Origin of the sequence: Streptomyces sp. N35, assembly GCF_016464295.1 — a bacterium.
Lineage (GTDB): Bacteria > Actinomycetota > Actinomycetes > Streptomycetales > Streptomycetaceae > Streptomyces.
In genome coordinates, this window is sequence record NZ_JAEIMH010000063.1 from 1 (window position 1) to 55,805 (window position 55,805).

General features: G+C 70.1%; 44 protein-coding genes and 2 pseudogenes. 31 read left to right on the forward strand and 15 right to left on the reverse strand.

The window, feature by feature from the left end; genetic code table 11:
• Positions 1-602: 602 nt before the first annotated feature.
• The 6 genes from JAO81_RS29155 (at position 603) to JAO81_RS29180 (ending at position 11,219) form a co-directional block, all read left to right on the forward strand.
• Positions 603-1,013, forward strand: coding sequence for a DUF6301 family protein (locus JAO81_RS29155; RefSeq protein WP_233416078.1), 411 nt, complete (start codon positions 603-605; stop codon positions 1,011-1,013).
• A complete protein-coding gene (locus JAO81_RS29160) occupies positions 1,010-1,453 on the forward strand; it encodes a hypothetical protein (protein WP_199550949.1) in 444 nt (147 codons plus the stop codon). Before JAO81_RS29155 ends, JAO81_RS29160 begins: the two co-directional genes overlap by 4 nt.
• A 20-nt stretch (positions 1,454-1,473) precedes the next feature.
• Positions 1,474-3,954, forward strand: a complete 2,481-nt coding sequence (locus JAO81_RS42860; RefSeq protein WP_233416079.1) for a hypothetical protein — start codon at positions 1,474-1,476, stop codon at positions 3,952-3,954.
• 95 nt (positions 3,955-4,049) lie between these two features.
• Positions 4,050-7,391 carry a WD40 repeat domain-containing serine/threonine protein kinase gene (locus JAO81_RS29170; RefSeq protein WP_199550950.1) on the forward strand — a complete coding sequence of 1,114 codons (3,342 nt, stop codon included), beginning with the start codon at positions 4,050-4,052 and terminating at the stop codon, positions 7,389-7,391.
• Positions 7,392-7,506: 115 nt separating this feature from the next.
• Positions 7,507-9,873, forward strand: a complete 2,367-nt coding sequence (locus JAO81_RS29175) for an AAA family ATPase (RefSeq protein WP_199550951.1) — start codon at positions 7,507-7,509, stop codon at positions 9,871-9,873.
• Complete coding sequence (locus JAO81_RS29180; RefSeq protein WP_199550952.1) at positions 9,873-11,219, forward strand: protein kinase; 1,347 nt, start codon at positions 9,873-9,875, stop codon at positions 11,217-11,219. The genes JAO81_RS29175 and JAO81_RS29180 overlap by 1 nt, the downstream gene beginning before the upstream one ends.
• Positions 11,220-11,264: 45 nt before the next feature.
• On the opposite strand, the gene JAO81_RS29185 is transcribed toward JAO81_RS29180, so the two are convergent.
• Both JAO81_RS29185 and JAO81_RS29190 read right to left on the reverse strand, forming a co-directional pair.
• Positions 11,265-11,681 carry a hypothetical protein gene (locus JAO81_RS29185; RefSeq protein WP_199550953.1) on the reverse strand — a complete coding sequence of 139 codons (417 nt, stop codon included), beginning with the start codon at positions 11,679-11,681 and terminating at the stop codon, positions 11,265-11,267.
• A 46-nt stretch (positions 11,682-11,727) separates the two neighbouring features.
• Entirely contained in the window at positions 11,728-12,405 is a 678-nt protein-coding gene (locus JAO81_RS29190) for a hypothetical protein (protein ID WP_307813824.1), read from the reverse strand.
• A gap of 53 nt (positions 12,406-12,458) precedes the next feature.
• Here JAO81_RS29190 and JAO81_RS29195 point away from each other — a divergent pair, with 53 nt between their 5' ends.
• Complete coding sequence (locus tag JAO81_RS29195) at positions 12,459-12,647, forward strand: hypothetical protein (RefSeq protein WP_199550990.1); 189 nt, start codon at positions 12,459-12,461, stop codon at positions 12,645-12,647.
• Between the two features lie 31 nt (positions 12,648-12,678).
• Here the strand turns inward: JAO81_RS29195 and JAO81_RS29200 are convergent, their stop codons facing one another.
• Positions 12,679-12,822, reverse strand: a complete 144-nt coding sequence (locus JAO81_RS29200; protein WP_199550991.1) for a hypothetical protein — start codon at positions 12,820-12,822, stop codon at positions 12,679-12,681.
• Positions 12,823-13,005: 183 nt separating this feature from the next.
• Between JAO81_RS29200 and JAO81_RS29205 the strand changes: the two genes are divergently transcribed.
• The 3 genes from JAO81_RS29205 to JAO81_RS29215 all read left to right on the forward strand — a co-directional run bounded on the left by JAO81_RS29205 (position 13,006) and on the right by JAO81_RS29215 (position 16,673).
• Complete coding sequence (locus tag JAO81_RS29205; RefSeq protein ID WP_233416080.1) at positions 13,006-14,226, forward strand: LacI family DNA-binding transcriptional regulator; 1,221 nt, start codon at positions 13,006-13,008, stop codon at positions 14,224-14,226.
• 402 nt (positions 14,227-14,628) lie between these two features.
• The gene (locus JAO81_RS29210) at positions 14,629-16,212 is read left to right on the forward strand and encodes a methylmalonyl-CoA mutase (RefSeq protein WP_199550955.1); all 1,584 of its coding nucleotides are present in this window, start codon (positions 14,629-14,631) and stop codon (positions 16,210-16,212) included.
• Between the two features lie 38 nt (positions 16,213-16,250).
• Positions 16,251-16,673, forward strand: a complete 423-nt coding sequence (locus JAO81_RS29215; protein WP_199550956.1) for a cobalamin B12-binding domain-containing protein — start codon at positions 16,251-16,253, stop codon at positions 16,671-16,673.
• Positions 16,674-16,734: 61 nt separating this feature from the next.
• Here the strand turns inward: JAO81_RS29215 and JAO81_RS29220 are convergent, their stop codons facing one another.
• Positions 16,735-17,925 (reverse strand): cytochrome P450, encoded by a 1,191-nt coding sequence (locus tag JAO81_RS29220; protein ID WP_233416086.1) that lies wholly within the window; start codon positions 17,923-17,925, stop codon positions 16,735-16,737.
• A 477-nt stretch (positions 17,926-18,402) separates the two neighbouring features.
• Here JAO81_RS29220 and JAO81_RS29225 point away from each other — a divergent pair, with 477 nt between their 5' ends.
• From JAO81_RS29225 to JAO81_RS29255, 7 genes are all read left to right on the forward strand, one after another.
• The gene (locus JAO81_RS29225; RefSeq protein ID WP_199550958.1) at positions 18,403-18,723 is read left to right on the forward strand and encodes an acyl carrier protein; all 321 of its coding nucleotides are present in this window, start codon (positions 18,403-18,405) and stop codon (positions 18,721-18,723) included.
• A 135-nt stretch (positions 18,724-18,858) separates the two neighbouring features.
• Positions 18,859-19,017: a hypothetical protein gene (locus tag JAO81_RS29230; RefSeq protein WP_199550959.1), complete on the forward strand. Its 159-nt coding sequence runs from the start codon at positions 18,859-18,861 to the stop codon at positions 19,015-19,017.
• A 394-nt stretch (positions 19,018-19,411) separates the two neighbouring features.
• Positions 19,412-20,638: an AAA family ATPase gene (locus tag JAO81_RS29235; RefSeq protein ID WP_199550960.1), complete on the forward strand. Its 1,227-nt coding sequence runs from the start codon at positions 19,412-19,414 to the stop codon at positions 20,636-20,638.
• A 478-nt stretch (positions 20,639-21,116) separates the two neighbouring features.
• Positions 21,117-22,217, forward strand: a complete 1,101-nt coding sequence (locus JAO81_RS29240; protein WP_199550961.1) for a bifunctional DNA primase/polymerase — start codon at positions 21,117-21,119, stop codon at positions 22,215-22,217.
• Positions 22,214-23,737: a phage/plasmid primase, P4 family gene (locus tag JAO81_RS29245; RefSeq protein ID WP_199550962.1), complete on the forward strand. Its 1,524-nt coding sequence runs from the start codon at positions 22,214-22,216 to the stop codon at positions 23,735-23,737. Before JAO81_RS29240 ends, JAO81_RS29245 begins: the two co-directional genes overlap by 4 nt.
• Positions 23,734-24,135 carry a DUF6009 family protein gene (locus tag JAO81_RS29250; RefSeq protein ID WP_199550963.1) on the forward strand — a complete coding sequence of 134 codons (402 nt, stop codon included), beginning with the start codon at positions 23,734-23,736 and terminating at the stop codon, positions 24,133-24,135. Before JAO81_RS29245 ends, JAO81_RS29250 begins: the two co-directional genes overlap by 4 nt.
• A 401-nt stretch (positions 24,136-24,536) precedes the next feature.
• Complete coding sequence (locus tag JAO81_RS29255) at positions 24,537-24,875, forward strand: hydroxyisourate hydrolase (protein ID WP_199550964.1); 339 nt, start codon at positions 24,537-24,539, stop codon at positions 24,873-24,875.
• Here JAO81_RS29255 and JAO81_RS29260 read toward each other — a convergent pair.
• Complete coding sequence (locus tag JAO81_RS29260; protein WP_199550965.1) at positions 24,828-27,992, reverse strand: BTAD domain-containing putative transcriptional regulator; 3,165 nt, start codon at positions 27,990-27,992, stop codon at positions 24,828-24,830. The genes JAO81_RS29255 and JAO81_RS29260 overlap by 48 nt on opposite strands.
• A gap of 759 nt (positions 27,993-28,751) precedes the next feature.
• Between JAO81_RS29260 and JAO81_RS43475 the strand changes: the two genes are divergently transcribed.
• The 10 genes from JAO81_RS43475 to JAO81_RS29300 all read left to right on the forward strand — a co-directional run bounded on the left by JAO81_RS43475 (position 28,752) and on the right by JAO81_RS29300 (position 38,627).
• A complete protein-coding gene (locus JAO81_RS43475; RefSeq protein WP_267913074.1) occupies positions 28,752-28,880 on the forward strand; it encodes a hypothetical protein in 129 nt (42 codons plus the stop codon).
• Positions 28,881-28,965: 85 nt separating this feature from the next.
• On the forward strand, positions 28,966-29,814 hold the full coding sequence (locus JAO81_RS29265; protein WP_199550966.1) for an AfsR/SARP family transcriptional regulator: 849 nt from the start codon (positions 28,966-28,968) through the stop codon (positions 29,812-29,814).
• 246 nt (positions 29,815-30,060) lie between these two features.
• A complete protein-coding gene (locus tag JAO81_RS29270) occupies positions 30,061-31,005 on the forward strand; it encodes an SRPBCC family protein (RefSeq protein ID WP_199550967.1) in 945 nt (314 codons plus the stop codon).
• A gap of 85 nt (positions 31,006-31,090) precedes the next feature.
• A complete protein-coding gene (locus JAO81_RS42865; RefSeq protein ID WP_233416081.1) occupies positions 31,091-32,395 on the forward strand; it encodes a hypothetical protein in 1,305 nt (434 codons plus the stop codon).
• A 94-nt stretch (positions 32,396-32,489) separates the two neighbouring features.
• Entirely contained in the window at positions 32,490-33,332 is an 843-nt protein-coding gene (locus JAO81_RS43760; protein WP_307813825.1) for a 4'-phosphopantetheinyl transferase superfamily protein, read from the forward strand.
• Positions 33,333-33,466: 134 nt separating this feature from the next.
• Complete coding sequence (locus JAO81_RS29280; protein ID WP_199550968.1) at positions 33,467-33,643, forward strand: acyl-CoA carboxylase epsilon subunit; 177 nt, start codon at positions 33,467-33,469, stop codon at positions 33,641-33,643.
• A 50-nt stretch (positions 33,644-33,693) separates the two neighbouring features.
• Positions 33,694-34,353, forward strand: coding sequence for a phosphopantetheine-binding protein (locus JAO81_RS29285; protein ID WP_199550969.1), 660 nt, complete (start codon positions 33,694-33,696; stop codon positions 34,351-34,353).
• 13 nt (positions 34,354-34,366) lie between these two features.
• Positions 34,367-35,914, forward strand: coding sequence for a beta-ketoacyl synthase N-terminal-like domain-containing protein (locus JAO81_RS29290; protein ID WP_199550970.1), 1,548 nt, complete (start codon positions 34,367-34,369; stop codon positions 35,912-35,914).
• Positions 35,911-36,756: a 4'-phosphopantetheinyl transferase superfamily protein gene (locus tag JAO81_RS29295; protein ID WP_199550971.1), complete on the forward strand. Its 846-nt coding sequence runs from the start codon at positions 35,911-35,913 to the stop codon at positions 36,754-36,756. Before JAO81_RS29290 ends, JAO81_RS29295 begins: the two co-directional genes overlap by 4 nt.
• A gap of 617 nt (positions 36,757-37,373) precedes the next feature.
• Positions 37,374-38,627 (forward strand): helix-turn-helix domain-containing protein, encoded by a 1,254-nt coding sequence (locus JAO81_RS29300; protein WP_199550972.1) that lies wholly within the window; start codon positions 37,374-37,376, stop codon positions 38,625-38,627.
• A 25-nt stretch (positions 38,628-38,652) separates the two neighbouring features.
• On the opposite strand, the gene JAO81_RS29305 is transcribed toward JAO81_RS29300, so the two are convergent.
• Positions 38,653-42,705: an AMP-binding protein gene (locus tag JAO81_RS29305; RefSeq protein ID WP_199550973.1), complete on the reverse strand. Its 4,053-nt coding sequence runs from the start codon at positions 42,703-42,705 to the stop codon at positions 38,653-38,655.
• Between the two features lie 249 nt (positions 42,706-42,954).
• Positions 42,955-43,344, reverse strand: coding sequence for a hypothetical protein (locus JAO81_RS29310; RefSeq protein WP_199550974.1), 390 nt, complete (start codon positions 43,342-43,344; stop codon positions 42,955-42,957).
• Positions 43,345-43,764: 420 nt separating this feature from the next.
• Here JAO81_RS29310 and JAO81_RS29315 point away from each other — a divergent pair, with 420 nt between their 5' ends.
• Entirely contained in the window at positions 43,765-44,970 is a 1,206-nt protein-coding gene (locus JAO81_RS29315; RefSeq protein ID WP_199550975.1) for an aminotransferase class V-fold PLP-dependent enzyme, read from the forward strand.
• A gap of 162 nt (positions 44,971-45,132) precedes the next feature.
• Here JAO81_RS29315 and JAO81_RS29320 read toward each other — a convergent pair.
• From JAO81_RS29320 to JAO81_RS29340, 5 genes and pseudogenes are all read right to left on the reverse strand, one after another.
• Positions 45,133-45,289, reverse strand: a pseudogene (locus JAO81_RS29320) (IS5/IS1182 family transposase); the annotation flags it as partial.
• 92 nt (positions 45,290-45,381) lie between these two features.
• Positions 45,382-45,660, reverse strand: coding sequence for a hypothetical protein (locus tag JAO81_RS29325; RefSeq protein ID WP_199550976.1), 279 nt, complete (start codon positions 45,658-45,660; stop codon positions 45,382-45,384).
• Positions 45,661-45,692: 32 nt separating this feature from the next.
• Positions 45,693-47,786: a condensation domain-containing protein gene (locus JAO81_RS29330; protein WP_199550977.1), complete on the reverse strand. Its 2,094-nt coding sequence runs from the start codon at positions 47,784-47,786 to the stop codon at positions 45,693-45,695.
• A gap of 135 nt (positions 47,787-47,921) precedes the next feature.
• Positions 47,922-48,410 (reverse strand): nuclear transport factor 2 family protein, encoded by a 489-nt coding sequence (locus tag JAO81_RS29335; RefSeq protein ID WP_199550978.1) that lies wholly within the window; start codon positions 48,408-48,410, stop codon positions 47,922-47,924.
• Positions 48,411-48,625: 215 nt separating this feature from the next.
• Complete coding sequence (locus JAO81_RS29340) at positions 48,626-49,447, reverse strand: AfsR/SARP family transcriptional regulator (RefSeq protein WP_199550979.1); 822 nt, start codon at positions 49,445-49,447, stop codon at positions 48,626-48,628.
• Between the two features lie 293 nt (positions 49,448-49,740).
• On the opposite strand from JAO81_RS29340, the gene JAO81_RS29345 reads away from it, so the two are divergent.
• Complete coding sequence (locus tag JAO81_RS29345; protein ID WP_233416082.1) at positions 49,741-50,499, forward strand: thioesterase II family protein; 759 nt, start codon at positions 49,741-49,743, stop codon at positions 50,497-50,499.
• On the forward strand, positions 50,496-51,425 hold the full coding sequence (locus tag JAO81_RS29350) for an AfsR/SARP family transcriptional regulator (RefSeq protein ID WP_199550980.1): 930 nt from the start codon (positions 50,496-50,498) through the stop codon (positions 51,423-51,425). Before JAO81_RS29345 ends, JAO81_RS29350 begins: the two co-directional genes overlap by 4 nt.
• A 31-nt stretch (positions 51,426-51,456) precedes the next feature.
• Here JAO81_RS29350 and argB read toward each other — a convergent pair.
• Both argB and JAO81_RS29360 read right to left on the reverse strand, forming a co-directional pair.
• Positions 51,457-52,344, reverse strand: a pseudogene (gene argB, locus JAO81_RS29355) (acetylglutamate kinase); the annotation flags it as partial.
• A 275-nt stretch (positions 52,345-52,619) separates the two neighbouring features.
• A complete protein-coding gene (locus JAO81_RS29360) occupies positions 52,620-53,963 on the reverse strand; it encodes a lysine N(6)-hydroxylase/L-ornithine N(5)-oxygenase family protein (RefSeq protein ID WP_199550982.1) in 1,344 nt (447 codons plus the stop codon).
• Positions 53,964-54,216: 253 nt separating this feature from the next.
• Between JAO81_RS29360 and JAO81_RS29365 the strand changes: the two genes are divergently transcribed.
• Positions 54,217-54,864 carry an FMN-binding negative transcriptional regulator gene (locus JAO81_RS29365; RefSeq protein ID WP_199550983.1) on the forward strand — a complete coding sequence of 216 codons (648 nt, stop codon included), beginning with the start codon at positions 54,217-54,219 and terminating at the stop codon, positions 54,862-54,864.
• 39 nt (positions 54,865-54,903) lie between these two features.
• Here JAO81_RS29365 and JAO81_RS29370 read toward each other — a convergent pair whose 3' ends face one another.
• Complete coding sequence (locus tag JAO81_RS29370; RefSeq protein WP_233416083.1) at positions 54,904-55,629, reverse strand: LmbU family transcriptional regulator; 726 nt, start codon at positions 55,627-55,629, stop codon at positions 54,904-54,906.
• Positions 55,630-55,805: the final 176 nt, after the last annotated feature.

The following is a 55,805-nucleotide window of genomic DNA, read 5'->3' on the forward strand; positions in this document are numbered from 1 at the left end:
GACGCCATTGGACACTGCACGCTACCGGCAATCCGACCCCACCCGACGCCGCACCGCCCACACACCCGGACAGAGAACGACCCCAAGCCACCCACCACGGCGAGAGTCGCAGACATCGTCATGCGGAATATCGCGGCGGTGCGGGGCGCGACGTCCGGAACAACGACAGGTACGGCAACGGCCCGCAAAGAAGGGTGATTTGTGCCTTGAGAACCTCCTCCCGCCCTTGTTGTGGCCTGGCCGATCCGGCTCCCGGACGACCAAGTAGCCTGTAGGGCCCGATCTGTGACGGATCATTCGGCGGGAGTGCCTGCACGCGGTTCGTGTGGCCTCTGTCTTCCTGGTGAGGAAGCGCCTCGCCCCGGACCTTTCCTGCCCCGTCACTTGAGGCCGGCCAGGCGATGGTGTGTCGACGAACAGCAAGGTGTCAGCCGGTGCGGGATGGCCGCGTGGAGCGTGAGGAGGACAGAGGCGGGCCGATGAGGGCGCCGCGCCTCTGAGGGCGTATGACGCAATGGCGGGCGTTGAGTGATGCCGAAGTGGTCGAGTTCGCGGCACGGTTGCGGTCCTTGGACTGCACATGAGAGCTGGGGGCCACGCCGATGGCGAGGCGGTCGGCGCGGTTCCCGCGTCAGGCGCTGATGATCCGGCCGCGCTGGGAGCTGCTCGACACCGGGTTCAAGAAGGCCGGACGTGCCACCACCCGCGGGGGGAGTGCGCAGGACGGGCAGCTGGTGGAGCGCGTGAAGCTGCGCCTGACCGACTACACGGCCGAATGGGACCTGCCGCTGGACGCGTTCGTCAGGATGGCCGCCGCGCTGGGTACGTCGCTGGGCGCACCGACGGACCGCAGGCCGGGTGCGGATGCCGAGATTCACTGGGCCGGTGCGGACACCACGCTGGTGCTGCGTCACTCGGGAAGCGCGGTGTACCTGGAGCTGGCGACCAACGACCGGCTGGCCCTCGACGAGGAACTCCGGCAGATGGACGCGTACGAAGAGGGGCTGCTGTGACGGGTTGGGACGGGTTCGGCGAGGCTCTCGCCGAGGAGCTGGCGTCGCTGTCCGCCGGTTCGGTGCTGATCATCACAGAGGCCGGGCAGACCGGCAGGTACGCGCAGTTCCTGCAGAGTGATACCACACTCGAGGCCGAACTGGCCGGCGATCACCACCTTGACCCCGCACTGCGCGCCGGGGAAGCGGGCAGCGGGCTGATCGCCGATGCGGGGTGGAAGCCGCCCGTGGACACCGTCTACGGCCACAACTGGTGGGCGGAGCTGCCCTGGCCGTCGCCTTCGGCCGCGTACCGCGAACTGGCGGGGATGACCGTGACCGGGCTGCGCGACGGCCTGCGGATCACAGGACCGCAGGCACTCGTCTACGAGGCATGGGACGGGCGCAGGGGCAATCGCTCCCTGACCTTGCCCCACCTCGGCCTCGCCGCCCAGACCTGACGAAGGGCGGCGAGCGGCGCATGTCCGCACAGGAGGCGAAGGTGCGACGACTGGCGCGGCTCGCCGCACAGGTCGACTGGGCGAAGGTGATCGATCCCTACAGCACCGAGCGCTACGGCCCGCAGGTGCTTGATGAGCTCTGGTCGGCCGACCGCAGCACGGCCGACGAGATGTGCTCGACCCTGTACTACGTGGCCCTCGGTGACGGCAGTTCGGTGCGGGCCGCGGCCGCCGAGATGCTGCCGTTCCTCGTCGAGGCCGCCCGGGACCCGGACGTGACGGTGCGCTTCGACATCCTGCGGACGATCGCCGAGATCGCCGAGACGGGCAACGCCGCCCCCACCGCGGAGGTCGCCCCGCTCCTCAAGGGCAAGTGGCGTCCGACCGTCGACCCGGCGTGGCAGGCCGCCTGGGAGCAAGCCGCCGACGGGTTGCTGCCGCTGCTCGACGACGAGGACGGCCTCATCCGGGCCGGTGCGGTCCGCGCACTCGCACAGGCGGCCGCCCACGCGGACGCCCTTATTCCCGTCCTGCGGACGCGCTTCGAGAGCGAGCCCGACCTGTGGCCGGCCGAACGCTTCGTGCTGGCGGTCGGCGAACTCGCCCGCTACGCCGTCGGGCAGCGTGAAGAGGCCTTGGCGTGGCTGCGGTCGCGTATGACCGACGAAGGCAAGGGCGAGGAGCCCGACTTCGACGAGGACATCGACGCCTGGATCGCATGGGACGACGAAGTCCGCCACGACGTCCGGCTGTACGCCGTTGAGGCGCTGCGGCGCGCACTGCCCGACCATGCCGATCCTCGCCACGCCCGCGTCACCACCGACGCACTGCTCACCTCCGCCGGAGCATCGGTCGATTCTCCTGCGGAATACGTCGCCACGCGGATCGACGTCATCACCGAAGCCGACCGACGGCTCGGGGCGGACCTGCCCGGACGACTCGCCCTCGCCCACACGCTGTTGGGACACAACGACGCCGCGACGCGCGCGGGCGGCCTCCGGGTCGCTGCCGCACTGATGTCGCGCCGGCGCTCCGCGGTGCCCGAGCTCCTGCCGGCCGTAGCAGGGCTCGTGGACGACACAGATATGGACAACCGTCTGTTCGCTCTGCGCGTGCTCGCCATGTGCGGCGCGGCCGCGCGCCCGTGGGCCGACCGTATCGCCGCCCGCCTCACCGCGCCGGACGAGGTCGACGAATCGGTACGGGAGCACGCCAGTTGGGCGCTGAGCCGTATCGGCGACGACCGCTGCGTGCCCTTCCTCGCCGCATTGCTCACCGCCCGCGGAGGATTCACCACCGGCCGCACCGGTTCGACCGACCGCGGCTGGAACGCCGGCGACCTCAGTCTCGCCGAGGCGCTCGCCTCCTTCGCCGCACACACCGACGTGCTCCTCGACCCGCTCCTGGCCCGCCTCGCGACCTCGGCGCACCACCCGCACTCGTACTACTCGACCCTGCGCCGATGGCACCAGGACGGCGGGCGGGTCGTCCCGCGGCTGATCGAACTCCTCGATGACGACGCGACGTTGATGGCCGCCGCGCACGCCCTGCTCCGGCTGGACAGCGGCGCCGTCGCCGTCGCCCATCGCGACCGGCTGCGCCGACGGCTGAGGCACCCGGCAGCCTCGGGCTACCCGGACCTCGCCTCCATCAGCCCTTTCGAGTACCACGCACTCACCGGGGACGACGAGCCCGTACGCGCCCTGCTGCGCTCGACCGAGCACAGCGGCTTCCCGAAACCCGGCCCCGGACTGCCGGAGCCCACCCTGCTCCGAGCCTGCGTCACGCTCGGCGCATCACTCGGCGCATCACTCGGCGCCTCGGCGGCAGACCGGCTGCGCGAGTTGTTCCACGAGGCGCTGAGCAGGAAGCCCGCCCGCTGGTCCGATGCACCCAAGGGTGCCGTGCAACGGGCCCGGGCGCTGTGGCGGGTCACCGGTGATCCGGATGAAGTGCTGCCCGGACTCCTGGAGTTGACGGCGCGCAGCGCGGACGATGTCCACCAGACCCCGGATGGCACGGAGGCCCTGCTGCTGCTTGCCGAGGTCGCCGCCACGCGTCCTCCCGTCGCCGAACGTGTCGCGCGGCAGCTGTCCGCCACCGCCAGGGCGCGGATCGGACACGGCAACAGCTTCGACGCGATGCAGGCCGTCGGGAGCCTGTGGCAGCTCACCTCCGCCCCGCAGCAGGTCGTCCAGGCCCTGGTCGACCTCGTCGGAATCTGCCCGCCACCCGGCAGCGCCGGCGCCACCATCCTCGACCCGCTGCGCCTCCTCGCCCAAGTCGCCGCCGTCCACCCGGCGTCCGTCACCCCGGCCCTACCTGCGCTGCACGCCCTCCTCGAGACGGACGAACGTCCCGTACGTCACGACCACTGGGGTGCCGTCCACGATGACGACGCCTTGTGCGCGGCGGTTCGAGCGGTACTGGATGCCGCTGCCGTGCGCGATGCCACCAACGTCGAGGACACCGCAGGAGAGGAGAGCGTTCCGGGCGCCTGAGGGGGCGCCGGGTTCCGCGGAGTGGATGCCTTGCGGGTGGCGCAGGTGGCAGGGTTGATCACCAGCGGAGTACGCGATGGCACGGGGGAGTTGTGGTGCAGGGGCGTTGGCTGGAGCCGTATGTCGTGGACGGGCAGTACGAGGTGTGGATGGTCCATGAGCAGGGAGGCATGGGGCTTGTCCACCGTGTGAAGCACCTCGAGTGGGGCGTCATGCTGGCCATGAAGTCGCCCCGCCCGGAGCTGCTCGCCGGCGCGGGCTTCCTCGACCGGTTCGTGGCCGAGGCCGAGACCTGGGTGTCCCTCGGACTGCATCCGCATGTGTGCGGCTGCCATTACGTGCGCACGATCGACGGCATACCGCGCGTCTTCTCCGAGTACGTCAGCGGCGGCAGCGTTGCCGACTGGATCCGTGACGGGCGGCTGCACGAGGGCCGGCCCGCCGAAGCCCTGGCCCGTATCGTCGACTTCGCCATCCAGGTCGCCTGGGGTCTCGACTACGCGCACAGCCGCGGTCTCGTCCATCAGGACGTCAAGCCCGGCAACGTACTCGTCGACCTCGACGACACGGTCAAGGTCACCGACTTCGGTCTCGCCCGGGCCCTCGCGAGCACCGCCGCGAGCACCCAGCCCGACGCCGAGCAGGATGAGCGCTCTCTGCTCGTCACCCACGCCGGCCTCACCCTCGCCTACGCCTCGCCCGAACAGGCCGCCGGCGAGCGCGTCAGCCGCCGCACCGATGTGTACAGCTTCGGCGTCCTGGTCCTCGAGATGTTCACAGGCGAGGTGACCTGGCTGGCCGGTCCCGCCGCGGGAGAGGCCCTGGCCGAATACCGGGCCGACAACGAGGACGGGCCGCCCATGCCGTACGGCATCGGCGCCCTCCTCGCCCGCTGCCTGCGCCGGGATCCCGCCCGCAGGCCGGCCTCGCTGGCGGACGTGGCGGACGTACTGACCGGCCTGTACGAGGACATGACCGGCACCCCCTACCCACGTGCACGACCGGCCGGGGCCGATCTCCGCGCCGACGAGCTGAACAACCGTGCCCTCTCCCTCCTCGACCTCGGCCGCACCGCCGACGCGGAGGAGGCCTTCGAGGCCGCGCTCGCCGCGGACCCGCGTCATCTCGTCGCGACGTACAACCACGGCCTGCATCAGTGGCGGCAGGGCAAGCTGCTCGACGACGAATTCGTCGCCTCACTGGAAAGCCTCCGTGCCGATACCGCCACCGACGCCTGGCAGGCCCGCCATCTCCTGGCCCAGGTCCACCTGGAGCGCGCCGATCACCGCAGCGTCGAGCCGCTCCTGGAGGAAATGGACAGCGCCCGCCCCCGCACCGAGGAGGCCGCGGCGCTGCGCACCGCGCTCGGCGCCGGCCAGGGCACCACGGACCGCTCCCAACCGCTGCCCTGGAAGGAAATCTGGAAGGGCAGGCCGGGGCAGGTGCGGCTGTACCCGGACGGGAGTTGGGCGCTGGCCGGCGGGCCCGGCGGCCTGGTCCAGCTCTGGCACCTGCCGACCGGCGAAGTCCACCGCACCCTCACCGGCCACGACACGGATATCGTCGCCGTCGATGCCACGTCCCGCCGAGCGGTCACCGCCGATGCCGGTGGCGTCGTACGGCAGTGGGACCTGCCCGAGGACCGCCGGCTCGGGGTCAAGCGGCTGCCGCAGGTCAGCGAGGTGCGCCTGACTCCCGACGCCCGCACCGTCGTGGCGCTGGCCGGCGCAGGCCTCACCGCCTGGGGCTTCCCCGACGGGCAGCCTTACGTCCTCACCTCGCAGGAGGGCATCACCGCATTCGACGTGAGCAACGACCGCGCCCTCACCCTTACCGGTCACGACACCGTTCAGGCCTGGGATCTCGACTCCCGCAGTCTCCTGTGGACCATGCCGGCGCACCGTCATCAGGTCGACACCGTCGCCCTCAGCCGCGACGGCCGGCGTGCCGTCGTTGCCGCGATCAACAGTCCGCGCCGGCACGAACTCAAGGTGTGGGACATCGACCAGAGCCGGGAGATCGCTACCATGACCGCCCCGGGCTGGACGGTGACGAGGCTCGTCCTCAGCCCGGACGGTCGCTACGCACTCTCCGGGGTCGAGGACGAGAGCCGTATACGTCTGTGGGATCTGGACCGAGGCCGGTGCCTGCGGACCTTCGAAGGCCACAACACACGCTTCGGGGAGCTGCGGCTGCGACTCGGCGACCGCGCGGCGACGATCATGGACATGGACAACGCGCGGTGGCTGCAGTGGGATCCCCCGGGCACGTTCACCGCCACCCCGGTGCTCGCCAGGCCTCGGCGCCAGGCCGACCTCGACCGCCACGGACGCTGGAGTGCCGCGCTCCTGGCCGGCGCCGAGAAGGCCCTTGCCGCGGGCCGGACTTCGGTGGCGGTGGATCTGGTGCAGCGCGCCAGGGCCGTGCCCGGCCACGCAAGCGACCCGAGGGCGCTGGAACTGTGGCGGGTCCTCGGCGCCGAGACGGTGCGCTGCGGGGTGCGGTCGGTGCGTGCGGCGTGGGAACTGACGGACATCCAGTCGGTGGGGTCGGTGGCGATCTCCCCGGACGGTGTGAAGGTCTGTGCGTCGGGCGGCGGGCAGGTCCGGCTGTGGGACACGACGACCGGGGTGCAGCTCGCGACCTGGAAGGACGACGGTACGGGGGCGGTCGCGCTCCTGTCGGACGGGCGCCGGGTGGTGGCCAGCGGGCAGCGGCGCATCGTCATGCGGTCGGCCCCGCACGGCCACTGGCCCGTGGTGCTGAACACGGATCCGAGCGACGGACTGCGGGGCCGTCGCGGTACGGGGGCGACGGGGGATCGCGGAACGGCGTCGGTGAGTGCGGACGGGTTGGTGCTGACGGCTTGCCTGGACGGCGAGTTGCGGCTGTGGGACCTGACGGCCGTCGATTTGGTACGGACGCTGCCGGGCGGTCAGTCCAACAGCGTGTGGCTCAGCGCCGATGCGCGGCGTGCGGTGTCCGCCGGCTTCGACGGCACGCTGCACATCTGGGACATGGAGTCCGGTACGGAAGTGACCGCCGCGCACCCAGGTGTCTGGGTGACGTCGGTGTGTCTGAGCGCGGACGGCCGGATCGTGCTGAGCGCCGGGCAGCACGGGGACTGGACGCTGTGGGTGACCGACGCGGCGACCGGAGAGTTCGTACGGGGACTGAGCAAGGAGCGGGACGACGAGGACGTGGTCTGGACGGTGCGGCTGAGCTCGGACGGGCTGTTCGCGTTCTCGGGGGACGAGGAGGGCGATGTACGGATCTGGGAGATCGCCACGGGACGGCACATCCGGACGCTGGAAGGGCATACCGGACGGGTCAACGGTTTGGCGCTGACGCCGGACGACCGCTACCTGCTGTCGGGCAGCGAGGACGGCAGCGTGCGGTTGTGGGAACTGGACTGGGAGCTGACAGCCGCAAGATGACGTTCAGCGGCTGGTGTTGGCGGGTGCCAAGTGCTGCGGGACGGGGGAGGGGCTCGATGGTCGCGTTCGGGATGGGGGACAGGGATCCGATGGTCGCGACAGATGGCGGCGCGCCATGAGCGCAGACATGAGCGGGAACCCCGCCTACGCCGACAGCGTGCTGTTCGTGCTGGCCCGGGCCCTCGTCGAGGCGCGTTCCGGCCGGGCGCTCGAGGTCGAGCCGGATCACCTGCTGGTGGGGATAGGCACATTGTGCCGTCCTGATCTGGCGGCGATCCTTGCGCGCGGCCGGCAGGAATCGGGCGTACGGGAAGCGATGGAGGCCGATGCCCAGCGCGTCATGGTGTGCTTCGCCCGCGCCGGAATCAGCCCGCGCCGGCTGCGCCGCAGTCTGCGCGAGGCGCTCGCCGTCGAAGGCGGTCCCGCTGGTGGCGAGCGTCCGATGAGCCGCGCCGCACGCAGGGCCCTGCGCCGCGCCACGGAGCTGGCCGGCCCGGAGAAGGCCGGCGCCGTGCAGCTGCTGCAAGCCGTGCTCGGCGAACTCACGCCCGTGGGCCGGTTCGTCCTCACGTCGTACGGGATCAGCAACGCCAGTGCGGCGTTCTTCCCCGAGGTGCCCGACACACCTCATCTCGACCTGTACGGACGCGATGTGAGCGCTCTGGCACGGGCCGGCAAACTGCCGAGGCTCATCGGCCGCGGCACCGAGCTGCGTACCCTCGCCCGCATCCTCATCCGACAGCGCAAGGCGAACGCGGTCCTCGTCGGCCACGCGGGTACCGGCAAGACCGGCATCGTCGAAGGCCTCGCCCAGCGGCTCGCGTCGCCCGGCGCTCCCGCCGAGCTGGCCGGGGCGCGGATCGTGGAGCTGTCCATGTCGGCGCTGCTGGCGGGCGCGCAGTACCGCGGGGACTTCGAAGCGAGGATGCAAGCGGTCCTGGCCGAGGCGCGGGACGCGCCGGAGGTGATCCTCTTCATCGATGAGCTGCACACCGTCCTGCGGGCCGGCGGGCGCGGGGCCGGCGACGCCGCGAACATCCTCAAGCCCGCGCTCGCCCGAGGTGAGCTGCGGTGCATCGGGGCCACGACGCCCGGCGAATACCGTCGCGACATCGAGGACGATCCGGCGCTGCAGCGCCGCTTCGAGGTCGTCTGGGTCGACGAGCCCGACCGGGACGAGGCGGTGGCGATACTCAACGGCGTCGCCGAATCGTTCGCCGCGCACCACGGTGTACGGATCGAGCCGGAGGCGGTGGAGGCTGCCGTGGATCTGGCCATCCGTCATCTGCCCGATCAGCGACTGCCGGACAAGGCCATCGATGTCCTCGACCATGCGTGCGCGGCGGCCCGTATCCGCACGCTGAGTCCGGACACCGAGCCGGAGCCGGCGCTGCCGATCGGCCGGGACGAGGTGGCGGCGGTCGTCGCCGAACGGGCCCGGCTGCCGCTGCACCAGGTGGCGCGGGCGGAGGCGGACCGACTGCTTGCGATGGAGGAGCAGCTGCGCCGCCGTGTGGTCGGGCAGGACGAGGCCGTACGGGCCGTGGCCGAGGTGGTGCGCACCGGACGGTCCGGACTCGGCGATCCGCGGCGACCTGTGGGGGTGCTGCTCTTCGCGGGGCCGACCGGCACGGGGAAGACGGAACTGGCCAAGGCCCTGGCTGAGTTCCTCTTCGCCGACGAGCGGCGGCTGGTCCGTATCGACCTGTCCGAGTACAAGGAGCGGCACGCCGTTTCGCGGCTGCTCGGTGCGCCACCGGGATACGTCGGACATGACCGCGAGGGACAGCTGAGCGGGCCGCTCCGGGACCATCCGCACAGTGTGGTGCTCTTCGACGAGGTGGAGAAGGCGCATCCGGAAGTCCTGGACGTACTGCTGCAGATCTGCGACGAGGGTCAGCTGACGGATGCGCGCGGGCGGCGGGTGCCGTTCTCCGAGGCGGTCGTGATCCTTACGTCGAATCTGGGCACAGGGGTGGCTGCGCGGCCGACGGGAGGCTTCGGATTCGCAGGGGCGCCGCCGGTCGCCGTCGCGTCCCCGGGCGGAACCGGGGAGCCCGCAGTCAGGGGTGGCCCGCGCGCCGCCGGACCCGGTCCCGAGGACCCCGCGCACCGGCCGGTCCTCGACGCCCTGCGCCGGCACCTGCGTCCCGAACTCCTGGGCCGGATCGCCCGGATCGTCGTGTTCTCCCCGCTGGCCGACGCCGATCTGGAGCCCGTGCTCGACAAGATCCTCGAGCGCGTCCACGCGCGTCTGGCCGCCCGCGCCGTCACCCTGACCCTCACCCCCGCGGCCCGTGCCCTGCTCCTGCGCCACGGCAGCGACCGCCGGGCCGGCGCACGCTTCCTGGAGCAGTCCGTCGAACGCCTCCTCGTCCAGCCCCTCGCCCGCGCCCTTCTCAGCGGCGACATCCTCGACGGCGCGCCGGTCCGTGCGGATGCCGCGGGCGGGGCACTGACCTTCGTAACGGAGCAGCCCTGATGACGCCGCCGCCCGCCACCGTCAAGCTCACGCTCGTCAAGGGACGCCTCGACCCGGCCGAGAACGTCTACGACGGCCGCGCCACCTGCGTCATCGGCCGCGCCGCCGACTGCTCGCCGCGGCTGCCGAACGACGAGCACCATCGCACCGTCTCCCGCCACCATTGCCTGATCGACATCAACCCGCCCGACATCCGCATCCGTGACTTCGGCAGCCTCAACGGAACCTACGTGAACGGCGAGAAGATCGGCCAACGCCGTGAGGGTCTCACCCCCGCCGAGGCCGCGGGCGACTCCTACCCCGAACACGATCTGTCCGACGGCGACGAGATCCGCATCGGCGACACCGTGCTGCGCGTCGGCGTCACGCGAGCGCAGTCCACCCTCGTCCTCGGGGCCTGCGCCCGATGCGGCCGCGAGGTGGGCGGCGCCGGCCGGGACGGCGAAGTGCTGTGCGCTGTCTGCCAGTCGGAACCCGCCGCCGTGCTGAGGCAGCTGCTAGAGCAGGCGAAGGGCGGGCGCGCCGACCTGAAGGCCATCCACGGCTACACCGTGCTGCGCGAGCTCGGCCGGGGCGGAATGGGCGCGGTGTATCTGGCGCGGCACGAGTCGACCGGCGAGGAGGTGGCGCTCAAGGTGATGCTGCCCAAGGTCGCGGCGAACGCCACGGCACGGGCCCGCTTCCTGCGCGAGGTGGGGCTGACCCGGGCACTGCGCCACCCGCACGTGGTCGCCCTGCACGACGCGGGCTTCGCAGGCGGCACCTTCTATCTGACCACCGAGTACTGCACCGGCGGCAGCCTCGACCACCTCCTGGCCGAACGCGGCGGCCGCCTCCCCGCGGACGAGGCCGTCCCGCTGGCCCTGCAGGCCCTGCGCGGACTGGAGCACGCCCATGAGCAGGGCGTCATCCACCGCGATCTCACCCCGTCCAACATTCTCCTGGACGGCTCCATGACGGCGAAGATCGCGGACTTCGGCATCGGCAAGGCCTTCGACCAGGCCGGCCTCAGCGGCCTCACCCGGACCGGTGCGACGGCGGGCAAGCCGATGTTCATGCCACGCCAACAGGTCGTCAACTTCCGCAAGGCGCCGCCCGCGGTGGACGTCTGGGCGCTCGCCGCCTGCCTCTATCACGCGCTCACCGGGAAGACACCCCGTGAATTCCCTCGGGGGAAGGACCCCTGGCAGGTCGTCCTGCAGGAGCCGGCCGTTCCCATTCGCCGGCGCGATCCCAGTGTGCCGCTGCCGCTCGCGGACGTCATCGATCAGGCCCTGCGCGAACGCCCGGAGATCGGCTTCCGGAGCGCCGCGGACTTCCGGATCGCGCTGGAACAGGCCACGTAATCGCCGCAAATCCCCACCCGGAAGCGACAGTTGCGCGCATGCCCCTCAGAAATAGACATCCACGGCCGCGCTCAACTCATCCGTCCATTCAACGGATGCCGGAGGCTCATACCCCGCAGCACGCACATGCGCGACGAACTCGACCGGGATCACCAGCGGCTGCTGCGTCAGATACTCGATGGAGTCCACCCGCCACAGCCACACTCCGTCCGAATGCAGCGAGGGACCGCCAGGGATGTGCCGGTCCTCCTCGAAGAAGTGCGGCTCGGCGGTCATGACGTCGAAGACACCGGGCCCCCGGCGCAGGTAAGTCAACACGGCGTCCCGGTCGCGCAGTTCCTCCGTGGCCACGGAGTCGTAGAACGACGGCAGGTGGTCGTGCCGGCCCCCGTACATCTCCCGGTACATCCCAACGGTCTTCAACTCCACGGCAGCGTCCCCCTTCTTCTCTTCGTGATCCACGCTACGTGACCCCGGCCAGTTCCCGCCGCGAGCCGGCGAGCCAGGGCTACTGGTGCGGGTCCGGCCAGGTGTCGACCAGGGCGCGGTCGTCGGGGAAGCGGGGGCCGGGGACCCTGTCATGGACGGGGCGGCCGTTGAGCCAGCAGATCGTGACGTGGTCGGACTCGGTGTCTAGCAGGCAGCACACCCCGCCGCAGGCGGCGGTCAGGTCGGTGAACACGGCGCGCATGTTGGGGGAGCGTTCGAACATCCGGCTCATGGACGAGGTGGCCGCGCAGAAGTCCAGTGAGGCGTATCCCGGGTGGAGTCGCGACGCGAACGTGACCCTCAGGTAGACGTAGCCGACCTGAATGCGGCCGAGCTCGTCGGGCTCGGTGGGGCGGCCGGCGCGGTCCTCGAGGACAGCGTCGTCAGGGGCGACCATGATGCTGGTGTCGAGTTCGAGCGTGGCGGCGGTGGAGCAGTCGACCGGATCGCTCTTGAACTGCGAGGTGTAAGGGACCTCGAGTCCGATGCCGCCGGGCAATGTGAGGGAGAGCGGCGGTACGTGGCGCTCCCGCGGTGCCAGCTCGGTGAGTGCGGTCAGCGCGGTGGCGACGTTGCGCGCGGGCACGAAGATCTCGTAGCTGTAGTCAAGTCCCATGCCGTACTCCCGGAGCTGCTGCCCCGCCCTGTGGCCGAGCAGCAGCATCGTGGCATGGGCCTGACGTATGCGCGCGGGCATTTTCTCTTCAGGGGTCGACCTGGTAGTCGCCGTCGTAGTAGGAAACGCAGAGCTTGACCCCCACCTGCGGGCTCGCGCCGAACTGGGTGTCGAAGGTCGTCACGGTCGTTCTGCACGCCGGAGCGTTGTCAGCGGCGTGCGCCGGGGAGAACGACACCTGGCCGGCGTCGATGCGAACCGACTGGCAGCAGCATTTCGCGTCCTTCTGCAGCGACGCGCTCTACTTCTCCTTCCCCACCTGACGGGGGCTTGCGGAGCGGTGCCGCCGAGCTGCTACGCCCTGCGGGGACGCTCGAGGCCGAAGACGTCCTGGAGCCTGTTCAGCTCCTTCTCGGCGACCGACCGTACGTCGCCGGGGACGTCCCCGAGCTCCTTGACGAGCTCCTCGTAGATCGGCGCATCGGTGCTGGCGTTCACTGCGGTTTCCATTCCTTGGCTCACATGCTGGTGGCCGGCGCGCTGGGCGACGGACCCCGGGGAGTCTACGGCGGCGTCTGACCTGGCCTGCACCCGGTGTCCCCACCTATGACCGGTACCGTCCGCTGTCCAGCACGTGCCGTTCGGTGCGAACGGCCACACGATTGAGCTCTTGTAAATAACATGACCCTGCTCGCCGTGGTGTGGTTCGGCGGTCGGATCAACGGTGCGAAGGGGTGGGTGTGCAGAGTGAGTGTGCATCGGTACAAGGCAGTCGCTGTGCGGCAGTTGGCCGAGGCGGTGGAGAGGGTGGCACCGAAGGACCCTGCGGCCTGGGAGGACCGCAAGCCGATCGCAGGCACGTTGGGGCTGCCGACGAAGGTCTCCAGAGCACGGGCCCGGCAGTTGTGGATGGTGGTCGCCATGTGGGACCGAGCCTTGGAACACAGTGAGTTCCCGGCCCGGGCCCGCCGCTCGGCAGCGGAGCTTTTCACGGCGCGTGCGCTGCGAAGGTTCTGGGAGCTTGCACAGACGGGGGAGCTGAGAACGCTCGCACCGGAGGCAGGGCGTGATCCGGTACTGCCCCTGGCCACGCTGCGTATCGTGCGGGATTGCCTGAAGATTCTTGCCCCTCTGGCCGCGCCCGCTCGCCGGCAGGTCTGGCTGCCCTCTGTGCAGCAGCCCGAACTCAAAACACCGGTACGCACGGAACCCTTGGCCACCTTGTACAGGCGGCTGGCAGATCTGGCGGCGAAAGGGCCACTCGAACGGGACGGCATCAGGCTGTCGTACGAGGACCGGTCACGTCTGCTGGCGATGGTGGCGATCCTGCTCCGTGCCGCACCGCGCTCCGGTGAACTCGCGGCGCTTCGGCTCTCCGATCTGGCACCCGCGGAGCGGGCCGTGGCGGTGCGCCGCCGGCAGCAGAAGGCATCGCCGAACCGAGCGGAGGAGATCGCCGAGGTGGCCGGTGTGTCTGCGTCGACCGTGCGATCCGTTCTGTGGGGGCAGCGCCGTCAGGTCTCCGAGGCCACGTATCACCGCGTCGTCGCGGCGCGGGACGCGCTGGCACCTCTGCCCGAAGTCGAGTGGTACGCACTGGGGGAGGGAGGGTGGGCGGCGGTGCGGCAATGGCTCACGGTCCGGAAGGAGTTGATCGAATCCAGCTCTCTGGAGGGTGGTGAGCCCGGGCTGTGGGTGACCTTGGTGCCCACCAAGGCGGGGCCGCCGGGCATCACTTTGCGGGCTCAGGGCCTGACGCAGGCGTTCGCGCGCGGCATGAGGGCCCTGAACTGGGTGATGGCCGGACATCACGGGTGGGAGCCGATGCCCGTCCGCATGGAGCAGGTCCGCCGTGCCATATCCGTCGAGTCCATTGCCGGCTTCGGAGGCCCTGGTAAATAACATGACCTGGCGCGCGGTCCGCTCCGCAGACTCGCAGCGCCGTCGCTACGCGACGGATCAGCCGTCACAGCACCGCTCCGCGGTGCCCTTCGAGGAGCGCTCCGCGCTCCGGAGCAGAGGAAGGCTCCGCCTTCCAAGAACGGGGAAGGCTCCGCCTTCCAAGACGAGAAACTGGAGCGCTCCGCGCTCCCGCCGGCTCCTTCGTACTCGAGCGCAGCTCGCGCCTCGGCACCTCTCAGGGGGAGGGGATCGGCTCCGTACCGTGAGGATCCGCCGTACCGTGGTATGCCCCATGCCAGTGGATCACGGCCCCGGCGGCACGCTAGTGATGCTCGAGGGACATCTCCCACGCTGTACGGGCGCGGCGCTACGGCCGGCATGACGCTCCGGGGGCCATGACCGATGTGTGAAGGCAGAACATCCGAGTCCGGACTGCCCATTGAGCCGCTCTACGGGCCACAGGACCTTGAAGGCTGGGACCCGGCGAAGCTGGGTGAGCCCGGAGCGTATCCGTACACGCGTGGTGTGTACCGGTCGATGTACACCGGCCGACCGTGGACGATGAGGCAGTACGCGGGGTTCGGTACGGCTGCGGAGTCCAATGCCCGCTACCGGCAGCTGATCGCCCACGGTACGACCGGTCTGTCGGTGGCCTTCGATCTGCCCACCCAGATGGGCCACGACTCGGACGCGCCGATCGCGCATGGTGAAGTCGGCAAGGTGGGGGTCGCCATCGACTCCATCGAGGACATGCGGGTGCTGTTCGACTCGATTCCGTTGGACCGGGTGTCGACGTCGATGACGATCAACGCACCGGCCGCCTTGCTGCTGCTCCTGTACCAACTGGTCGCCGAGGAGCAGGGGGTGGGCGCGGAGCAGCTGACGGGCACGATCCAGAACGACGTACTGAAGGAGTACATCGCCCGGGGCACCTACATTTTCCCGCCCAAGCCGTCGCTGCGGTTGGTCGCGGACATCTTCCAGTACTGCCGGGCGGAGATTCCGAAGTGGAACACCATCTCCATCTCCGGCTACCACATGGCGGAGGCGGGGGCCTCGCCCGCGCAGGAGATCGCCTTCACGCTCGCCGACGGCATCGAATACGTGCGTACGGCCGTGGCCGCCGGTATGGATGTGGACGACTTCGCGCCTCGGCTTTCGTTCTTCTTCGTGGCTCGCACCACCCTCCTGGAGGAGGTGGCGAAGTTCCGTGCCGCGCGCCGGATCTGGGCGCGGGTGATGCGGGAGGAGTTCGGGGCGGTCAACCCGAAGTCGATGATGCTGCGGTTCCACACGCAGACGGCCGGCGTGCAACTCACGGCCCAGCAGCCCGAGGTGAACCTGGTCCGGGTCGCGGTGCAGGGACTGGCCGCGGTTCTCGGCGGCACGCAGTCACTGCACACCAACTCCTTCGACGAGGCCATTGCCCTGCCCACGGACAAGTCGGCCCGACTGGCCCTGCGTACGCAGCAGGTCCTCGCCTACGAAACGGACGTCACCGCGACCGTGGATCCCTTCGCCGGCTCCTACGTGGTGGAGAAGCTGACCGATGACGTCGAGACGGCAGTCGTCGAACTGATGGACAAGGTGCAGGACTTGGGCGGTGCCGTCGCCGCCATCGAACGCGGCTTCCAGAAGGACGAGATCGAACGCAACGCCTACCGCATCGCTCTGCAGACCGACTCCGGCGAACGCGTCGTCGTCGGGGTCAACCGCTACCAGCTCGATGAAGAAGAGCCCTATGAGCCGCTGCGCGTCGACCCCGCCATCGAAGCCCAACAGGCCGAACGCCTCGCCCAACTGCGTGCGCAGCGTGACCAGTCCGCCGTCGACGAGGCCCTGACCGCGCTGCAGAAGGCCGCTCAGGGTGAGGACAATCTCCTCTACCCGATGAAGGACGCTCTGCGGGCCCGGGCGACCGTCGGCGAGGTCTGCAACGCGCTGCGCGAGATCTGGGGTACCTACGTCCCCGGAGACACGTTCTGAGCTCGTCCCCGTATCCCGTCGATGCTTTGAGGATTCAGATGCCGACCGAGACCTCTGCCGTACCGATTCGCGTGGTGGTCGCCAAGCCGGGCCTGGACGGGCACGACCGTGGCGCCAAGGTCATCGCCCGGGCCCTGCGGGACGCGGGGGTGGAGGTCATCTATACCGGCCTGCACCAGACGCCACGGCAGATCGTGGACACGGCGGTACAGGAGGATGTCGACGCCATCGGGCTTTCCGTGCTGTCGGGCGCCCATATGACCCTGTTCGCCGATGTGCTGAGGCTCCTGCGGGAGGAAGGTGCCGAGGACATCACGGTGTTCGGCGGCGGCATCATTCCCGAGGCCGACATCGACGCGCTGCACCGGATGGGGGTGGCCGCTCTGTTCACCCCCGGCACGCCCACCCATGTGGTGACCGAGTGGGTGCGGGACAGCATGCGGGTCGTGGGCCGTGCGTGAGCCGCGCGGCGGCCGTACCAGGTGGTGATCTCCTCCCCGGCACGGCCTGAACCGCCGTCGGCTAGGGGGCGGTTCGGGTCCAGGTGACCGGCAGGGCATGGACGCCGTAGATGTTCATGTTGGTCCGCAGGGGCACATCGTCCGCAGGCACGGCGAGGCGCAGGTCGGGGAACCGGCGCAGCAGGCCGGCGAATCCGGCGCGCATCTCGATCCGGGCCAGTTGCTGGCCCAGGCACTGGTGGACGCCGTGGCCGAAGGAGAGGTGGCCGCGGGCTGTGCGACGGATGTCCAGCGTGTCCGGGTTCTCGAACCGCTCGGGGTCGCGGTTGGCCGCCAGCAGGGAGACCACGACCGTGGAGCCTTCGGGGATGGTGGTGCCTTCGAGCTCGATGTCCTGCGTCGCGTAGCGGTAGAAGACGTCGGCGACGGAGCAGTAGCGCAGGAGCTCCTCGACCGCGTCGGGAGCCAGCTCCGGGTGTTCTCGCAATTCGGCCAGCTGCGCGGGGTGTTCGAGGAGGGCGAAGGTGCCGAGCCCCAGCATGTTGGTCGTGGTCTCGTAGCCCGCCAGCAGCAACAAGAAGGCGACGCCGGTCACTTCGTCCAGGCCGAGGTCGTCGCGGCCGGCCAGGTCGGACAGGAGGTCGTCGGCGGGTTCGGCGCGCTTGCGTGCGACCAGTTCGCCCAGAAACGTTGTGAGGCTCACGTACGCCGCGATCTTCTCCTCGAGCACCACGTCCTTCTCCATGAACTTGGTGGTGTCGGCCTGGAACTTGTCCCGGTGCTCGAAGGGGACGCCGAGCATTTCGCAGATCACCAGCACGGGCACCGGCAGGGCGAACTCCTTGACCAGGTCCACCTCTCCCGTCAGCCGCACCATGTCCTCGAGGCGCCGCTCGACGATGTCGACGATGTGCTCCTCGAGTTGCTTCATGCGCCGGGCAGTGAAAGCTCCCGTGAGCATCCGCCGCAGCCGGGTGTGGTCCGGCGGGTCCATGCTGATGAACAGGCCCGGCTCCTGCGGGGAGGGCTCGGTGACGGGCGGCATGCCCGGGATCTCGTACGGGATGTGGAGGGGGCCGAGGTCCTGACGGGAGCTGAACCGGGTGTCGGCCAGGAGCGTTCGGGCCGCGCTGTACCCGGTGACCAGCCAGCCGTGGTGGCCGTCGGGGAAGGTCATCGGGCTGACGGGGGTGGTCCCGCGCAACCGTGTGATGGCTCGGGGCGGGTTGAAGGGTCCTGCGTCGCGGTCCATGGGCAGGCCGTGCGGGGGAGGGGATGCTTGGTTCACAGTTCTTCCTCTCGACACGCGTGGCGCCAGGATGGCACCCAGGGGTGCCATTGTGGCACATTCCGGCTTGCGGTGCTCAGGCCGGCTTCCGGTGGACTCGTATGCCGACGTCCGCAGCGTCCGACCTGGGCTGTCTGCCCCTATTGCAAGGGAAGTTGACCCATACGGCAGTGGCCGGGCGCAGCGGTTCTCGTCAAAGGGGTGCGTGTGACGCAGCGGCCTCACGGGCCGGCATCTCGTGCGGTGCGGTTGACCTTCCTGTCGCCTGCCTGTCGGTCGAGGTGGAAATGGCGCCACTCGACGACTGCGTGGCGCCATGGCGGAGAGGGCTGCTGCGCCGGCTGATCCAGAGGTGGAGTCCAACCAGCGTCGACGGCGGCTCGAGCCGGGGCGGGCACGGTGGAGCATGCCCGCCTTGCCTGCCGGAAGGAATGTGTACCCATGGCTCAGGCCCCGTGGAACGTGAAGTTCGAGAAGATCCTGCGGCAGGTCCTGCCCGGCGTCGGGGACAACGACCCCATCGATGCGGCTGTCCCGATGTCGGCATACGGGCTTGATTCCATGGCCCTGATCCAGATCGTCAGCGCCTTGGAGTCCGCCTGGGGGGTCAGCCTCGCCGGACAGCTCGCGGTTCCCGTGCGCTCGCTGACCGCAGGGCACTTGTGGGGGATCGTGGTCGCCGCACAGCAGCCTGCGTGGGGATCGCAGCGACCGTCGACGGGTGGCGCCACGCGGGCCCAGCCCCCGTGGATCATGGCCTGACGGCTCGTCACCGGCGGGCAGCGCAAAGCCGCCTCGGCTCGTGGCGCGGATCCATGCCCCACCGGGTGGGCGCGGCGTCCCGGCGCAGGGGTCGACGGTGCGGCCGAGGGTTACCCGACACAGAAGGAGCGCGTGGTGACACCAGAAAAGCCGAACAGCGACCAACGGTCCTCAACCGACCGGCGCCGGGACCGGCTGGGCAGCCTCGAGGTGTGGGCGCGGTCCGCGCCGATCCGCCTCGCGGGGTACGAGGACGATCTCGCGGAGCCGCACATTCTGCCGAGCGTCGACTGATCTCACCCTTGTGCCTCGGCAGAAGAGACGCCGGCGTGGTCGGCCGAACTCCGGGGTGATGATCCCTCCGGTGACCCGGTGACCCGGTGACCCGGTGACCCGGTGACCCGGTGCGTCCGTGGAGCGTCGAGGGAATGCGTCACGGTCAGGTGGTGCGGACGCGCGGAGGCGGCCCGCCTGGAAGGGGGAGCCGGGCGGGCCGCACAAGGGGGCATCCGACCGGGTCGTGGAGCGGATGCTGCAGTGCTCAGCGTGACGAACTGCGCCCGAGCGACGCCACAGTCCGACTTGACGAGGGCCGGGTCGACTTGTGCTCCAGCGCCGGTAGAGCCGCGTTTCCCATGCTGGCAGGACAAGCGCGGGACGACAGCGAGCAGGGCGAAGGAGGCGCGGGATGGCGCAGGGGGACGAGGCATACGCGGCTGCCGTACAGGAGGCGGTGCTTGCCGCGTGCGTTCCGGGCCGGTCCGTGGCCGTGCTGATCGAAGGCGCGCCGGGGCTCGGCAAGACCGCACTGCTGGCGAAGGTCGCGCAACAGGCTGCCGTGACAGGCACCGTTTTGACCGCGGCCGCCGGCGAGCGGCAGCGTCCCTTCGGCATGCTGAACCGGCTCCTCGCCAGCAGCTCCGAGCCGGCCTTGTCCGGTCTGCTCACCACCGAAGACCGCTCCGCCACGGACACCGGCGCCGCCCTGTGCGCCCCGCTGCGTGACCTCGGCCGCCGCGGGAGCGTGACGCTGTGCGTGGACGATGTGCATCACGCCGACGTGCAGTCCCTGCAGGCCCTGCAGTATGTGCTGCGGAGCGTGCAGCCGGCCCCGGTCACTGTGGTGGCAGCCACGGCGGCCTTTGACGACCGGTGGCGCGCCCTGCTTCCTGCGGACACCCTGCGCAGCCCTCAGGTGCATCGGATGCAACTCGCCCTGCTGGCCCCGGCGGAGACCGAGCGTTTCGTGACCGCGCACGCCACCGCGACCGGCCGTATCCCCCCGCGCGCGGCGGCACGGCTGCACCGGCTCAGCGGCGGCAACCCGCTGCTGCTGCAGGCCCTGTTGACCGAAGACGCCCATACCTGCCATCCCGTACCCGGGGGGCCGTTCGTACAGGGCGTCGCCCACCTGCTGCGCCACAGCGGTCCTGCCGCCCGTGCGACCGCCCACACCCTCGCCGTCCTCGGCGGACACTCCGTCGAACCGCCCTTGTTGGCCGAACTGATCGACGGCGGCGCGCCTGTGGTCGTCGGTGCCCTGGACGCGCTGCGTGCCTGCGGTCTCCTCGACGGACTTGGCCGCCGGGAGCCGGCGGTCCTGGCCGCGGCGCTGGCGGACTGCGAAGGGCCGGACCTGAACCGGCTACGGCTGCGGGTGGCGCACGCCCTGCATACGGCCAAGGCCGCGGCCACCGTGGTGGCCGCGCCGTTGCTCGCGCTGATCGCCGATGGCGCGCGACCGGCGGCGGACGCCGCGGATCAGTCGCTGCTCGTGCAGACGGCCCGCGACCTTGCCGAGGCCGCGGCCACCCTGCGCACGCAAGGGCGCATCGACCAGGCGGACTCGCTGGAGCGGGCCTCTCGTCAACTGCACGTACTGGTAGGCGACTTGGAGTCGACCGAGGCGCTCTAGGCCGCCGCCTCGCGAAGCACACCAGACATGCCCGAGGAGGGCTTGAGCCGCGCTCGTGGCGCGGTGGACTGCGTGCGCGACGGCGACTGACGCGCAGCTACCTGGGACGCCCTGGGTCGCTCCTCAGTAGCTGGGCAAAGCACCAGGTCACAGGCTTCACGGTGTCCGCTGAGCGACTGAAGCGACCCAAGTTCCAGGTATGTGGCGTCAATTCACTGGTTCGCATCAGGTCCTGACGTCATAGACGGCAACGCTCAGTCGCTTCAGTCGCTGCTCTGCGGGAGTACCACCTGTGAGCTGCGCTTTCCCTGTGAACGGACGGGCTGGCGACCGGCGAGCCCGGGTCGCTGCCGCTGCGTCGCGGGTCGCTGCGCCCGGATTGCCGTCACTCGGGGACTCGGGAAGGCTCTGGCACCACAACTCGCGCTCTGCGCTAGCTTCGTCGCCGGGTCGCTTCGGTCGCTGATGGGGGGTTCCAATGGCCGCTGAGCTGCGTGACTTTGTCAGCTGCTCAATACCCGGGTCAGCCAACCCGCCGTCGCTCGCCATCGCGCGGTGGTGTGCCGCGCAGGGCTGGCCGGTGCATCCGCTGGCCCCGGGACGCAAGACGCCTTCGGGCAACTGTGCGGCCTGCCGGCGACCCGGACACTCGCACCGGGGATGCGGCTGCGCATCGGCCGGCCGGTGGTGCCACGGATTTTACGCGGCCACGCTCGACTCGGCGAGGATCGACCGCTGGTGGGGGGAGCACCCGGGCCTGGGCGTGGGGGTCGCCTGCGGCGCGGCAGGTCTGCTCGTTGTCGACATCGATGCTCACGTACGCGAAATCCCCGCACGAGAGCGGCTGTTGCCCGGTATCGGCATTGCCGACAGCGTGGATCTCACCGGACTGAGCAACGGATTTCACACCCTCGCGGTGCTGGCCGCGCTGCGCGGTGCGCAGAGTCCCGCCGAGGACACCACCACGTTGCGCGTGCGCACCCCCTCCGGAGGGTTGCACGTCTGGTACCAAGTGCCCCGCGCTCGCCGCTGGCAGTGCTCCACCGGATCGGGTTCGGGGCGCTCACTGGCCTGGCAGGTCGACATCCGGGCCTGTGGGGGATACGTCGTCGCCCCGGGAACTGTCACGGGCGCGGGTACTTACGAGATGGTCGGCCCCGTCACCCGGCCGGCACCGCTGCCGGGCTGGCTGGCCCGGGAACTCGAGCGCACGGGACATCTGCCGCAGGACACTCCCGCAGCGTCCCGTCCGGTGCCACCGCGCGCCCGCGCCGCCGTGTCCGCGGCCGGTGGCGGCCACGCGCCGGCGCGGGCAGCTCTTGCCGCCGTACTGGCCGAGGTGGACGGTTGTGCCGCCGTACCCGAAGGGGCGAGCTTCTCCGAGAAGCTCAACCGGGCCGCCTACACCGCGGGTGGTTTGGTGGCTGCGGGGCTTTTGGACATGGGGGAGGTCCTGGACCTGCTCAACCGGGCTGCCGAGGCGGCTCGTCCGGGCCAGTGGCGACGTCACGCTGCGATCATCCGCGGCGGCCTGCAGGCCGGCACTCGCAAACCCCTTGTCCTCAGAGGCAGCGGATGACGTCCGAGGAGAGCGCGCTCTTCGACTTCGACGCGGAGGCGGTCGCCGCCCAGATCCTTGCCCAGCGCGTACAAACCGCGCCGGTTCTGGGCCAGTTGGACGGAGGCCGTGCCGTCCCACCCGGCGGGACGGACACCACCGCCCGCGGACTGCTCCCCGACTCCCTGTCCGATCGCGGCAACGCCAAACTGTTCGTCAGCCTCTACGCCAAGGACTACCGGCACGTCCCGGGGCTCGGCTGGTGTCGTTGGGATGGCACCTGCTGGCAGATCGACGAGGACGACACCGTGCTGTGGGCAGCCGGTGACCTGGCCGAGGCCATTGCCCCGACCGACCCGCGCGGAGTCCACAGCGCGTCCGCTCTGCAGCAGCACCGGCGCCGCGCCCTGAGCACCGCCGGGATCAACGCGATGCTGGCCCAGGCCAGGACCGCCCCGGGCATGGTGCTCAACGCGGCGCTCCTGGACGCCGATCCGTACGCGCTGTGCACTCCCGGAGGCATCGTCGACCTGCACACCGGACTGGTCCGCCCTCCGGACCCCGACCGGGACTTCCACTCCCGTCGCACCGCCGCGGCCCCCGAGGCGATCCCTGTGCCCCGCTGGGACCGGTTTCTCACCGATACGTTCGGCGACGGCCCCGCAGGAGTGGAGATGATCGGCTTCCTGCAGCTGCTGCTCGGGTACTCCATCACCGGAGACGTCGGCGCGCAGGTCCTGCCGTTCCTCTTCGGCTCCGGCAAGAACGGCAAGTCCGTGCTCCTGGACGTGGTGATGCGACTCGTGGGGGACTACGCGGACGCCGCGCCACCGGGTTTCCTGATGGCCCGTTCCTACGAAGGGCACCCCACCGACCTCGCCGAACTGCACGGCCGCCGGCTCATCGTGTGCAGCGAGGTCAGGCCCGGCGACCGTTTCGATGAAGCACGCATCAAGCATCTGACCGGTGGCGACCGCATCAAGGCACGCCGCATGCGGCAGGACTTCTTCAGCTTCCGGCCCACCCACAAGCTCTGGCTGCTCGGCAACCACCAGCCCGAAGTCGGGACCGGAGGCTTCGCGTTCTGGCGCCGGATGCGGCTGATCCCGTTCGAACGCGTCGTCGCCGACCAGTACAAGGTCGACAATCTGGCGGACATTCTTGTCAGCGAGGAAGGACCCGGCATCCTCAACTGGTTGATCATGGGAGCACGCCGGTACCTGAGTGGCGACAAGGACCTGCACGGTCCCGAGCGGGTGCGCATCGCCACCACCGCCTATGCCGAGACGGAGGATCACATCGGGCGCTTCTTCGCAGAGTCGTGCCGCCTGGATCACGGCCTGCGGGCCGAACAATCCGGTCTCTACGCGGCTTACGGGTCTTGGTGCCACAAGGAAGGCGCTCCGGCTGTCTCATCGCGGTCCTTCGCCGCCCGGGTTCGAGAGACACTCGGTCTGGAGTCACCGAAACAGATGATCCTTTCCAACCAGCGGAAGTACTACCCGGGTATCGCGCTGACTGCCGACGAGGAGACCGTGTGAGCGCCCTCATCGCGGACGACGAACTGGTGCACGAGGTCGAGCTGGTCTGGCTCGAGGACATCCATGGGCTCGATTACGTACGCCAGAGCCTGGACCGGCTCCCGACGCGCCGGGGTCGCCCCACCTACCATCGCGACGGCCGGATGGTCGGCTACGCGGTGCTCGGCACCGGGGCCAAGCCCTCGCGGACCTCGGGTACGTTCCGGCGCCGCGTGTTCTGGCTGCTGCCGCATGATCGTGACGCGGTGCCCGACGGTCTCTACACCACCGGGACGCCGGCGGAAGCGGTGGACCCGGGCACGCTGTCGCCCGGCAGCAAGGGACGCAAGACCGCGCGGTCGGAAGGCGGAGCGCACGCTGCGCGCCGGCGGGAGGCCGCGCCGTCTCCCGATCTGTGACGTGCGCTGTCCTGGCCGTCGGCAGCTCCTTGCCGCACCGGGTGCACCCCGCGGGGATGCATATGCGCTGTGCGTATTCAACCCAAACTCCAGCGCCAGTCAAGGCCCGCAGGGGACCATGATGGCGCGGAGAGAAGCATCCGTGTCGCATGCCCGTGCGATGTTGCTTTCCCTCTCGCTCGTTGCAACGGACGAGAGGGAAAGTGCTGCGTTTGAATCCACTGATATCCCATTAAATCTCCCCAACTCCTTTGCGTATATTGCCAGTTGAGGAGAAAAGTGTGGTTGTCAGTGGAGTGAATGCAACGTAGCGTTTTAGGGGCAAGATATAGAGGGGTGCTGATCCTCTGACCCAGGTCACGGCAGCTCGACCCCGACCGTGTTCGAGCAGAGGGTTGGTCATGGTGAACTTGACCGTAGAAACGCTGGAGAGCGTCCACGGCCGTGGCGCCGTCGGCCTGCACGCGAGACTTGAGGCGCTCGTCGACCAGGAATGGGTCGTGCTCGATGCGCGCAAGACGGACGAGAACGGCCGGATCGACGACTGGGACGACCATGGCAAGAGCCAAGGGCTCTACCAGATCGTGTTCGACGTCGACCGGTACTTCTCCGGGCTCGGCATGACACCCACCTGTCCCGAGGTCACCGCCACGTTCCGCATCTCCGGCGAACCGGCGCGCTGCCGGGTGACCTTAAACTTCTCGCTCCACCATTACTTCGCCGCCTTCACCATCACTTGATGGGACCAGCCCCGCCGCCTCCCGCAGGCGGTCGAGGACGGGTCCCGCGACCTCCGGGGGCGTCGAGGAGATCAGCGCCTGCGCCTCCGCGCGGCACTGCTGGGCGGCCTCGGTGTCCGCGGCGGCGAGATGGGCCGCGTACAACCGGCAGAGCGCTTTTGCCTCTTCGTCCGGCATGTTCACCAGCCGGAACAGCGCCAGCGCCCGCCGCGATCTGACGACTGCCTCCTGGGCGTCCCCGGCGGCGAGCGAGAGCTCCCCGAGGCTCACCAGGGTGTGACCCATGATCAGCCGCTCATGGTTCTCCTCCGCGCGCGCGAGGGCCTCCTGCAGCACCTGCGCGGACTCCTTCACATCCCCGCGCAGCAGCAGCACCGAGCCCAAGCCGTGGAGCGCATACGCCTCACCGGTGTGATCGCCGATCAGGCGGACGATGCGGAGGACTTGCTCGAACGCGTCCAGCGCGGCCTCGAGATCACCGCGCGCCAGATGTGTCTTGCCCAACCGGTGCAGCACCTGGGCCTCGACACGCCGCCCGTTGCCCTGCCGGCTCAGCCGCAGCGCCTCGTCGAGCAGCCGGCCGGCCGCCGCCTCGTCACCCTTGGTCAGCTGGATCTGCGCGAGGTGGTGCAGGCAATAGGCCACGTCGACGGTCTCGCCGCGCTCGCGCAGGATCTTCAACGCGGCCTCGTAGTGCGCGGTGGCCTGATCGAGACGGCCATCGATCCGGGCCAAGAAGCCGAGCCCACGCGCGGTCTGGGCGATACCGAGGTGATTGTTCATCTCCTCCAGCAGCGCCGTGGCCCTGCGGAAAAGTTCATCTGCCTGGGCGAAGTGCTGCCGGGTCACGGCAAGCCAGCCCAACGACTGGAGCATGGCCGCCTCGCCGGTCCGGTCGCCCGCCTTCCGGCTCGCGGCGAGGGCTGTCTCGTGCGTGCTGCGCCAGTCGTCCAGGCGCACTTGCGTCTCCAGGAACAGCACCGAGGTCATGGCAAGCCCCCAGCAGTGCTCGGTGAATCCCATCATGCCGGCCCGCCGGACGTAGGCGGGCAGTGACGAGCGTTCCCTGGCGAACCACTGCAACGGCTCGGTGAGGATCCGGTTCACCAAGGGGTCGGGCAGCGGATACAGGAACACGTTATCGCTCTTGATCAGCGCGTCCCGGCCGTATTCGCGATCACGGGCCCGCGCCAGAAGGAAGAGGAAGCAGCCCAGTACCCGCAGGACAGCGGTCTCCCGGTCGTGGGTGCTTTCCTCGGCGACCAGCTGCTCCCGGGCGAGGAGCACGATGAGGCTGTGCAGTCGGTACTGCCGGTCACGCCCGGTGGTCGCGCCGGCGGCGTCCAGCAGTTGGGAGTCGGTCAGCTCGTTGATCAGGTCGCGCACCACGGCCTCGGGCTGGTCGAGCAGCGCCATCGCCGCCCACAGGGAGAACGGCCCTTCCTCCAGGAGCGCCAGACGCCGGAACAGACGTCGTCCCCCCTGGCTCAGGCCGTCGCACGCGAGACTGAGGACGGCCCGGATGCCGACGTCGGCGTATTTGATCTCGTCGAGTCTTCGGGTCTCGTCCTCGAACCGTTCCACCAGTTCGGCGATCTCCCAGTGCGGCCGGGCGGCCAGCCGGGCACCGGCGATGCGCAGCGCGAGCGGAAGATGTCCGCACAGCTCGGCGAGAGCGGTTGTGGCGTGCTGCTCCGCCGCGGCACGCTCCGCCCCTGCCATGCGGCTGAGGAGATGCGCGGACTCCTGTGGTGCGAACGTCGTGACGTCGACCCGCACCGCGCCGGCGAGGCTGCCGATGTGGCGACGGCTGGTCATGATCACTGCGGAGGTGGGTCTGCCGGGCAGCAGGGGTCTGATCTGGCTCTCTTCGGCGACGTTGTCGAGGATGATGAGAACCCGCCGCTGCGCGAGCAGCGCCCGGTACATCTCCGCCCGTTCGTCCAGGCCTTCGGGAATCGCCGTGCCCTGGACGCCGAGGGCGCGCAGGAACCGTTCCAGCACCTGGGCGGGCGATACGGGAGCGGACGTCGTGCCGTGCAGTTCGGCGTAGAGCCGGCCGTCGGGGAAGTCCGCGGCGACCTGGTGGCCCACGTGGATGGCGGTGGTCGTCTTGCCGATGCCCGGCTTGCCGACGAGGGTGACCAAGGGCACTGCCAGCGGAGACCTGTCGCCGGGCGCCACCACCAGTTCGCGGATGCGGGCGACGAGGCTCTCGCGCCCGGTGAAGTCGGCGAGGGCTGCGGGCAGCATCTCCGGAACGTCCGCCGCAGCCGTCGGCCCGCCGTCGCCGGCGGGAGGAAGCCGGCTGTCCGGGTGGTCGAGACGGGGGTCCGTGGTGAGAATCGAGTGCTCGAGTTCACGGAGCCGGATGTCGGGTTCCACGCCCAGTTCGTCGAGCAGGAGTCGTCGGGTGTCGCGGTAGACGCTGAGCGCCTCCGCCTGGCGCCCGGAGCGGTAGAGGGCCAGCATGAGCTGGCCGCGCAACCGCTCGCGCAGCGGGAACTCCTCGATGAGGTCGGAGAGTTCGCTCACCAGGACGCCGTGCTCACCCAGTGCGAGTCTGAGGCGGATGTGCTCCTCGGCGGCGGTGACGCGCTGCTCGGTGAGCCGGCTCGCCCCGGACTCGACCACCTCGCCCGGCAGGCCCTCCAGGGGGGCGCCGCGCCACAGTGCGAGCGCCTCACGGTAGGCGGACGCCGCCTGCTGATTCTGCCGCGCGTCCCGCAGTTCGCGCGCTGTGTCGACGAGCGTGTGGAAGCGCAGGGCGTCGAGGCCCGCCTCGTCGGTCTGCAGCAGGTATCCGCTGGGACGGGTGCGGATCACGTCATCGGCGCCGTGGGCCACGAACTGGCGCCGCAGACCCGACACACTGATCTGGAGCTGGGCGCGTGCCGTCGGCGGCGGATTCTCCTCGTACATGGCGCGGATGAGCCGGTCGGTGCTCACCACTTGGTTGGGGTCGAGCAGAAGCGCGGCGAGCACAGTCCGCTGGCGCGTGCCGCCGAGGTGCAGCGGCGTGGAACCGACGCTGGCCTCGAGGGGCCCGAGAATGCGGAACGCGACGCCCGATGAGCGGAACTCGCTGTCGCCCCCGGACATGGTCTGCTGCCCCACGTAGTTTCCCCCCCAAGGAACGTGCGCCGCTCGATGAACTCTAAAGATCCGCTGATGAGACAGTCAACGCGTCACACACCTGTATGTAACAGAGGGCGGCGCAAATTCCCGTACTCCGACGGCAAGAACTCCTGGTGCGAGACGCCCCAACTCGGAACGGGCGGCACGGTTCCGCTGTTCGGGAGTTCCGGGACCGGCAAACGGTCTTGACGAATCCTTAACGCCGGTCGCGTCGAGGTGCCATTCTCCGGGGGACGTGAGACCGATGCCCGGGGGCGGACGCCTTCATGAAATGCCGCGGAGACCCCGGAGGGATCTTCTTCCCGGTTTCTCCGTAAGGCGGCATACGGCGTGGAGTGGCCCAGAAAGAGGCGCCCGTATCAGGGTTCTCGCGCTTATGGATCGGCGATTTTCGGCTATCACGGATCAATTTTGGCCACCTGTCTGCGGTGTTCACTGACCGGTGGCCTGTTACATGCTGCGCCGCTCCCGCCCTGGAACCCGTTCCGACCTGGAGTTTTCCCGGACGGCAGGGCGTCGGTGAAGGCCTGGACCGTCCCGGAGCATGGCCCGATGCGGCCTCTATCGTTCCTCTATCGTCACGGGCGGTTGGTCGATCGTGACGCGATGGCGCGACTTGCCAGCCTTTAGGCATCCTCAAGCGCCGCCACCAGGGCGGACTTCGTGAAACGGGAGCCAGCGCACATGATGAAGAACTGGTTGCTTCGTGCCTCTTGCGCCTTTTTCCTCGCTGCCGTCGTGACAGGCACGACCTCGCAGTTGGCCACCACTGCCGACTCGGCGGCGCCGGCCGTGACGATCGCCGGACCGACCGATGGCGAGCAGCCCGTTGTCGTCGAGCCCGACCCGAACAACCCCTGGGGCTGACGGGTCTTACCAGGCCCACCGGGCCCAGCCGCGCGCCGTCTGGCCGCGCGCTCGACGAACACTCCACAAACGACGGGAAGACAGCGTGGACATCGACGTGCTCGGTGGACTGGCCGTACGGGAGCAGGGAGTTTCGGTCACCCCCACGGCCCCTAAACCGCGACAAGTACTTGCTCTGCTCGCGCTCAACGCCGACCAAGTCGTCCCGGTTGCCACCGTGATCGAAGAACTCTGGGGCACCGAGCCCCCGCGCAGTGCGCGTCCCACCCTGCAGACGTACATCCTGCAGTTGCGTGAACTGATCGAAACGGCACTGCGCCAGGGTGATGAGACGCGGCCGGGCAGCGCCAAGGACGTACTGATGACCGTGCCCGGTGGCTATCTGCTCAACACCGGCGAAGGACGCAGCGACGTGCGGGACTTCGAACGGATCGCAGGCGCCGGGTACCGGGCGATGGACGCGGAGGACTACCCGCAGGCGGCCAAGCGGCTGAGCGAGGCACTGGCCCTGTGGACCGGACAAGCCCTGGCTGACATCCAGGCAGGACCCCACCTCAAGCCGCAGGTCAAACGGTTGGAGGAGAGCCGGCTCTGCGCACTCGACCAGCGCATCGACGCCGACCTCCGGCTGGGTCGGCACCGCGAACTCCTCGCCGAACTGACCGTGCTCATCAGTCGTTACCCCACCCACGAGAGCTTGTACGGACAGTTCATGGTGGCCCTGCATCGTTCCGGCCGCCGCGGCGAGGCGCTCAACGCCTACCAGCAGCTCCGTACGACACTCGTGCGCGACCTGGGCCTCGAACCCTCGGCCGCACTCGTCAAGTTGCAGCGCTCCATCCTCGTCTCCGGCCCGCTCAGCGGCCCCGCCGCCTCGGGCGGGACCCGCCTCCACGGGGCGGGCGCCGGCCCCGGCCTGACCCCGACCGGCTGAGCACCACTCGTGCCTGCCCGAGAAACCGAAGTACCCGCCTGGGGAACCGAAGAACCCGCCTGAGAAACCGAAGAAGAACCCGCCTGAGGATCCGAAGAAGCGGTCTCCACCCGTGACACACGTCCTGGTGGGGCCGCTTCGCGAGGCGCAACGTGAACCGGGTTGCCTCCACCCGGACTCGAGTACCGCTCCAGGTGTGCCGTTCAGGCTCGGCGTATCTGCGCGGACTGGGAGGAGGCCCCGCTCATGTCGTCGCGGTCGGCACACTTCGTCGAGCACACGGTCTCAGTAGCCGCCCCCGCCTCGGCGGTCTTCGGTCTGTTGACCGACGCTCCGCGATGGCCCCTGTTCCTGCCCTCATACATGCACGTGGAACGCATGGAGTTCGACGGCGCCCAGGAAGACCTGTGGGTGTGGGAACTCGCCGCCGGCCGGATCCGCTCCACAAGGGTCAGGCGAGTGCTGCGGCCCGAGGACCGGTCTGTCGACTACGAGGAGTTCGCGGCAGGCGGGACCTCCTGGCCAGGTGCGGTGGCGTCCGGAACCTGGAGCGTCGTACCCGAGGACGCCGCGCGCTCGAGCCTGACGCTGCGCTGTGAGTCCGCGACCCAGACACCCGGCGAACTCGACACTGATGTGTTGCTGCGCCTCGACGGGCTCCGGCGTATCGCCGAACAGTGGGACGCCTTCGACGAAATCTTGCTGTCCTTCCAGGACACCACCCGCATCGACGGTCCCCCCGAACTCGTCTACGACTTTCTCTACCGCGTCCAGGATTGGGCCGATCTCCTGCCGCACATCGATGCCGCGGAGGTCTGCGAGGAACAGCCTGGTGTTCAGATCGCCGTACTGGAAACCTGTGCCGCGCACACCGGGCTGTCGGTCACCGCGCAGACCGTACGGCTCTGCTTTCCGGCCGCCGGGCGCATCGTCTACAAGGAGACGCTGCCCCCGGACCTCGTCGCAGCCCACACCGGTGAGTGGTCCATCGAACCCGGGGTGTCCGGAGTGAATCTGATCTCCACGCATCAGGTACTGCTGCGGCCGCAGGCGGTGGCGGATGTCCTGGGCCCGGACGCCCGCCTGGTCGATGCCCGCCACTATGTGCGGGAGTGGTTCGGCCGCGACGGCAGGGCAGCGCTCAGCCTTGCGAAGTGGCGTGCGGAGAGTCAGTTGAGCCGCCTGCGATGACGGTGAAGACAGGCAGGACAACGTACGCGACCGAGGGGGCGATGTGCATGGCACGGGTCACCCCACGGGCCGAGGAGAAGGGCCGATGGTGAAGCACACGCCGGCCGGAGCGCTTGCCGACGGGCCCGGACACTCGGCCGGCGCGCGCGGCTACGCCGCCGTTCCCGTTCCTGTGGACGTGGCGCAGCGTGCGCTACGCCTGGAGGCCTTGCTCGGAAACCCCGAAGACCCCGCGAATCCCTACGGCACAGCCGCGCTCGCGGCCGCCGCGGGCATGAGGGGCACCGCGCCTCGCACAGCAGCCCCTGAGGGCATCACGGACAAGTCGGCCGCCTGGCCGGACGCGGCACAATTCGTGCGCGGACTACGGCCGTTGCTCCGCCGCGATCTGGGCCTCGCCGACGCGTGGGTGCTGCATCCGCTGCGTCACGAACCGGCTCATGCGCTCGCCCGTCTGCTGGGATCCGCGGCGCTGCTCGCGGCGACCGGCGGTGTGCTGCACACCACCGCCGCGATCGTGGACGGCCGGGCCCGGCATGACCCGGCGGCGCGGCAGTGGCTACCCGTTCTCGCAGCCGTTTTTGCGGACCTGCTTGCCTGTGAGGCGCTGACCACGGTCGCGCTGCGCGGGCTCGCTCCCGCGGATGACGCCGGGGCGCTGCCCGTAGCCGCGACCGGCTACCTCGTACCGCATCTGGTCAGTGACTTGGTGGCGGATCTCGAACTGGTCCTCCAGGAGAGCGAGTTCGGACCCGACAGCACCGAACGCCGGGTACTCGCCGCGTTGGAGGGACACCGGAGCACGGCAGGTGTCGATGGGCGGGCCGCTCTTGTGGCGCAACAACAGCTGGTTCGTGCGCCGTCCCTGCGAGCACAACCGGCCGCGTTGCCCGAACTGTTCCGCCTGGCGGGGCCGGCACCTGGCGCCGGTGCGACACGGTGCACCGAGGCACTCCTGGCCGTACTGCCCGACACGGCCCCTCACTGCTTCGGGACTGACGACGGCGATGGGATGGCGACCCACCTCACCCAGGTGGGGCGCAGGCTTGCGACCGAGCAGCGCCATGTGCACCGCGCGCTCCGGGCCGAAGCCACCGCCGACCCGGACGGTGCGCCGGCGCGTGCCCTTGCCGACCGGCTTGCCCTGGTGCTGCAGGCCAGTGCGGTCCTCGGAGTGGCCCGTGCCGCCGCGCAATCGGGCGAGGGCTTCCTCGGCCGGCCCGAATGGGCGCTGCTCGCGTTGCGCCGCATCGGCCGGCGGCTCGGTCTGCCGCTGCCTGTCAGCACAGATTCTCCCGCCCACGCGAGCCTTGCCGTCTGGACCGAACTGGCGGAGCGCGTACAACAGCGCGTCGACTGCGACCTGTACGCAACGCGGCTGCTGTGGTGAGCACGTAGGGCCGCACACCGAGAAGGCAACCACGAGTGAACGCCCAGGGGCGGTCCTGAGAGGAAAGGTCGGGGAGTTGACCGTGCACCGGACCGTGACAGAACCCCTTCATGTGGCCGGGCCCCAGCATCCGTGGGACCAGGTGGCCGAGCGCGCCCAGACCACCGGCCGCGTCGTGGTGCACACCTCATGGGGCGAATGGCTCACAGCCGCGCTCCTCGATCCAGAACTGCGCACCCTGCTCGGGCGGGACTGGCCGCGCTACCGGGAGGTACCCACCCCGCCCAGCCGATTCGTCTTCGCGGTCTCGCGGCTGGTCGTCAAGCACACCGCCGCGGCCGTCCTCGAGGTCGCCCCCGGGGATCTCGACATCGCCTACCAGCCCAGTGGGCGGCCCACGTTGCGCGGTTTCGGCGAGGAACTGCAGCTGAGCCTCGCCCACACCGAGGAACTCATCGTCGCCGCGGTCAGCCGCAACGGACCGGTGGGAGTCGACGCCGAGCTGAGCACGCGAGAGATGTCGTACGACCTGCTGCGCCCCCAGGTCTGCACCGAGCGGGAGGCCAACGTGCTCGACGCGCTGCCGGACGGCGAGCGCATGGCACGCCTCTTGCGCCTGTGGACTCTCAAGGAGGCCTACACCAAGGCCCTCGGGCAGGGCATGCGACGCCGGTTCAGCGCCGTGGGCTTCCACTGGGACGCCGACGGACACCCGGTGCTGGACGAGGATCCCGACCTCGTCGACGACTGGTCGTTCGCCACCCACGTCGTACACGGCCGGTATCTGGTGAGCCAGGCGCACCGCCGCACCCCGTTGGAGACCCGACCGCCGGCCGCGTCGCCGGTGCCCCCGGCACCGGACGCTGTCGCAGCAGGGCGCGGACGAGAAGAGCCACTTCGCCAGGTTGTCGCATTCCCTGGGCGATCAGGCAGTTGAACCGCGCGCCCGGACGCGAGCGGCGCCGGGTGTGTCCGAGGGGTGGGCCGTGGCCCGGGCGGTGCACTCCAGCGGGACGAAAGCGTCCGTCGAGCGTGGTGGCGGAACGTGTCCAGGAGGCTTGAGGAGGAACCATGCCCGACACGAGTGAGGCGGAGCTCGGCGTACGCGTCGAACGAGGCCAGGCGAATGCCGATGAACTAGCCGCACTCACCGTCGCGTTGCTTGCTGTGCGCGCACGGGGTGAGTCCACGATCCGTCGCACATCGGGGGCACGCGCCCCGCGCTGGTGGCGTCCCTCGGGCGCATGAGACGGCGAGCAGTCCCAGCGCACGATCCCATAACCCAGGAGGCAGCAGCCATGACCGGCGTACCGCTGACCGATGGCCTTGCCGGCGTGATCCAGGCGCTTGCCGCCGTGCTGCGCACAGCGCCCGACCGGATCGATCCACAACAGAGCTTCCGGACGCTGGGCCTGGACTCCATCCATACCGCTGAACTGATGGCTGCGCTCAACGCCCGCTTCGGTATCGCAGTGGCGGCCGACGCCCTTTACGACCACCCGACCCCGGCCGCCCTCGCACGCCACGTCCAGGCTCAGAGCCGACCCGCGCCGCAAGCAGCAGACCAGTCCCCGGCTCAGGTGCGCGAGGAGCTGCGCGATCGGCTCGCGGGCATTGTGGGCTGCGACGCGGAACGGATCGACCCCGAGGCCCCGTTCCACGCATTCGGTCTGGACTCCATCCGCGCGGCCGAGTTCATGGCCGCGATCAACGCCACCTACGGCTTGGCCGAACGGCCCGTCACGCTGTACGACCACCCTGATCTGGCCACCATGGCGGCCCACATCACCGCAGTCGCCTACGGAGCGGGGACCCAAACGGCTCCGGTCCGCGCCGAGGACGCCCTCGCCAGCCCTGAGATGAACCAGGACGAGGTGGGCGCGCTCTTGGACGCGGTGCGCGCCGACATGCTCACCGTCGACGAAGCCGCGGCCCTGCTGGCATTCCGGCCCGCCTGACCCGAGGACACGCATGGACACCAGGGAGATCCTGACCCAGTTCAAGGGCGGCACGATGGCCAGGGATCAGGCCGTGGCCCTGCTGACCGGAACACCGCTCGACGTTCCGACCCCTCAGCCGGTGGCCGCCGACTCCACCGGGTCCACGGCGGTTTCCACTCCGGTGGGGCGGAACCTGCACGAGCGGTCCGCGGCACCTGAGGCGATCGACAACTCGGGCGTCGACCGATACGCCGTCACAGCCCTGCACGCGTGCGCTCCGAGTGCCGACGGCCTCGACATGTTCGATGCGGAGTTCTTCGGCCTTGACGGGGAGGACGCCGCACGACTCGGCGCGCAGCAGCGCCTGTTGCTGGAGACGGTCTGGCAGATGATGGAGAAGGCCGGACACCTCGGCGCCCGGCTCGATGGCCTCACCACCGCGCACGGGTCACCTCGCGCCGTGAGCCTTCACCTCGCCGGCGCGGTCGGCGGCGGCGCGCTGGCCGGGAGGCTCTCCGCACTGCTCGACCTGCGCGGGCCGAGCCACAGCGTGGACAGCGGCGCGACCTCCTTCCTGAGCGCCCTGCACCTTGCCCTGCGCACGCTGCGGGCCGGCGACTGCGCCGCGGCCGTGATCGCAGAGGTCGACACCGACGGCGGCGGGGGCAGCATCCTCGTCAAGCCGATCACGGCAGCACTGACCACCGGTGACCCCGTGCTCGCGGTCATACGCGCCAGCGCCGCCGGACACACCGGGCGCGAGCGGCCGGCACACGCCGACGCCCGCCTCGCCTCGCAGGCGCGGGCAGCCGCGGACCTGGAGACCACCGATATCGTCGTGGAAGAAAGCGAAGCGGGTGACGCCCAAGCCGCCCTCGGCTTCTCGGCGTTCGCGCGCACCGTCCGACAGCTGACCCCCGGCGCGCCACCGCCCGGACCCGACGGCCACGGCGTCGCCCCGCCACACCGGCGTGACCCGCAGGGCAGCGAACCCGCGAGGATCGCCGCCCTTCGGGCACGTGATGCGAGCGGGACCAGCGGCTACGTGATCCTGGAAGAACATCTGCCAACGGGCCCCGAAACATACGCCACCGAACCGGACGCCGAAGACCGCGACGAGCTGTTCCTGCTCTCGGCGCCTACCCCGCGGCATCTGGCGGAGACCGCCCGGCTGTTCGCAGGTCGGTTGACCGACCGGGCCGACGCGCCCCCGGCGCTGGCCGCCCTCGCCCATGCCCTGCGCATCGGCCGCGCCGCCATGGCCTGCCGCCTAGCTGTGACCGTACGCCACCGCGGCGAACTCGCACGCCTGCTGGACCGTTTCGCCGAGGGCGCCGAGGATCCCGCCGTGCGTCACGCCGATCTTCGCGAGCAGTCGGGCCGGCCCCCTCTCGTCGAGGAGCTCGAGGAGACCGGTGCCTATCTGGCAGCCCTGTGGCGAGGACATCACCTGGAGGCGCTCACCCGGCTGTGGCTGGAAGGCGTCGACGTGAGCCGCGGTGAACAGCCCACAGGGCAAAAGCTGTTGGTGCTGCCCGGTACCGCCATGCTGCGCCGGCCGCTGAGCTGCGGCGCATGAACGTGACCACAGCGCCGCGGGCGCACCGCACCGAGGCCGCCTCGCCGCCGGAGCCGGTGAAGGTGTGGCTCTGCTCCAATGACGAGCTGCCGCCGGAGCTTGCGGGCGTACTGGCCGAGCACTGGCTCGACGAGGAGGAACAGCAGACCGCGGACCGCTTCCTCTTCGAACGGGACCGGCGCCAGTACCTCGTCGCCCACAACCTCGTTCGCCGTGCGCTCGCTCTGGAGGCCGGGCTCGTCGAGGCGGAACTGGGCATCTGGCGTTCCCCACGCGGACGCCCCTTCCTGCGGCCCATGCCCGGCGGACTGCCCCGGGGCGGCGGTCACCTGGACTTCAACCTGTCGCACGCGAGCGGTTACAACCTGCTCGGCATCGTCCGCAGGCACCGCATCGGTGTGGACGTGGAAGTTCTCGACCGTGACGCCCAGGCCATCGAAACGATCACCTCCACCTTCGCCCCCGAGGAGCAGGAGTGGATCGCGCGCGCCGGGCAGGGCCCAGCCCGCGACCGGCGAGCGCTGAGGCTGTGGACGCTCAAGGAGGCCTACTCCAAGGCGCGTGGCCTCGGCCTCGGGCTGCCCTTCGACGAGTTCGCCTTCACCTTGGCCGACGAGCGCGGCGTCCTGGCGTTCCGTCCACCGGCTCAGGACCCGTTCCCGCGGTGGCACTTCCTCGAACTGGAACCGACGCCCGACGTGCTGGTCGCGATCGCCCTGCCCGTGGACGAGGCCGCCGCGTCCCGCCCGCCTGAGCTGCAACTCCACCTCGGTTTCCCCTGGGCGCGGGCGGTTCCGCACCCGGTCAAGCTGCCGGACCCGGTGGGCCTGCTCCAACGGTGACGCGCGCCTCAGCCCAGCGGCCTTCCTGATTTCCCGGGGCCGCCTGCAGCCGTGCGGCCCCTGACCTTTGCCCGTTCACGGTGGGTGGCCTCGCCTGAGGGACGCGGACCGCACGTCCTCCCTGTCCGGCGGGCCGCCCGACCCTGCGGCCACGTCCGACCGCCTCCCAGGGCGAGGGCGCCCGTGCCGCGAACAGCTCATACCCTCACGGCCAGTCGAGGTCATCGTCCCCGGGCGAAGCCCACCGCGCTTCCATGGCCTTCTCGCCGTTGTCCCAGGGCGTGGCAAAGGGAATCGGTCCGTTCATGGGCGACTCTGATTCTCGGGAGAGAGGGGGCAATTGACACACCTCGTCACTCATTATTGGAGAACCCGACCTAATGAGGAGATCCTGCCCGTCCTCGCTGGACGAACACTCGAAGAATTCGTGAGGACCGCATGAGAAACACACGAGAGCGAGCAAAGGCGCAGGCCAGCGTCCTGGCAAATGTTTGCCTGGCAGTTGCCGCCCTGTCTAACCTCGATGTGACCCCGCCGGTCTCCTTCCCGCCGGCAGCCAGAGCATTCCGCTTCTGTTCCTGCTCCAGGAACACGAGGGAACCCGGCGAAAGGCCTCCATGCTTCGACAACCCGCGTTCGGTCAGCGCCTGAAGAAGATGCGTGCCGCCCAAGGGCTCTCCCAGACCGCGCTGGCCGGAGACGGCATGTCGACGGGTTATCTCTCCCGCCTGGAGTCGGGGGCACGCCAGCCGACCGATCGGGCGGTTGCCTATCTCGCTGAGCGACTCGGGGTCCTGCCGGCGGACTTCGAGGAACCCGCCGGCGGTTCGTTGGCCAATGCGCTCACCCTCGCCGCCTCGACGGGCGCCGACGACGCGCTTGTCACCCTGCGGGACGCTCTGGCCGCGGAGGGGCACGAGTCACCGGTGCTGCGCTGGCAGGCCCAGTGGCTTCTGTCCGAACACTGCCGCCGGCAGGTCGACTTCGAGGCCGAGCGGGTCCACCTTGAAGAGCTGCTCCGGCTCGGGGACCAGGTGGGCCTCGTACCGCTGAGGGTTCGGGGCCTGAGCCGGCTCTCGCGTTGTGTGCGCGCCCTGGGTGATATTCCCTACTCCCTGGAACTCGCGATGACGGCCCATCAGCTCTCGAGGGAGCACGCTCTGGGCGTCGACGACCAGGCCGGGGTGTTGCTCGCGCTGCTGTCGGCACAAAGCGAAGCGGGGCGGCTGACGGAGGCACAGGCGAACGCCGACGAGCTCATCACGCTGGTCGAGGGCCGCACGGACTCACTCTGGGCGGAATCCTTGTGGGGCGCGGCCGCCATCCGTGCGCGACAGGGCGATGACGCGGGCGCGGCACGTCTGCTGCAACAGGCACTCGACGGGTTCTCCAGCAAGGAGGACCTGGTGCTCTGGCTGCGCCTGCGGATCGCCGCCGGCCGCTCGTTCGTCGTGCAGACACCGCCCGACGCTCAGGCCGTGCAGGCATGCATCACCGGTGCCGAGCAGGCCTTGGCCTTCGTCGGCACCGACGGTCTGCGCCAGCAGCTCAACTCGCTCAAGGTCGAGTACGCGTTCCTCACCAGCCGGTACGACGATGCCGGCGCCCTCCTCGACGAACTCGCCCAGGAGCAGCTGCGGATGAGCCATCGCGACCAGGTCCGGCTCGACATCTTCCGCAACCAGCTTCGGATCCGCAGCGGGGACCCGAGCGGAGTGGACGGATTGCGTGCCCTTGCCGAGCAGGCGCACGCCGACGCGAATCTCGACCTTGCCGCGCATATCTGGCGTCTGCTGGCCAAGGCACTCACGGAGATGCAGCAGGATGCCGCGGACGCGGTGCAGGCCGCAGCGGCGCACGGCAGCTCCTGAACCGGCCCGCGACGATCCGCCGCTCTCACAAAAGCCCGCCCAGGCGAGCGGTGATGTGGTCGAGGCACGTTTCGTAGGAACCCTCGGCGTGACTGCGGCGCCAGCCCGCGGGTGCGGCGAGCGTCGCGGGCCACAGCGCGAGATGGCCTTCAGGGTCGGCGAGCACGACGAAGGTGGCGAGCGTGTCGTCGAACGGGTCGTCGCCCGCACCGCGGTCCAGCACACGCAGCGCACCGCCGGCATCCAGGCGACCGGCACACCCGGTACGCCACATCCGGGCAGGAACACCGTCCGGTGCGAACGGGTCGGGCAGGAACCGCTCACCGGTCGCGGCGGGCGCCCCCGCATAGCCCTGCGCCACACCCGCGCCCGCGATGTACAGCGCTCCCTCTTCGCCAGGGGCCACCTGCCGCAGCTCACCGTCGAGCAGGTAGACGCGGTATCCGGGGGCGGGCCTGACGGGGAGGTCGCCGGACTGCTCGACGACCAGGCGGCCCTCCGCCCAACCACCGCTGACAGCGAGTTCGATGCCCTCGCCGCGGGCCAGCGCGAGCAACGCGCACAAGGTCTCGTCCGCGCCGCCGAGCACGGTGCGTGCCTTCATCTGCCGCAGCCAGCCGAGGACTTCCTGCGGTACGGCCTTGGCGAGCCAGCCGTCCGGCACGTGCACGCGCGCACCGCAGACCAGGACACCGAGCAGACCGAGCGTGGTGTCCGCGTCCGGGTAGCCCTGGACCAGCCAGGCGGCGTCACCGGGTGGAGCCAGGGCCGCGGCGCCGATGGCGGCGGCACCGACCAGAACGATCCCGTCGGCGGTGGGAGCGAGCAGCACCGGCGCACCTTCGGCGAGCGGACGGACGCGGTCGGCGTCGGCGACCGGCCACGGCGCTGACGCCGGGCCCGCCTCGCCCTGCACGAGGCGGACCGCCCCGGGCACGGGCCCGAGTACCAGATCCGCCGTCTCATCCAGCAGCAGCACCGCAGGGCGCACATCGGAGGTCAAGGCTGTGGAGGGGTCTACCGGCAACAGTGCCGCACCTGTCTTGAGGACGGCGAGCGCGGCCACCGCGAAGGCGACAGGTGAGGACAGTGCCGTCAGCACCGAGGTACCCGGGCCCGCGCTGTGACCGATCAGCGCATGCGCCAACATGTCGGCGCGAGCGTCGAGTTCGCCGTAGGTCACACCGGGCAGTGCCGGAGCGAGAGGGGCACGGGCCACCTGGGTGCGGAAGAGTGCGAGGACGTCATCGGTGCGGTCGACGGGCAGCGGGCTCTGCCCGCCCGCCCAGGGAGCGCACGCATCGGCTGACGGCGGCTGGGGACCGAGCATGCTCAGTGGGAGCGCCGGATTGTCGAGGACGGCTGTGAGCACAGCGGCGAACTGCCCGGCGAGGTCCGCCGCGGTCTCCTGGTCGATCAACCCGTCCCGGTACGCGGCGCCGAGGACGATGCCCGCACAAGTGCCCTCCGCGGTCTGCCGTTCGGTCAGCGTGAGGGCCACATCGGCATCCGGTACGGGCAGTCGGGGCCGTTCGGGCCGCACGGTGAGCCCGGCCGCACCGAACTGCCACGGTTCTCCCTGCACTTCATGGAGCACGGCGAGGGCGACACCTCCGGCTTCGGCGAGTTCGCTGGTGGCACCCCGGAAGACGGCCAGGTCCGCGCTGTGCACCCGGCGCAGCAGCTCACTGAAGGCCGGGTCGCCTGTGGTGTCCGCGGACAGAGCCAGAGTGCGCGCGTAGAAGCCGACGGCGCCGCGCAGGGCCTGGCTGTGCCGGGCCGGGACCTGCGCGGCCACCGTCACACGTCGGCCGCCGGCGCCGAGCGAGTTCAGCAGGGTGACCAGGGCGGCGTGCGCCACCGTGAACAGGGTGGCGTCGTGCGCGGCGGCGAACGCGACGAGCCGGGTGTGCAGCTGCTCGTCCAGGTCGACCTGCACGTGCTGGTACGACGCATGGGCGCACGGGTCGTACGACCGGGGTTCGCGCGGGGCGCAGCCCGGCAGCGCGGTGGGTGCAATGTCGCCGTTCAGCGCCCGGGGCGCGCAGTCGAGGCCGGTGGGGGAGTGGTGTGGGGCGGCGCCGGTGGCACGGGCCCCGTACGCCTGGGCGAGTTCCGCGGCCAGCGGCAGATGCGACCACAGGTCGACCGAGTCGGCGGGCAGGGTCAGTTCGAGGAGATGGTCGTCGTCGGCGATCGCGCGCAGTCGCGTGCCGGCCGCTCCGATACGCGAAGAGCGCAGTGACTCGTGCCGCCGGCCCAGATCGGTCAGGGCCCGGTCGAGGGCCTGACGGTCGAGCGGACCGTGCAGCCGCAGCGGCAGCACAGTGCTCTCCGTGCCCGAGCGGACCGGCCCGCAGGCGGCGACCGGGCCGTCGCCGAGCACAGCGGCGAACTCCGCGGGGGTCGATGCCTCGTACAGTGCCCGGATGCCCGGGTCGGCTTTTAGCGTCGCGCGGATCCTGGACAGCAGCCGATCGGCGTCCGATGCGTCGGCGCCGAGGGCGAAGAAGTCGGATCCGGCGTGCACGCGACTGCGCGGCAGCCGCAACACCTCGGCGAACAGGTCGCGCACGATCTCCTGGATCGGAGAGCCCGGCTCGGTCCGGTCCGCCGTGGCGGCCGCCTCGGAACGCGGGGAACTCCCCTCGGCGGTCATGCCCGCCCACTTCGTACTCCCCCCCGCAGGAGCAGCCGGCCGCGTGTATACGCCGGGCAGCGGGGCGGCGGGGGCCCGGTCCGGGGCTACGTAGACGATGTCGAGCAGCTCGCGCCCCTGCCCCGACCACGTAGGCAGGGCGAGATATCCCAGGAGCTCACCTGCCGCGCACAGCTCCTCCGGATCCGGGGCGGGCCAGGCGTACGGCGCACGGGAGTCGGGCACCGCGGCGAGTCGCAGGCACGCGGGACGTGCCGCCTCGAGGAGGGCCGTGGCGCCGGCGGGTGACCAGACGTCGCTGCCCCAGCGCAGGACGGGTGCGGTCGCGAGATCGGCGACTGGCTCATCGGTGTGCAGGACGACGTCATAGGCGTGACGGGTCCGCTCGTCGTGGTGGATGTTCCGCTTGATGCGCAGGTCCACGGCCCGGACCGCCGGCAGTTCACGGGCTAAGGCGGCGAACACGCCGGGGTGCAGCGGCGGTTCGCCATCGGCACCTGTGCCGTCCTGGCCGATGTTCACGTCGCCGAGGAACAACGTCCCGCCAGGCGCCAGCAGCGGCAGGGCCCGATCGACGAGGTCACGCACAGCACCGGGGGTGGCGCAGCGGCGCACCACCGCGTCGAGCACGATCGCGTCGAAGTGGCTCGAGGGAAGCCCCGTGGTGTCCTCGAGGTCCTGACAACGCAGCCGCGTCCGCCGCGTGAGCGCCGGGCCGCACTGCGCCTGGGCGGCGAGTGTCGCAAGAGTGCGCGCGCACGGGTCGGTGGCCCAGTACTCCTCGCACTCCGGGAGGTCGCCCAGTGCGGCGAAGCGTCCGGGCGCGCCGACACCGATCTCCAGGACCCGGCGCCACGGGCGCAGTGTGCCGTCGAGGTCCGTGCCCCGAGGGTCCAGCGAACCAAGGGGGTTCGGCGCGACGGCTGTAGCGAGGAGCTCTCGGTGCGAGACGGCGATGCCCTGCGGAGTTCCCGCGGCCGCGTACCAGATGTACGCGGGTGCCTGGGCCGGCCCGCCGGGGCGCGCGGTGAAGTCCTGCGCTTCGGCGGCCGGATCGACGGCCGGCGCTTCGATGCCGTCGAGATCCACGATCAGTGTGTCCAGGCCCCGGTAGTCGCCTTCGCCGGTGCCCCGGGTCAGGACCACCCGGGCGAGGCTGTCGCGCACGATCAGCCTGCGGCGGGCGGCCGGCGTGGACGGGTCGAGGGTGACGAGAGTGGCCCCGGCCCGCAACACCGCGAGGAGCGCGACCACCGCGTCCGTACCTGTCGTCAGCGTGGTGGCGACGCGGTCGCCGTTGCGCACACCGCAGGTCCGCAGGTGGACGGCGACGCGGTCGGCGGCCGACCGCAGTCGGGGCGCGTCGGACCGGGTTCGGATGTGCTGCTCGACAAGATCACAGACCGACAAGACCGACATCATTCGCTCCTCGGGGCGACGCCTTCCGGCTTGGAAACTTCTTGCCAACACTTTGGCAAGTACCTCTGGGGCCACCGTCTTGTCTCGCTCGAGCAGCGCTGGATCCGCAGCTCGGCAAGGGGGACGGCGGCGCAGTCGGGCGGGCTGCCTTGGCAAACCGGGCCGCGGAGAAAAGGCCGAAGCCCCCGCGGCGGCTCAAGGCCGGCGGGGGCTTCTCGGTGGCGCTGCTCGCGGTACCCGCGATCCACCTCAGAGAGCGGTGGGGGCGACGGGCAGGCCCGGGTCACCGGCGGGGGTGGTGGGCAGGCCGGGGTCGCCTTCGGTGGTGGGGGCGACCGGGAGGCCCGGGTCACCGGCCGGGGTGGTCGGGAGGCCGGGGTCGCCTTCGGTGGTGGGGGCGACCGGGAGGCCCGGGTCACCGGCCGGGGAGGTGGGCAGGCCGGGGTCGCCCTCGGTGGTGGGGGCGACGGGCAGGCCGGGGTCGCCGGCGGGGGAGGTCGGGAGGCCGGGGTCGCCGGCCGACTGCGTCACCGAGACCGCGTTGTCGGCGGCGAAGGCGGAGGAGGAGCTGATGGTCACTCCGGCGAAGGCGGCGGCGGCGATGGCGGCGGTGGTGGCGATCCGGGCGATGCGGTTCATGGCTGGCTCCTTGGTTTGTCAGTTTGTGTTGCCTCGTTGGCAACCTTCTGCCAAGAAGCTTGGCAAGAGTTCCTAGTGTTTCTCTCGTGAATCGGTCGAGATGTAATCGAGTCTTCCGTCGAATTCCGTCCAAGGCCCCAGTTGCCTCCCGGTATTCCATGAGAGCAACGCCTTGACCTGCATTAATGCGATCTGGCAGTCGCTTGGCAGAAATCCGCGCCGCTTGGCAAAATCCGGCAACTTCCTGCCTGGGGAAAGGGCAAGGCGCGGTTGTCGGCCCGACGGGAGGGCTATTTCCGTAGAAGAAATCGCTTACTAGATTCTCGGTGGAATGCGCATTGCCAAAATCTCCCGACGCTTGGCAATATCGTGCCAAGGCATCAGGCAGAAAGTTTCCAAGCGCTGAGGGGAGTCCCGGACATGAAGGCGACGTCTCACGGAGGTACACGGGTTCACCTGGACCCGGCCGGCCAGGGCCGGATGCCCGACGCCGCCCGTGCGGCGTTCGTTCACTGGACCCGGCACGACGACCGCTACGGCCCCTATGAACTTGAGGAGTACCTCGAGGACGTGGTGCGGGACGAGCTCGCCACCCGACTGGCCACCGCGCTGCACATCCCCACAGGGGACACCGCCCTGTTCACCGGTGCGGCCGACGCATTCGCGGCCTTGACCGAGCAACTGCCGCTGGGACCGGGCGACCGCGTCTGGACCACGCCGTACGAGGGTCACGAGCAGCTGACCGCGCTGTACGCACTGCGCGACCGGACACGCTGCGACCTGACCGTCGTCCCGCTGCGGGAGAACGGCGATCTGGATCTGGAGTGGATGCAAGCCCACCTCGACGACAGCGTCGCGCTCGTTTCCGTGACGCATGTCCCAGCCGGGTGCGGCATCGTCAACCCGGTCGAGGACATCGGCCGCATGCTGCGTGCCCACCGCTGCCTGTACGCGGTCGACGCCTCGTACTCCGTCGGGCAGCTCCCGCTGGACGTCTCCCGGATCGGCTGCGATCTGCTCACCGCCGACGGCTGGCGGTTCCTCTGCGGCCCGCAGGACCTCGGATTCGCTTGCTTCGCGCCGGAGTTGAAGGACTACTACGGGCCACCGGACGGTATCCGGCCGCGGCCGGCGCCGCACGGCGCTGCCGTCGTCGCACTGAACGCGGCGCTCGCCGGACGGCCACAGCTGTTCCCGGACGCGGAGTTGGCCGATGAGGCGCGCGACGTGGTCCTGCGGGCGCCCGGTGTCGACGTGATCGCCCCTGGCGGCATTCAGTCCGCGATGCTGGCCTTTCGCCACGAACGGCTGCCCGCCGGGCTGATGCGCAAGGAGCTCGCGGCCCGAGATGTCGTGGTGCGCAAGATGGTCGGCCAGGAGAACCCGCTCTACCTGCCGGGGCGCGGCATCACGACCGCGCTCCGTGTCTCACTGCACCACGACACCACCGCGCAGGACATTGCCCGATTCGGCGAGGCGCTGAACGACGTCCTGGCCGCGACGTACCGCAGCCCCGCGGCCGACACTCCCCGCCGGCAGCACGAGGGCGCCACGATCCTGCGCTTCCCGGTGCGCACGGCGGCCAAGGAGGACACCGGGGCGCTCGGGCTGCCGCACGGCCGATAGCCGCCAGGCGCGTCGGCGGGCGGACCGAGTCCATGGGCGCACGCGAGGGCGGTCGGGGGATCTCAATCCGACAGCACGCCCCTGCTTCAAGCCTTGGCCTTGCGCTCGTAGCGGCGGTGCAGGCGGCGGCAGCCGTTCAGCCACGACATTCTCGGAGATGCCTACCGAGATCGGCAGCCCGTTGCGGTCACAAATGACGTGAACCTTCGACCCGAGTTTGTCGCGGTCGGTCGGTCGGATTCGGTCCGGTCAGGCCCCCTTTGACCGCGCGGACGCTGACACTGCCAATCGCGCAGCGAGACCAGTCGAGGTCACCGTGCGAGCCGAACAGGTCCTGGAAGATCTCCCACAGCCCGTCCGGCACCAGACGCTGAACTATGTCCATGACCCGAGCAACGAACGGGGCGGTGCTCAGCGCTCCTCGAACGAGAGCGCAGCACTCGGTCCGGGCGGACGGTGCTCTTGCCGACAGGTCGCGTACACCGCGACGAAGGCGGCGAGTCCGCTCGCCGCGCCGCCCGGTACGAGAGCGGTCACCGGGACGTGCTGTTTGAACCCGCGCGACAGCGCGCGGTGCGCCTCGAGTGCGGCGGCGACCAGGTCCGCGCGGTCGCCGTCCCCGCGGGTCATCGCCAACGCCTGTGCCCAGGCACGGGAGACGATCTCGTCCTTGCGCTGATGAACAGGCACGGATGCCTCCTTGTGGTCGCACCGAAGGGGATTCACAGCCCGCGACCGAGGGCGGACGCCAGTGCGCGGGCCAGGCTGTCGGGAGCGGTTCCCGCCGCGTCGAGCACGACGGCAAGCGGCCGGTGGCCGTCGGCCGCACTGAGTGCGGCGATGGCGCAGGCGGCCTCGCCGTCACCGGAGAAGGCGACCAGGGCCAGGCCTGCGCCGGAACGGATACGGGCGCCGAGGGTGGCGTGCACGGCGCGTGCGGCGGTGTCCGCCGCGGGGCCGCCGGCCGGTACGGGACCCAACAGGAGAATCTCCTCCGGCCCGCTGTAGGCGTGAGCGAGCAGGCCGTAGAAGGCACGGGAGATGCCCGGTGCCCGCAGCAGGCCGATCGTGCCGGCACCGGCGCATGCGGGAAGGCGCAGAACAGCCTGCGGGACACGGTCCTCGGGGGCCTCGCCCGGTTTCGGCGCCTCCGCGGACTTCGCTCGCGGCGGGGTTCCGATCCCCAGCCCGGAAAGCAACTCGAGCGCCTCGCCGACGGAGGTGAACTCACCTGCGCCTCTTGGCAGTTCGCGCAGCAGCAGCACCACATGCGCGAGCAGTTCCATGACGTCGCGACGGTGCGCCCGGTCGTAGGTGGCGGTCAGGACCAGACGGCCTTGCCGGTCGTGCTGGGCGATCAGGGTGACCGGGTAGGCGGTGTGCGCGCCGAGGCTCTGCGGCGGCTCCACCTCGACGCCGAGTGCGCCGAGTTCGGTCTGCGCAGCGGTGAGGATGCGCGGTGCCGCCTCGAAGGTGAGCAGAGTGTCGGCGGGCGGCTGCGTCCTGCCGGCCAGATCGTGGATCTGCCCCAGCGACATCCATTCGTACGCGGTCTGGTCGAGGAAACGGTCACGCAACGCGGCGATCAGTTCGGGCAGCGTGGCGTGCGGGTCCACGAGCACGGACTGCGGCAGCGGACCGGCCAGAGCGCCGGGGGTGAGCTCCGCCCCCTCGAACGGGACGGTGCGGCCGGTGGCGGTCGTGGCGAAGCGCACCTGTGCCCGTCCCTCGGCCCGGCCGGCGCGGTACAGGAGCAGCGACCACACCGCCTGCAGCGCGATGAACTCGCCCGCACCCCACCGCGCGGCCCAGCGCCTGAGCTCTGTTGTCTCCTGCTCGGTCAGCCGCAGCAGGGACCGTCCGTCGCCGCGCCCGCCGGCGGTGAACAGAGGGGGAACACACAACGGTTCACCGGCCCGGACCCCACCGGAAACGGCACAGTCACCGGAAGCCGCGAAAAAGCCCTCGGCGGGTGTGGTGCGCTGCGCGGCGAGCCAGGTCCCGTAGTCCGTCATGTCGGGACGCCGCTCTCCGCCGGGCAGTACACCACCGGCGAGGTAGCCACGGTAGAACTCCCTGACCAGCAGCCGGATCGAGAAGCCGTCGAGCAGCGCGTGATGGTACGTGAGGAGAACCCGGGCCGGTCGCGCCCGTACCTGTGGGCCGCCTCCCAGCAGGGTGATACGCAGAGGGGCCGGGCGGCGCGGGTCGATGCCGCGGCGCCGTTCGGCTTCGACGAGAGAGGGCCATTCGGTGCTGCCGTACGGCATGCGCAGAATCTGCGATTCGGCCTCCTCGTGAATGACAAGACCGGGTTCTGCCCAGCCGTCGAAGGCCGTGCGCAGCACGGACTCCCTGGCGAAGACCGAGTGCCAAGCCGCGGTGAACCGCGCCACGTCCAAGGGGCCGTGCCAGTCCCAGGCCACCTGCTCGACCTGGCGCCCGGAACCGGGGTGCGCGTCCGCGTCCGCGAGGAGTTCACGCTGCAGCGGCGTCGCGGGCAGCCGCCGGGGGCGCAAGGAACCGCGGCCGCCACCCGTGGGGAGGTCGGCCAGCGCGGCCAGGGGCGGTTGCTCCCGGGCCGAGTGCGCGCGGCGGTTGAAGCGCAGTGTGTGCTGCCCGGGCCCACGGCTGTGCAGGTCGGCCAGCCAGGCAGGAGTGTCCGGGCGGCGTGCCGAGAGGGCATCGAGTGCGGCTTTGACCCGGGTGGCCTCGATCGGCCCGCGCAACTCCACCACGGGAGCCTCGTCGGGACCTAGGCGGACGATGACGGCGATCGGTTCGTCCTGTGGACGAGCGAAGCGGCTAGTGGTCATCGGCTGTCCGGGGCGCGCCCAGGCGAAGGCCCCTCTCCTTTCCCGAGGTGCGCCGCTCAAGCATCCGCAAGGCCATCACCAAACCCCTGACAGAATCCTGACGTCCCGATCAACCGGCGTGGGCTGCACGGCAGTTCAGGCCAGGTCGTCACGGAGCACCCGGCGGTGCGCGATACGCCACTCGCCGCGGCTGGGGACCAGGGCGTCCTCCATCACACAGACGTACAGCGCTTTGCCGCCGCCCATGTGCAGAGCCTCGCTGCCGCTTCCGTCCGACGGTGCGTGTACGAGGGCCGAACAACGGGTGCGCAGTGCATGATCGTGACCGGGCAGCAGGTCGAGCCGGCCCACCCAGTGGGTGAGGCGGTGGCCGGCCCGCCGTCGGCGCGCCGCACCGGCGCGGGGATAACGGGTCAGCCCGGTGCGCGCCGGCACCGGCTCGGGCAGAAAAGGCAGGTCGAGGGTTGCGTCCTCGGTGAACAGGCCACCCCACGCCGCGACATCGTGCGTATCGAGGATGCGCATCTGATGGGCGTAGAACTGCTCGGCCTGCCGGTGCAGCGCCGCGAAATCCTGGGCCCGGCCGAGGCGTTCCGTGCTGGTGTCGATCAACTCGACGGTCATGGTCCCGGCCTCCGGATCCGTCCCGATATCAGTCCGGCCAGTGTCCGGGACGTTGATCGAGCATCCGTCGAAACCGGCTCGAGGGTTCCTGGAGCGCCCTCTGCTCGGCCCCGCCGTGCCTTGTTGCCGGTTACCGCCCTGACACGACCGCCGATGACAACGGCGCAAGGCGTGACGCGACTCGGAAAGCTGAGTGCACGGGCCGAGTGACGTGATCAGGCCGCAAACAGGTTGAACGTCGAGGTGCGCCGCTCGCCCGACAGCACATCCAGCGCCGGATCGACAGCAAGGATCATCTGGTGCAGACGCTGCAACTGCGGCGAGGGCTCCACACCGAGTTCGTCGATGAGACGCTTGCGCAGCCTGCGGTAGACATCGAGTGCGGTCGCCTGGCGGCCGGCGCGGTACAGCGCGACCATCGCCTGCGCGTGCAGCCCCTCGTGCTGCGGATGGCGTGCGATCAGGTCCGCGAGTTCCGAGACGAGGTCGCCGTGCCGACCCAGCCGCAGATCGGCGTCGATCCGGCGCTCGAGCGTGACCAGACGGGACTCCCGCAGCCGGAGGATCTCGATGGAGAGGACCGTGCCGGCGGGGACATCGACAAGAGTGGGTCCTTTCCACATCGCGAGAGCACTCTTGAAGTGCTCGGCCGCGTGGGCGTCCTCGCCGCTCTCGAAGGCGCGTTGGCCGTCGGCCACCAACTGCTCGTAGCGGTACACGTCCACGCAGTCGGCCGATATCTGCAGGACATAGCCGCCGTGCCGGGTGGCGAGGATCTCCTTGGCATTGCCGGGGGAGTCGGGTCCCATGGCGGTGCCCAGCCGGCGGCGCAGCTGCAGTACGTACGTCTGCAGTGTGGTCATGGCGCTCTGCGGAAGGTGGGAAGACCAGAGCTCCTCCATGAGTGTGCCCACCGGGACGATCCGACCCGGCTGGAAGGCGAACAACGCAAGGAGTTGGCGAGGTTTGCTCGCGGTGGGCACGATCGAGACGCCGTCGAGGGTGGCGGTGAGCGGGCCCAGAACCTGAATCTCCACAGTTTCCTCCCCGTACGCAACGAGTGTTGGTCGTACCGGAGACCAGCCAGCGGGTCTGGGGGTCCGTCGCAAGATAGAACGGTTCTGGCCCTGTTCGTACGGGCCTTTAGCTGCGCTCGAGTCAGCCTGTACGCAGGCTCGTTCGGGCTGGAGAGGATCTCCAGAGCGCATCGAGCCCGACTTGAGCGGGCGGCTGTCCGCGCAACACCGCGGCTATCGTCGACAAGCCCTGTCCTCGGTCCAGGGCCAGGCCATCCATCCGGACACGTGAGTGTCCTGTCGCGGGAGCCGCCATGCGTAAGGCCCTTGAGCCCCGGCTGCGTCTGTTCGTGTTCCATCACTCCGGTGGCTCGCATCTGATGTACCGCGATTGGCCGGCATGCTTCCCGTCGGACTGGGACGTGTACGTGCCCGATGCCCCGGGCCGCGGTCCGCGCGACGAGCGGGCCGCCGTGAGCGACACCGGTGCGCTCCTTGATTACTTCGAGCATGAGCTGGACGACAGGCTGCGGGGCCGTTTCGCGTTCTTCGGGCACAGCATGGGCGGGCTCGTGGCGTACGAACTGACCCGCCGTCTGCTGGCCGCCGGGCGGACCCCGCCCGTCTGGCTGGGGGTGTCCGCACGCAGCACGCTGCACCCCGACGGTGACCCCACACGCCGCCACCTGCTCTCGGACGCCGACCTGCGTGCGGAGCTCACCGCGATGGGCGGTACGTCGTCCTCGGTCATGGCCCACGACGAGCTGTGGGAACTGTTCTCGCCGACCATCCGCGCGGACCTGCGGATCAGCGAGACCTGGCGTACCCCGCCGCTCACCGCTCCGCTGCCTGTACCTCTGTCCTTGTTCGGCGGCGCCCAGGACCATGTGGCCCCGCCGCAGCGCATGGCCGGTTGGGCCGGGGTATCCGAGCGCTTCCTCGGCCACCACCTCTTCGACGGTGGCCACTTCTACTTCCAGGGCAGCCGGCTTGCCGAGGTGACGCAGCGGATCCACGACGACGTGAGCCGCGCCTTGCTGTCGGCCGAGGAGTCGGCCCAGGCAGTGCGATGACCGTCGGGCAACTCGCCGCACCGGCGGTGCGCGAGGCGACGGAGTTCCGGCTGCTCGGTCCCGTGATCGTGCACGATGCGCGGACAGGGGTCGGCTTCGCGCCCGCCAGTCCCAAGCAGAGGGCTCTGCTCGCGGCCCTGGTCATCCATGCCGGGGAGCGTCTTTCGGTGGACCGCCTGGTCGAGGAGCTGTGGGGAGACCGGCCGCCCGCCAACGCGCCGAACGCGCTGCAGGCCCATGTCTCACGGCTGCGCAGGCTGCTTCCGGACCGCGACCACGAGTGGATCAGCACGTTGCCCACCGGATACCTGCTCACGCTCGGTCATGCCTCGACCGATGTCGCCCGCTTCTCACGGCTGTCCGCGGAAGGACGGACAGCCGTGCCCGAAGACCCGCGTTACGCGGTGGAACTCCTGAGCCAGGCCATTGAGTTGTGGCACGGGCCGGCCTTGCTGGACAGCTGTCACGGGCCCATCTGCACGGCCGAGGCGGACCGCCTCGAGGAACAGCGACTGACCACCCTGGAAGCTCTGTACGAGGCCCGTCTGGACACGAGCACCTATCTCGCTGTCATCCCCGACCTGGAGCGGCTCATCGCCGACCATCCGCTGCGAGAGCGCTTCTACGACCTGCTGATGGTCGCCCTGTACCGGGGAGGCCGTCAGAGCGAGGCACTCGGCGTCTACGAAAGCGCGCGCCGTCGTCTGATCGGCACGCTCGGCATCGAGCCGGGCCTTGCCCTGCGCTATCGCCTCGAGGCGATCCTCAACCACTCACCCGCCCTGGCGTCCACGCGCCCGCACCCGCCGAGCCTGGTGACCCAGGTCGCCGAGCTCCAGACCCGTATCGACCGGCTCGAGCGGGCTCATGAGGACATGCTCAAAAGGTGCTGTGTGACCGAGCGGCACTTGAAGTCATCGCTTTGAGGAACGGGTTGTCCTGCAGTGTCTCCAGGACCTCCGGGTCGGGAACGACGACCGTCCCGAACCCGTCGCCGGGGAACATCTGCAGGAGCACCGCGTGCGCGACCCTGCCGTCGATCACGCGAGCCGCGCCGACCCCGCCCTTCACGGCGTCGAGGCAGCCCGTCATCTTGGGCACCATGCCGCTGCTCAACTCCGGCAGGAGTTTCTCCAGTTCGCTGATCGTGAGCCGTTCCACGACCTTGTCGCTGTGCGGCCAGTCCTCGTACAGGCCCGCCACGTCGGTGAGCATGATGAGCTGCTGGGCGCCGAGGGCGGTCGCGAGCGCCGCCGCCACAGTGTCGGCGTTGGCGTTGTAGACCTGGCCGTCCTCCACACTGCGGGCCCGCGGGGGGATCACCGGTATCCGGCCGGCCGAGAGCAGGTCCTCGATGGCGCCGGTCCGTACTTCGACGATCTCGCCGACTCGGCCGATGTCCACCGGCTCCCCGTCGATCCACGGCTGGTGCTGCTTCGCGGTCAGGGTGTCGGCGTCCTCGCCGGTCATGCCGACAGCGAGCGGAGCGAACTGGTTGATCAGGCCGACCAGTTCGCGCTGGAGCCGGCCGGAGAGCGTCATCCGCACCACGTCCATCGCGAGCGGCGAGGTGATCCGCAGGCCCGCCTTGAACTCCCGCGTCAGACCGTGCAGGGCGAGCTCGGCGTCGATCTGCGGACCGCCCCCGTGCACCACCACGGGCCGCAGCCCGGCGCACCGCAGAAAGACGATGTCGCGGGCGAACGCCGCCGTGAGGCTCTCGTCGACCATCGCGTGGCCGCCCAGCTTGATGACAAGCGTGTGGCCCTGGTGGCGGGCGAGCCAGGGCAGAGCGTCGTCGATGGCATTGGCTTTGAGCTGGGCGAGGTGTGTCAGGGATGTCATGAGAACCTCGCAGGAGGAGCGATGAGTTCACCGACCGGGACAAGGGCGCTCATGGGCACGATTCCTTCTGTGGAGGACCCGGACGCGCGCCGGGCCTGATCAGCAGGGAAGTTGTGTCAGTACGGTTCGGGTACGCGTGGCCGGGTGCCCCTCAACCGCCTGAGAGCTCTGCGGACAGTGACTCACCGTCCGCTCGACGGATCGTCGTGAACTGCTCGAGAACGGATGCAGCGGAGACATACGGCGACCCCTGCGGCGCCGGGGACTGCGGGCGCTCAGACAGCCGAGTGCGCGAGCTGCGCATCGGCCAGCTCCGCCGGGGCGCGCCGCATCACGATGGAGCCGGCGATCTCCCCGCTGCGCACCGCGATGTTCGACAACAGTGCCGAGGACAACCCGTGGGTGTGCTCGGTGCCGCCCTGCAGATAGACCCCGCACGTCAGACCGGTCGCGGTGACGAGGCGGTAGTCGCGGGTCACCTGATGCCTGCCGGACTCGTCGCGCTTGAAGTTGCGGTCGAAGTCGTCGCCCAGCAGCCTCGCCGGGTCCAGGCCGTCGTAACCGGTGGCGAACACCAGCGCGTCGACGACGATCTGCTCCTGGGTGCCGTCGAGTACGGAGTGCAGGACGACCTTTGTCGCGTCGCCCAGATGCTCGATCTCGGCGACCCGTGTGAGGTTGCGGAAGTGCAGCCGCAGGCTGCCGCGCACCTGCTCGTCGTACGAACGCTGGTACAGCGCACGGATGACGTCCGCGTCGACCACCGAGTAGTTGGTGTTGCGGTGGTAGCGCCAGAACGAGTCACGGGCGCGTTCCGTGCCGAAGTAGTACTCGTCGACCGCGTTGGGGTCGAAGATCTGGTTCGCGAAGGGGGTGTCGTCGGCGACGGAGTAGCCGTACGACGGGAGGATCGCGGAAACCTCGGCGTGCGGCAGCGAGTCGTAGAGGAACCGGGTGATCTCGGCCGCGCTCTGGCCGGCGCCGACCACCGCCACGTTGCGGAGCTCGTGCGGGGGCTGCTGCTGATACCTGCTGAGGAACTCCGAGCTGTGCCAGACCCGCGCGCCGGCCGACATGCCGTCCGGCAGCCGCGGTACCAGTCCCGTGGAGATGGCCACGTTGCGCGCGGTGACGACCCTGGTCGTTCCGTCGGCGCCGCGCACCTCGACGTCCAGGAGCCCCGGCCGGCCGTCCGCGTCGGCGACGGGCCGGATGGCGGTGACCTCCGTCCCGTAGGTGACCCGGTCGCTCAGGCTCGACGCCGCCCACTCCAGATACTGATGGAATTCATGGCGGGTCGGGTAGAAGTCCTGGTTGTTGACGAACTGAACAAGTCGGTCGGAGGCGTGAAGGAAGGAGATGAAGCTGTACCGCGAGACCGGGTTCCTGAAGGTCACCAGGTCCTTGAGGAACGAGATCTGCATCGTGGTCGACGGCAGCAGCATGTTCCGATGCCAGCCGAACATGAGCTGCCGCTCGAAGAAGTGCGACCTGATCGGCTGCTCGGGGGACGTGGCCTCGTGCTCCTCCAGGGCGATGGCGAGCGCCATGTTGGACGGACCGAACCCGATGCCGACCACGTCGTAGATCTCTTCGCTGGGCCTACCCGTTGTGTCCATAGAAAACTCTCCCGCTGGCGTGTGGAAAACTCGACCGGCTGGCTCGAGAGACCGTTTTGCAGTGTTCTCTTCCGGGTGTCGTGCGGCAACCGAAATGAGGGTGGAATTCTCCCCGGCGTCGTCGAACGCCCTTATTTCCAAGAAGGTTGTCCCGTCGACAGGACGGCCAGTAGCGTGATCGGCGTTCTTCTGGATTCCCCTTGCCCTGCGCCAGGGCCCCGTCCCCGACTCTATTCCCGAAAGGTGAATTCGGATGTTCGTACCCAGCTTCTATCGTGAGCCGGACGCGTCCTGGATGGTGGACCTGGTCCGTGGCAATCCGCTGGCGCTCGCGGTGACCAACGGAGCCCCGCAGGAAGTGCCCTTCGCCACGCACCTGCCGGTGATCTTCGACCCCGCGGCCGTCGGTGACCTGGAGGGCGGACTGCCCGGCGCCACGCTGCTCGGGCATCTGAACCGGGCCAACCCGCACTGGTCGGCGCTGCAGGACGGCGAGTTGCTGCTGCTGACGTTCACCGGCCCGCACTCGTACGTCTCGCCCACCGTGTACGAGACGACGCCGGCCGCTCCGACCTGGAACTTCACCTCGGTGCATGTACGCGGCGTGATCGAGAAGATCACCACTGTCGAGGAGACGCTGGAGGTCGTACAGGCCACCGTGAGCGCCTACGAGGGGGCCTTCGGCGACGGCTGGGACATGACCGCCTCGCTCGACTACTTCCGCAAGATCGTGCCCGCCGTGGGCGCCTTCCGGCTCACCGTCACCAAGGCCGAGGGCATGTTCAAGCTGAGCCAGGAGCAGCCCGGAGAAGTCCGCGAGCGGGTGCGGGAGTCGTTCGGGCAGAGCGGTTGCACCTACCGGCGCGAGACGGCGGCCCTGATGAGCAAGCTGGGCGGATGACAGGAGCGGCGCCCGGACACGGGCGGACAGGCCGTGCGGTCAGGCACGCACACCTGCCGCAGGCCGGGCCGACTGCTCGATGAGGTCCGCATCGGGCTCGCCGGTCTCCTCGTCCAGGGTGCTGTGCGCCGCACTGTCGAGCGTGCTGACCACCCACTGCTCGAAGTCCACGCCCCGTTGCCGTGCGGCTTGGTGCCACCGCTCGATCCGGTTGCCGGGCAGCTCCAGCTGACGGCTCGGTGCGGGCGGGACGCTCCGCGGCTCCTCGCCCTGGTGGACTGCGCGGATGGCGTTGCGCAACTGCTTGGTGGTCCACCGGTGTTCCTCGGCGCGGTCGAGCCAGAGCTCCTGTTCCGGCACGGTCATGGACGCCAGTTCCGCGTGATGCTGGAAGGTCAGGGCCGGTCTGCGCCGGCTGTGGTCGAAGCGCCGGGAGACCCAGGCGTAGTTGCGCAGCGTCTGGTACGAGAGTCCGACGGCCCGGATGCCGCGCTGGTAGCGGTCGGTGTAGTGGTCTTTCCCGTAGACCATCCAATCGCCCTTCCACCAGGAGGACGAGTCGAGGACGTCGGCGAGCTGCCGTCCGGCGCGCTCCCATTCGTCGTAGGCCATCTTGGCCGGTATCTGCAGGCCGACCCGCGTGGTCAGCACTTGACCCCGGCGCGGCGCGTCCGGCGTGGCCCGCGGCTGCCGGGGCGGTTGCTGCGGGAGCGCGGGCGCCATGGAGCCGGCGAGGCCTGCGGTGTGTTCGGTCTGGTGCGCCATCACGCCTCCAGGAGCAGGATGCACTGAACCGACGTGAAGCCTCGCAGGGGTACCTCGGCCGTCACCTGAGGCCCGCTCGAACGCTTGCGCGCCGCCCGGCTGGTGGCGGCCGGGCGGCGCGCGGGGTTGTCCTCGCGACGGGGACTGGCGGGGGGGTTCCCATATTCGGTGCGGAA

Coding starts and splice junctions, on each gene's coding strand:
- JAO81_RS29155 (WP_233416078.1), top strand. CDS start 603: ATGGCGAGGCGGTCGGCGCGGTTCCCGCGTCAGGCGCTGATGATCCGG.
- JAO81_RS42860 (WP_233416079.1), top strand. CDS start 1,474: ATGTCCGCACAGGAGGCGAAGGTGCGACGACTGGCGCGGCTCGCCGCA.
- JAO81_RS29175 (WP_199550951.1), top strand. CDS start 7,507: ATGAGCGCAGACATGAGCGGGAACCCCGCCTACGCCGACAGCGTGCTG.
- JAO81_RS29180 (WP_199550952.1), top strand. CDS start 9,873: ATGACGCCGCCGCCCGCCACCGTCAAGCTCACGCTCGTCAAGGGACGC.
- JAO81_RS29190 (WP_307813824.1), bottom strand. CDS start 12,405: ATGCCCGCGCGCATACGTCAGGCCCATGCCACGATGCTGCTGCTCGGC.
- JAO81_RS29205 (WP_233416080.1), top strand. CDS start 13,006: ATGACCCTGCTCGCCGTGGTGTGGTTCGGCGGTCGGATCAACGGTGCG.
- JAO81_RS29210 (WP_199550955.1), top strand. CDS start 14,629: ATGTGTGAAGGCAGAACATCCGAGTCCGGACTGCCCATTGAGCCGCTC.
- JAO81_RS29215 (WP_199550956.1), top strand. CDS start 16,251: ATGCCGACCGAGACCTCTGCCGTACCGATTCGCGTGGTGGTCGCCAAG.
- JAO81_RS29220 (WP_233416086.1), bottom strand. CDS start 17,925: ATGGACCGCGACGCAGGACCCTTCAACCCGCCCCGAGCCATCACACGG.
- JAO81_RS29225 (WP_199550958.1), top strand. CDS start 18,403: ATGGCTCAGGCCCCGTGGAACGTGAAGTTCGAGAAGATCCTGCGGCAG.
- JAO81_RS29235 (WP_199550960.1), top strand. CDS start 19,412: ATGGCGCAGGGGGACGAGGCATACGCGGCTGCCGTACAGGAGGCGGTG.
- JAO81_RS29240 (WP_199550961.1), top strand. CDS start 21,117: ATGGCCGCTGAGCTGCGTGACTTTGTCAGCTGCTCAATACCCGGGTCA.
- JAO81_RS29245 (WP_199550962.1), top strand. CDS start 22,214: ATGACGTCCGAGGAGAGCGCGCTCTTCGACTTCGACGCGGAGGCGGTC.
- JAO81_RS29255 (WP_199550964.1), top strand. CDS start 24,537: ATGGTGAACTTGACCGTAGAAACGCTGGAGAGCGTCCACGGCCGTGGC.
- JAO81_RS29270 (WP_199550967.1), top strand. CDS start 30,061: ATGTCGTCGCGGTCGGCACACTTCGTCGAGCACACGGTCTCAGTAGCC.
- JAO81_RS42865 (WP_233416081.1), top strand. CDS start 31,091: ATGGTGAAGCACACGCCGGCCGGAGCGCTTGCCGACGGGCCCGGACAC.
- JAO81_RS29280 (WP_199550968.1), top strand. CDS start 33,467: ATGCCCGACACGAGTGAGGCGGAGCTCGGCGTACGCGTCGAACGAGGC.
- JAO81_RS29285 (WP_199550969.1), top strand. CDS start 33,694: ATGACCGGCGTACCGCTGACCGATGGCCTTGCCGGCGTGATCCAGGCG.
- JAO81_RS29290 (WP_199550970.1), top strand. CDS start 34,367: ATGGACACCAGGGAGATCCTGACCCAGTTCAAGGGCGGCACGATGGCC.
- JAO81_RS29295 (WP_199550971.1), top strand. CDS start 35,911: ATGAACGTGACCACAGCGCCGCGGGCGCACCGCACCGAGGCCGCCTCG.
- JAO81_RS29300 (WP_199550972.1), top strand. CDS start 37,374: ATGCTTCGACAACCCGCGTTCGGTCAGCGCCTGAAGAAGATGCGTGCC.
- JAO81_RS29305 (WP_199550973.1), bottom strand. CDS start 42,705: ATGTCGGTCTTGTCGGTCTGTGATCTTGTCGAGCAGCACATCCGAACC.
- JAO81_RS29310 (WP_199550974.1), bottom strand. CDS start 43,344: ATGAACCGCATCGCCCGGATCGCCACCACCGCCGCCATCGCCGCCGCC.
- JAO81_RS29315 (WP_199550975.1), top strand. CDS start 43,765: ATGAAGGCGACGTCTCACGGAGGTACACGGGTTCACCTGGACCCGGCC.
- JAO81_RS29330 (WP_199550977.1), bottom strand. CDS start 47,786: ATGACCACTAGCCGCTTCGCTCGTCCACAGGACGAACCGATCGCCGTC.
- JAO81_RS29335 (WP_199550978.1), bottom strand. CDS start 48,410: ATGACCGTCGAGTTGATCGACACCAGCACGGAACGCCTCGGCCGGGCC.
- JAO81_RS29345 (WP_233416082.1), top strand. CDS start 49,741: ATGCGTAAGGCCCTTGAGCCCCGGCTGCGTCTGTTCGTGTTCCATCAC.
- JAO81_RS29350 (WP_199550980.1), top strand. CDS start 50,496: ATGACCGTCGGGCAACTCGCCGCACCGGCGGTGCGCGAGGCGACGGAG.
- JAO81_RS29360 (WP_199550982.1), bottom strand. CDS start 53,963: ATGGACACAACGGGTAGGCCCAGCGAAGAGATCTACGACGTGGTCGGC.
- JAO81_RS29365 (WP_199550983.1), top strand. CDS start 54,217: ATGTTCGTACCCAGCTTCTATCGTGAGCCGGACGCGTCCTGGATGGTG.
- JAO81_RS29370 (WP_233416083.1), bottom strand. CDS start 55,629: ATGGCGCACCAGACCGAACACACCGCAGGCCTCGCCGGCTCCATGGCG.